This is a genomic window from Kitasatospora sp. NPDC024654, from assembly GCF_055559155.1.
The window spans coordinates 1-43,410 of the sequence record NZ_JBVHLF010000064.1 but is presented as its reverse complement, the minus strand read 5'-3'; the positions used below and the strand labels follow the sequence as shown (position 1 = coordinate 43,410).

At 73.3% G+C, this 43,410-nt stretch carries 39 protein-coding genes, 3 tRNA genes and 1 pseudogene; 25 read left to right on the top strand and 18 right to left on the bottom strand.

All coding sequences use genetic code 11. The features are described 5' to 3' along the window. Positions 1-97 precede the first annotated feature (97 nt). The 5 genes from ACZ38L_RS28945 (at position 98) to ACZ38L_RS28925 (ending at position 3,496) form a co-directional block, all read left to right on the top strand. The gene (locus ACZ38L_RS28945) at positions 98-451 is read left to right on the top strand and encodes a DUF6917 domain-containing protein (protein WP_465698695.1); all 354 of its coding nucleotides are present in this window, start codon (positions 98-100) and stop codon (positions 449-451) included. A gap of 343 nt (positions 452-794) precedes the next feature. After that, positions 795-959: a hypothetical protein gene (locus ACZ38L_RS28940; RefSeq protein WP_465698693.1), complete on the top strand. Its 165-nt coding sequence runs from the start codon at positions 795-797 to the stop codon at positions 957-959. A 61-nt stretch (positions 960-1,020) separates the two neighbouring features. Further along, complete coding sequence (locus ACZ38L_RS28935; RefSeq protein WP_465698691.1) at positions 1,021-1,314, top strand: Dabb family protein; 294 nt, start codon at positions 1,021-1,023, stop codon at positions 1,312-1,314. 253 nt (positions 1,315-1,567) lie between these two features. Beyond that, a complete protein-coding gene (locus ACZ38L_RS28930; protein ID WP_465698688.1) occupies positions 1,568-2,431 on the top strand; it encodes an RNA polymerase sigma factor SigF in 864 nt (287 codons plus the stop codon). A gap of 174 nt (positions 2,432-2,605) precedes the next feature. Continuing rightward, on the top strand, positions 2,606-3,496 hold the full coding sequence (locus ACZ38L_RS28925) for an RNA polymerase sigma factor SigF (protein ID WP_465698686.1): 891 nt from the start codon (positions 2,606-2,608) through the stop codon (positions 3,494-3,496). Between the two features lie 8 nt (positions 3,497-3,504). Here the strand turns inward: ACZ38L_RS28925 and ACZ38L_RS28920 are convergent, their stop codons facing one another. Next, a complete protein-coding gene (locus ACZ38L_RS28920; protein WP_465698684.1) occupies positions 3,505-4,416 on the bottom strand; it encodes a tyrosine-protein phosphatase in 912 nt (303 codons plus the stop codon). A 414-nt stretch (positions 4,417-4,830) separates the two neighbouring features. On the opposite strand from ACZ38L_RS28920, the gene ACZ38L_RS28915 reads away from it, so the two are divergent. From ACZ38L_RS28915 to ACZ38L_RS28880, 8 genes and pseudogenes are all read left to right on the top strand, one after another. Then, positions 4,831-7,062 (top strand): hypothetical protein, encoded by a 2,232-nt coding sequence (locus tag ACZ38L_RS28915; protein ID WP_465698682.1) that lies wholly within the window; start codon positions 4,831-4,833, stop codon positions 7,060-7,062. A 95-nt stretch (positions 7,063-7,157) separates the two neighbouring features. Next, entirely contained in the window at positions 7,158-8,717 is a 1,560-nt protein-coding gene (gene pelF, locus ACZ38L_RS28910; RefSeq protein ID WP_465698680.1) for a GT4 family glycosyltransferase PelF, read from the top strand. After that, positions 8,714-10,237, top strand: coding sequence for a hypothetical protein (locus tag ACZ38L_RS28905; RefSeq protein ID WP_465698678.1), 1,524 nt, complete (start codon positions 8,714-8,716; stop codon positions 10,235-10,237). The genes pelF and ACZ38L_RS28905 overlap by 4 nt, the downstream gene beginning before the upstream one ends. 41 nt (positions 10,238-10,278) lie before the next feature. Next, positions 10,279-11,271, top strand: a complete 993-nt coding sequence (locus ACZ38L_RS28900; protein ID WP_465698676.1) for an SDR family NAD(P)-dependent oxidoreductase — start codon at positions 10,279-10,281, stop codon at positions 11,269-11,271. A 39-nt stretch (positions 11,272-11,310) separates the two neighbouring features. Next, positions 11,311-12,015: pseudogene (locus tag ACZ38L_RS28895) on the top strand (nucleotidyltransferase family protein); the annotation flags it as partial. A gap of 83 nt (positions 12,016-12,098) precedes the next feature. Then, positions 12,099-12,980, top strand: coding sequence for an NAD-dependent epimerase/dehydratase family protein (locus ACZ38L_RS28890; protein WP_465698674.1), 882 nt, complete (start codon positions 12,099-12,101; stop codon positions 12,978-12,980). Next, the gene (locus ACZ38L_RS28885) at positions 12,977-13,678 is read left to right on the top strand and encodes a spherulation-specific family 4 protein (RefSeq protein ID WP_465698672.1); all 702 of its coding nucleotides are present in this window, start codon (positions 12,977-12,979) and stop codon (positions 13,676-13,678) included. Before ACZ38L_RS28890 ends, ACZ38L_RS28885 begins: the two co-directional genes overlap by 4 nt. Positions 13,679-13,694: 16 nt before the next feature. Further along, positions 13,695-14,654 carry an endo alpha-1,4 polygalactosaminidase gene (locus ACZ38L_RS28880; protein WP_465698670.1) on the top strand — a complete coding sequence of 320 codons (960 nt, stop codon included), beginning with the start codon at positions 13,695-13,697 and terminating at the stop codon, positions 14,652-14,654. Between the two features lie 73 nt (positions 14,655-14,727). Here the strand turns inward: ACZ38L_RS28880 and ACZ38L_RS28875 are convergent, their stop codons facing one another. After that, positions 14,728-14,934 (bottom strand): hypothetical protein, encoded by a 207-nt coding sequence (locus tag ACZ38L_RS28875; RefSeq protein WP_465698668.1) that lies wholly within the window; start codon positions 14,932-14,934, stop codon positions 14,728-14,730. Positions 14,935-15,121: 187 nt separating this feature from the next. Here ACZ38L_RS28875 and ACZ38L_RS28870 point away from each other — a divergent pair, with 187 nt between their 5' ends. Further along, positions 15,122-16,090, top strand: coding sequence for an aldo/keto reductase (locus ACZ38L_RS28870; protein WP_465698666.1), 969 nt, complete (start codon positions 15,122-15,124; stop codon positions 16,088-16,090). Between the two features lie 53 nt (positions 16,091-16,143). Here the strand turns inward: ACZ38L_RS28870 and ACZ38L_RS28865 are convergent, their stop codons facing one another. From ACZ38L_RS28865 to ACZ38L_RS28840, 6 genes are all read right to left on the bottom strand, one after another. Next, positions 16,144-16,863 carry a C40 family peptidase gene (locus ACZ38L_RS28865; RefSeq protein WP_465698663.1) on the bottom strand — a complete coding sequence of 240 codons (720 nt, stop codon included), beginning with the start codon at positions 16,861-16,863 and terminating at the stop codon, positions 16,144-16,146. Next, on the bottom strand, positions 16,854-18,047 hold the full coding sequence (locus tag ACZ38L_RS28860) for an SPFH domain-containing protein (RefSeq protein WP_465698661.1): 1,194 nt from the start codon (positions 18,045-18,047) through the stop codon (positions 16,854-16,856). The genes ACZ38L_RS28865 and ACZ38L_RS28860 overlap by 10 nt, the downstream gene beginning before the upstream one ends. 196 nt (positions 18,048-18,243) lie before the next feature. Continuing rightward, a complete protein-coding gene (locus ACZ38L_RS28855) occupies positions 18,244-20,817 on the bottom strand; it encodes an Ig-like domain-containing protein (RefSeq protein ID WP_465698659.1) in 2,574 nt (857 codons plus the stop codon). Positions 20,818-20,979: 162 nt separating this feature from the next. Next, a tRNA-Arg gene (locus ACZ38L_RS28850) sits at positions 20,980-21,055 on the bottom strand. A 123-nt stretch (positions 21,056-21,178) separates the two neighbouring features. Then, positions 21,179-21,251 (bottom strand) — tRNA-Arg (locus ACZ38L_RS28845). Positions 21,252-21,434: 183 nt separating this feature from the next. Continuing rightward, positions 21,435-21,525: transfer RNA gene (locus ACZ38L_RS28840), tRNA-Ser, on the bottom strand. Positions 21,526-21,739: 214 nt separating this feature from the next. On the opposite strand from ACZ38L_RS28840, the gene ACZ38L_RS28835 reads away from it, so the two are divergent. Then, positions 21,740-25,150, top strand: a complete 3,411-nt coding sequence (locus ACZ38L_RS28835) for a hybrid sensor histidine kinase/response regulator (RefSeq protein ID WP_465698657.1) — start codon at positions 21,740-21,742, stop codon at positions 25,148-25,150. A 101-nt stretch (positions 25,151-25,251) separates the two neighbouring features. Continuing rightward, the gene (locus ACZ38L_RS28830) at positions 25,252-25,974 is read left to right on the top strand and encodes a transporter substrate-binding domain-containing protein (RefSeq protein ID WP_465698655.1); all 723 of its coding nucleotides are present in this window, start codon (positions 25,252-25,254) and stop codon (positions 25,972-25,974) included. Between the two features lie 116 nt (positions 25,975-26,090). Here ACZ38L_RS28830 and ACZ38L_RS28825 read toward each other — a convergent pair whose 3' ends face one another. Together ACZ38L_RS28825 and ACZ38L_RS28820 are read right to left on the bottom strand one after the other, a co-directional pair. Beyond that, positions 26,091-27,767, bottom strand: coding sequence for a long-chain fatty acid--CoA ligase (locus ACZ38L_RS28825; RefSeq protein ID WP_465698653.1), 1,677 nt, complete (start codon positions 27,765-27,767; stop codon positions 26,091-26,093). A 121-nt stretch (positions 27,768-27,888) separates the two neighbouring features. Continuing rightward, positions 27,889-28,845, bottom strand: a complete 957-nt coding sequence (locus ACZ38L_RS28820; RefSeq protein WP_465698651.1) for a LysR family transcriptional regulator — start codon at positions 28,843-28,845, stop codon at positions 27,889-27,891. A gap of 114 nt (positions 28,846-28,959) precedes the next feature. Here ACZ38L_RS28820 and ACZ38L_RS28815 point away from each other — a divergent pair, with 114 nt between their 5' ends. Both ACZ38L_RS28815 and ACZ38L_RS28810 read left to right on the top strand, forming a co-directional pair. After that, a complete protein-coding gene (locus tag ACZ38L_RS28815; RefSeq protein ID WP_465698649.1) occupies positions 28,960-29,889 on the top strand; it encodes a zinc-binding dehydrogenase in 930 nt (309 codons plus the stop codon). A 43-nt stretch (positions 29,890-29,932) separates the two neighbouring features. Further along, the gene (locus ACZ38L_RS28810; protein WP_465698647.1) at positions 29,933-30,337 is read left to right on the top strand and encodes a nuclear transport factor 2 family protein; all 405 of its coding nucleotides are present in this window, start codon (positions 29,933-29,935) and stop codon (positions 30,335-30,337) included. Positions 30,338-30,351: 14 nt separating this feature from the next. Here the strand turns inward: ACZ38L_RS28810 and ACZ38L_RS28805 are convergent, their stop codons facing one another. From ACZ38L_RS28805 to ACZ38L_RS28780, 6 genes are all read right to left on the bottom strand, one after another. Continuing rightward, complete coding sequence (locus ACZ38L_RS28805; RefSeq protein WP_465698645.1) at positions 30,352-31,305, bottom strand: DUF1906 domain-containing protein; 954 nt, start codon at positions 31,303-31,305, stop codon at positions 30,352-30,354. A 239-nt stretch (positions 31,306-31,544) separates the two neighbouring features. Continuing rightward, a complete protein-coding gene (locus ACZ38L_RS28800; RefSeq protein WP_465698643.1) occupies positions 31,545-31,874 on the bottom strand; it encodes a hypothetical protein in 330 nt (109 codons plus the stop codon). A 278-nt stretch (positions 31,875-32,152) separates the two neighbouring features. Then, entirely contained in the window at positions 32,153-33,517 is a 1,365-nt protein-coding gene (locus tag ACZ38L_RS28795) for an FAD-binding oxidoreductase (protein ID WP_465698640.1), read from the bottom strand. 297 nt (positions 33,518-33,814) lie between these two features. Beyond that, positions 33,815-34,756, bottom strand: coding sequence for a hypothetical protein (locus ACZ38L_RS28790; RefSeq protein ID WP_465698638.1), 942 nt, complete (start codon positions 34,754-34,756; stop codon positions 33,815-33,817). A 179-nt stretch (positions 34,757-34,935) separates the two neighbouring features. Continuing rightward, complete coding sequence (locus ACZ38L_RS28785; RefSeq protein WP_465698636.1) at positions 34,936-35,463, bottom strand: hypothetical protein; 528 nt, start codon at positions 35,461-35,463, stop codon at positions 34,936-34,938. 163 nt (positions 35,464-35,626) lie between these two features. Further along, positions 35,627-36,034, bottom strand: coding sequence for a hypothetical protein (locus ACZ38L_RS28780; RefSeq protein ID WP_465698634.1), 408 nt, complete (start codon positions 36,032-36,034; stop codon positions 35,627-35,629). A 233-nt stretch (positions 36,035-36,267) separates the two neighbouring features. Between ACZ38L_RS28780 and ACZ38L_RS28775 the strand changes: the two genes are divergently transcribed. Then, complete coding sequence (locus tag ACZ38L_RS28775) at positions 36,268-36,522, top strand: hypothetical protein (RefSeq protein WP_465698632.1); 255 nt, start codon at positions 36,268-36,270, stop codon at positions 36,520-36,522. A 105-nt stretch (positions 36,523-36,627) separates the two neighbouring features. On the opposite strand, the gene ACZ38L_RS28770 is transcribed toward ACZ38L_RS28775, so the two are convergent. Next, complete coding sequence (locus ACZ38L_RS28770) at positions 36,628-37,113, bottom strand: hypothetical protein (protein ID WP_465698630.1); 486 nt, start codon at positions 37,111-37,113, stop codon at positions 36,628-36,630. Positions 37,114-37,235: 122 nt separating this feature from the next. After that, positions 37,236-38,291, bottom strand: a complete 1,056-nt coding sequence (locus ACZ38L_RS28765; RefSeq protein WP_465698628.1) for a helix-turn-helix transcriptional regulator — start codon at positions 38,289-38,291, stop codon at positions 37,236-37,238. Positions 38,292-38,433: 142 nt separating this feature from the next. Between ACZ38L_RS28765 and ACZ38L_RS28760 the strand changes: the two genes are divergently transcribed. The 6 genes from ACZ38L_RS28760 (at position 38,434) to ACZ38L_RS28735 (ending at position 42,827) form a co-directional block, all read left to right on the top strand. After that, positions 38,434-38,640 (top strand): hypothetical protein, encoded by a 207-nt coding sequence (locus tag ACZ38L_RS28760; RefSeq protein ID WP_465698626.1) that lies wholly within the window; start codon positions 38,434-38,436, stop codon positions 38,638-38,640. Between the two features lie 81 nt (positions 38,641-38,721). Next, positions 38,722-39,084, top strand: a complete 363-nt coding sequence (locus tag ACZ38L_RS28755) for a response regulator transcription factor (protein WP_465698624.1) — start codon at positions 38,722-38,724, stop codon at positions 39,082-39,084. Further along, entirely contained in the window at positions 39,071-39,391 is a 321-nt protein-coding gene (locus tag ACZ38L_RS28750) for a helix-turn-helix domain-containing protein (RefSeq protein ID WP_465698622.1), read from the top strand. Before ACZ38L_RS28755 ends, ACZ38L_RS28750 begins: the two co-directional genes overlap by 14 nt. A 582-nt stretch (positions 39,392-39,973) precedes the next feature. Next, a complete protein-coding gene (locus ACZ38L_RS28745; RefSeq protein ID WP_465698620.1) occupies positions 39,974-40,552 on the top strand; it encodes a TetR/AcrR family transcriptional regulator in 579 nt (192 codons plus the stop codon). Between the two features lie 84 nt (positions 40,553-40,636). Further along, entirely contained in the window at positions 40,637-41,866 is a 1,230-nt protein-coding gene (locus ACZ38L_RS28740) for an MFS transporter (RefSeq protein WP_465698618.1), read from the top strand. 25 nt (positions 41,867-41,891) lie between these two features. Next, positions 41,892-42,827 carry an MBL fold metallo-hydrolase gene (locus ACZ38L_RS28735; protein WP_465698616.1) on the top strand — a complete coding sequence of 312 codons (936 nt, stop codon included), beginning with the start codon at positions 41,892-41,894 and terminating at the stop codon, positions 42,825-42,827. Positions 42,828-43,410 lie beyond the last annotated feature (583 nt).

Sequence of the window (43,410 nt, the reverse complement as noted above, 5' to 3'; positions counted from 1 at the left end):
CCCACCCCCCTTTCCCCCCCCTCCCCCCCCCCCCCCCCCCCCCCCCCCCCCCCCCCCCCCCCCCCCCCCCCCCCCCCCCCCCCCCGCGCTGGTCAAGGTGCTGATCCACCGCCGGGAGGAGCGCGGCATGGTGGTCGAGCCGTACGCCAGCCGCTGCGTGCGGGCCGGCGAGCTGCACGAGCTGGTCAGTACGGACGTGACGGACGGGACGCCGGGGACGAGGGTGAACCGGGTGGGCTTCCTGGGGTTCGCCGAGATCTCCCGCGCCGGCGTGATCGACCGCGGGGACACCGTCTGGATCGCCGGCCGGCCGGTCGGCACCGTGCTGGGCTTCGACGCCTGCCACTTCCCCAACCACTACAACGTCCTGATCAGCACCGGTGAGCCGGTGACCGGGGCGGAGCTGGAGCTGGCGCCGGAGGCCGAGGTCCGCTTCGCGCAGTCCCGGTAGCGAGCCCATGAGGAACAGGGGGAGCGGCCACGGGGGGCCAGACCGCTCCCCCGGCGGAGTTCCCACCACCGGGCGTCGTGTCAGGGGGGAAGCCACGACGCCCGGTCCCACAGCGGGGAACCCCGGATCCACGCACCGACGGACTCCTGCCAGATCCTCGGTACGACCACCATCCTGCCGTCGGGTCCCGTCCCGGGCACCCCGTACAAGGGCCCCTCACCCGGGGACCTTCGTCCCACCGGGTGAACGCGTTGCTCACGCCGTTGGGCCGTCCGGTGGATAAGCTGCCGTTCGGTACGAGCGCGCGGCGGCGCACGGACGGCGGAGGAAGCAGGGCGGTTCGATGGCACAGGCAAGGAAGATCGGAATGTACCTGCTGCTGATCTTCGTGGTGTACACGATCATTCACTCACCCGCACGCGCGGCGGAGCTGGTCCAGTCGGGTTTCGTCGGGATCTCCGACGCGGCCAAGGCGGTGGGGGCGTTCATGACCGGGCTGATCAAGTAGTGCCGGCACCGCCGGGTTACCGTGTCCGGGTCCCGCACCCTCATCCCGCTAGGAGCGCATCGTGATCCGGCACCTGGTCCTGTTCAAGCTCAACGACGGCATCGCCAAGGACGACGAGCGCGCCCTCGCCGCCGCCGAGGGCTTCGAGGGCCTCGACCGGCAGATCCCCGAGCTGCTGGAGTGGCAGACCGGCTGGAACATCAGCCCGCGCGAGGTCGCGTACGACTACGCGCTCAACAGCCTGGTCGCCGACCAGGACGCGCTGCAGGCCTACGCCACCCATCCGGCCCACGTCGCGGCGGCCGCGCGGTGGCGGGAGATCGCCACCCTGGTGGTCGCCGACTTCGAGGTCTGACCCCGACTCCGGCCCTCGATCGCATTCGCACGACCCAACGGCCCCCCGGCCTCCCGGTGGCTCCCCGCGAGCCCCGGGCGGTCCGGGGGGCCGTTCGCACTCCCCGACCGGCTGCCCGCCGGCCGGTCCTGCCCGGTTCACCCGCCCACCAACACGCCTCCATGGGGTGCTTGAACGAACAGCGCCCGGCTTGTGATGCTATGACCGATTTTGCCGGGCAGGACGAGGTGGTGAACCGAGGGAGGGGTGGTCCGTGCGGATCCAGGACGGCACACCGGACACCGGCACCGGTGGCCCCGGCGAGCAGCACGAGCGCCCCGAGGAGACCCCGGCCCACGACGACAGCCCGGGCGGCCGGCCACTCGACGTCCGCACCCTCACCCGAGTGCTCTTCGAGCGCCTCACCGAGCTGCCGGCCGACGCCCCCGAACGCGAGCAGGTCCGGGCCGCCCTGATCGAGGTCAACATCCCGCTGGTGCGCTACGCGGCCACCCGGTTCCGCAGCCGCAACGAGCCGATGGAGGACGTGGTCCAGGTCGGCACGATCGGCCTGATCAACGCGATCGACCGGTTCGACCCGAGCCGCGGCGTGCAGTTCCCGACCTACGCGCTGCCCACCATCCTCGGCGAGATCAAGCGCTACTTCCGCGACAACGTCCGCACCATGCACGTGCCGCGCCGGCTGCAGGAGCTCTGGGTGCAGGTCAGCGGCGCGATGGAGGAGCTGACGGTGACCCACGGGCGGACCCCCAAGGTGCCCGAGATCGCCGCCAACCTGCGGATCCCGGAGGAGGACGTCCGGGCCTGCCTGGACGCCGGGCGGGCCTACAACGCGGCCTCGCTGGAGGCGGCCCAGGAGCACGAGGGCGGCCTGGCCCTGCTCGACCGGCTGGGCTACGAGGACTCCGCGCTGACCGACGTCGAGCACCGGGACATGGTCCGCCACCTGCTGGTGCAGCTGCCCGAGCGGGAGCGCCGAATCGTGATGCTCCGGTTCTTCGCCAACCTGACGCAGTCGCAGATCAGCAACGAACTGGGGATGTCCCAGATGCACGTCTCGCGGCTGCTCGCGCGGATCCTGACCCGGCTGCGGACCGGCAACTCCTGGGAGGAGTGAGGGGAGGCGGCGGGTCGCTCGGCGTTACCGCCGAGTGACATCTTGCGACGTTCGGGTTTGCCGGGGACCGTGATCCGGTAAGCAAGCGGTTGGGGGGCGCCGCGCGCGGTCGGCGTGCACCGGGGAACCACCGAGCGGCGGCTCCCGTTGGACCAGTCACAAGGGGGTGGGTGCATGTCCGCAGAGCTGGGCAGCACAGAGATCCACGGCAGTACGGCGGTCGCCGAGCACACTGTCTCCGAACACGCCGTCCCCGGGCCTGCCGCGGGCCCGATCCCCCGTCAGCAGCCCCCGCTCGGCCCGGGCCTGGACACCCGCACGCTCTCCCGCTCGCTCTTCCGGCGGCTCGCCACTCTGCCCGCGGGCAGCACCGAGCACACCTACGTCCGGGACACCCTGATCGAGCTCAACCTGCCGCTGGTCCGCTACGCCTCGGCGCGCTTCCGCAGCCGCAACGAGCCGATGGAGGACATCGTCCAGGTCGGCACGATCGGCCTGATCAAGGCGATCGACCGGTTCGACCCGGAGCGCGGGGTGGAGTTCCCGACCTTCGCGATGCCCACCGTGGTCGGCGAGATCAAGCGCTTCTTCCGGGACACCAGCTGGTCGGTCCGGGTGCCGAGGCGGCTGCAGGAGCTGCGGCTGGCGCTCACCAAGGCCGGTGACGAGCTGTCCCAGCGGCTGGACCGCTCGCCGACCGTCGCCGAGTTGGCCGCCTGCCTGGGCGTCAGCGAGGAGGACGTGGTGGAGGGCCTGGCGGTGGGCAACGCCTACACCGCGAGCTCGCTGGACTCCACCCCCGGGGAGGAGGACGGCGAGGGCCCGCTGGCCGAGCGGCTCGGCTACGAGGACCTCGCCCTGGAGGGCGTCGAGTACCGGGAGTCGCTCAAGCCGCTGCTGGCCAAGCTGCCGCCGCGGGAGCGCCGGATCATCATGCTGCGCTTCTTCGGCAACCTGACGCAGTCGCAGATCGGCGACGAGATCGGAATCTCCCAGATGCACGTCTCCCGGCTGCTCACCAAGACCCTCACCCAACTCCGCGAGGGCCTGATCAGCGAGGGCTGACCGACCCGTCAGCCCTCCGCCAGCAGGTTCTTGCGCAGGCCGGAGAGCACGGTGTCGTCCAGACCCAGGCCGGCCTGCCAGAACGCGTCGAAACTCGGCCAGCCGGCCTCGACCTCGGCGAAGGCCGCGTCCAGGTACGCCAGGTCGGCGCGGAACAGCGGGAGCAGCAGGCTGGGGTCGCGCACCAGGCCACGGGTGCCGAAGCTGTCCACGATCCGCTCGATGATCGCCGCCGAGCGGATGTTGGTCAGCAGGTAGTCCTCGGTCACGACCTCCCGGTCCACGCCGAGCGCGGTCAGCAGCAGGGCCGCCGTCCAGCCGGTGCGGTCCTTGCCCGCGGTGCAGTGGAAGAGCACCGGAGGGCCGTCCGGGGCGGCCAGCAGGCGCAGCACGGCGGCGAACCGCTCGCGGGCGACCGGGTCGGTGACGAACCAGCGGTACAGCCCCGTCATGATCGCGGCGGCCTTGCCGTCGCCGAGCAGCTGGTGCTGCCTGACCGGATCGCGGTCGGCCAGCGCGTCGCGCAGCGCGACGTAGATGTCGAAGTCGACGGCGAAGATCGGCAGGTGGTGCAGGGTGATGCCGTCCGGGTCGGGGGAGTTCAGGCGGACCGGCTCGGCGCTGAGCTCCACGGCCGAGACGTCGGCGACCGGCAGGCCGGGCACCCGGTCCGGGCCGGCCTCGCGCACCTCGTCCAGGCTGCGCAGGTCGACCACGTGCCGCAGGCCGAGGCCGAGCAGTAGCTCCAGGTCCGCCTCGGTGAGCCGGTTGAGGCCGTCGCTGCGCAGGGCCACCCCGCCGCGCAGCACCCGACCGTCGGCTGTCCGGTACCCGCCGAGGTCGCGGGCGTTGACGGCACCGGCCAGGCCCAGACTGCGGGCGGCCAGCTCGGCGGCGGCCATGCGCGGCTGCTCGGTCACGATGGTTCCTCCTGAAGGAGAGCGGGGATCCGGAGTGCGGGACCCAGACAAGCGTACGAAGGAGCTCGGCCGGCCCGGCGGGCGCACTCGGCCGGCCGCTCGTCACAGGCGCCCCAGGAGGCGCGTTCTGGCTGGCCAGACGGGTTTCATGAGAAAAACTTGACATGTGCTAGCAAAGTTGTGCTTCCTTAAGTCTTCCTTAACGCATAGCCGGTGCCCAACATGGCGCCAGGGTGAACGTCTATGACAGATTCGCTGCACTCTCACCCATTCGGCCGCGTCGGCGGCGGCTCCTGCCCCAGGATGGTCCAACAGTGACCCACGCGTTCTTTCCGCGTGAGGCACGGGGGTTCAAGCACATCCGGGGTGGACGCGGGGGCGGTCCGTCCCTGCTCAGGAGGGGAACACCGAACTATGGGTCGAGCGACCCGACGGGCTGCCGCCTGCGCGGCTGCCGGTCTGCTGGCTGCCGGTCTGCAGACCGCCACGGCGCACGCCGCCACACAGAACCGAATCGACCTCACCGTCCTCGTGGTGGACGACGGCGGCCCTGCCACCGCCGCCATCACGGCGGAGCTGCAGAGTGAGGGCACGCCCTACACCGTGGTGAAGCTGTCGGACCCGAAGCGGCCGACCATCAACGCCGCGTTCCTCAGCGACACCGTCAACGGCACACCCCGCGCCAAGTTCCAGGGTGTCGTCCTGCCGAACGAGAACCCCTTCGGGACCGGCTCCGCCGAGATGTCCGCACTCGCCTCCTACGAGGCGCAGTTCGGGATCCGACAGATCGACGCGTACACCTACGCGCAGCCGGACGTCGGCCTGAACTACGCTCAGAACCCGGGCTACATCGGTACGTTGGACGGCATGCAGGGCGGCGTCACCAGCGCCGGCCTGAGCGGTCCGTTCGACTACCTCAAGGGCAACGTCCCGTTCGAGAACATCGACCCCAACGTCAGCGAGAGCTACGGCTACTTGGCGACTCCGCTGAGCAACCTGCCGACCGGTTCCTCGTTCACGCCGCTGGTGGACATGCCGATCCCGGGCACCAGCAGCCGCGGTTCGCTGGTCGGCGAGTACGACCACGACAGCCGGCAGGAACTGGTCGTCACCTTCGTCTACAACCAGTACCAGCAGCAGTACCGGCTGCTGGCCCGCGGGTTCGTGGACTGGCTGACCCAGGGCGTGCACCTCGGCTACGACCAGAACTACTTCGAGGTCCACGTCGACGACCTGTTCCTCTCCGACGACCGCTGGAACAGCACGCTCAAGTGCACGCCGGGCGACGTCACCTGCCCGCCGGACGACAACACGGACAACGACCCGATCCGGATGACGCCGGCCGACGAGCAGTACCTGACGCAGTGGGAGAAGCAGAACAACTTCAAGCTCACCTTCCTCTTCAACGGCGGCGGCAGCGAGGACTGGAAGTCCGACAACAACACCACCACCGACCCGCTGGTGAGCGCGTTCGTGGCGGACCAGAGCAACTACAACTTCGTCAACCACACCTACGACCACCCGTTCATCGGCTGCGTCCAGAACACCACCGTGGTGCCCTGGACCTGCGAGACCGACGCCAGCGGCAACGACGTCTGGGTGGACGAGTCGACCATCCAGACCGAGATCCAGGAGAACACCGCCTGGGCCCAGAAGGCCGGTCTGAAGACCGACCCGACCGAGCTGGTCACCGGTGAGCACTCCGGCCTGGTCACCCTGCCGCAGCAGCCCACCGACAACCCCAACCTGGCGCCCGCGTTGGCCGCCGCCGGGGTCAAGTGGACCGGCAGCGACGCCTCCCGCGAGCCCAACCAGCGGGCCGTCGGCAGCTCCACGCTGACCGTGCCGCGCTACCCGATGAACGTCTTCTACAACGTGGCCACGCCGCAGGAGGAGACGGACGAGTACAACTGGATCTACACCAGCAAGGCGGACGGCGGCAGCGGCCTCTGCGAGACCTCGGGCAACTCCACCTGCCTGCCGGCCGCGCTGGACGAGAACACCGGCTACACCTCGTACATCGTCCCGCTGGAGACCCGGATCGACCTCGGGCAGGCGCTCAACAACGACCCGCGCCCGCACTTCATCCACCAGTCCAACTTCGCCGAGGGTCGGATCGCCTACCCGGTGCTGCAGAGCATCCTCGACACCTACAACGGGCTGTACAACGCCAACGCGCCGCTGCAGAACCTGACCGAGGCGAACATCGGCGGCGAGCTGCAGAAGCGCACCGCCTGGGACAACGCGGTGGCAGCCGGCCAGGTCACCGCCTACCGGATCGGCAACACCGTAACGGTCAGTGCCCCCAAGGGAGTTCAGGTCGAGGCCACGATGCCGAACGGCACCACGCAGACCCAGCTGCTCGGCCACAGCGCGTTCGGCAGTCCGTACGCCGGCAGCCTCACCGGCTGGGTGACCCCCGGCACCTTCCAGAGCGCGGTGACACTGCAGCTCCAGTCCGCCGCCGCCCCGGCGGCGGGCACCAGCAACGCGAACGTCGTGAAGGCCGCCGCCGCCAAGGTCGCCCCGGTCGCTCCCAAGGGCACCGTGCCCGCGGGCGTGGCCAAGGCCGTCCCGGCCGGCCCGAGTGACACCACCCGCACCAAGGGCAGCAAGTCGCTCGTCCCGAGCGACACCCAGCAGTAGGCATCACCAGTGCGTCGGTGGAGGCTCTACCGGGCCTCCACCGACGCGCCGCGCCCGAACCGACCGGGCGCCCGAGAGGGGGAGGGGAAGGCAGGATGCACGTCACCCTGCTCACCGAGGGGACCTATCCGCACGCGCACGGCGGGGTCAGTGTCTGGTGCGACCAGCTCGTCCAGGGCATGCCCGACGTCGATTTCGACATCATCGCGGTGACCGGAACCGGCAGCGAGAAGCTGGCCTGGGAGCTGCCGGCGAACGTCCGCACCGTGACCACCGCTCCGCTCTGGGGCCCGGCCGAGGACCGCAAGCCGCCGCGTGGCAAGGTCCTGCGCCGTTTCCTCGACGCGTACGAACGCTTCCTGCACTCCCTCCTCGACCCGGTCTACGCCTCGCACTTCGGCCCCGAGCTGTACGGCTTCGCCGACTTCGCCCGGCGGGGGCTGCTCAGCCCGGCCCTGCGCAGTGAGCCCGCCCTGCGCACCCTGCAACAGGTCTGGACCCGCGACTACCTGCCGACCGCCGCCGCCCGGCCGACCCTGCACGACGCGCTGCACGCCACCGACCTGCTGGAGCACGCGCTGCGCCCGCTGGCCGTCCAGCCGCCCACGGACGGGGTGGCGCACGCGGTGAGCGGCGGCCTCGCGGCACTGCCGGGCCTGATCGCCTCGCAGCAGCACGCCGTACCGTTTCTGCTCACCGAGCACGGCATCTACCTGAGGGAACGTTACCTCGGCTACCGCACCGGCCCCTACCGCTGGCCGGTCAAGGCGCTGGTGCTCGGCTTCTACCGGATGCTGGCCGAGGAGAGCTACGCCCAGGCCGCGCTGGTCACCCCCGGCAACCGGTACAACCGGCGCTGGGAGGAGCGCGGCGGCACCCCCAGCGCCAACATCCGCACCGTCTACAACGGCGTGGACCCGGACCTCTTCCCGGCCGCCGGGCCGGAGCCGCGGACACCCACCCTGAGCTGGGCCGGCCGGGTCGACCCGATCAAGGGCCTGGAGACCCTGATCCAGGCGTTCGCCCTGGTCAGAGCCGAGCTGCCGGAGGCCAGACTGAGACTCTTCGGCGGCACCGCGCGCGGCGCCGAGGCCTACCGGGACGGCTGCGTGCAGCTGGCCCAGGAGTTGGGCCTGGGTGACTCGGTGGTCTTCGAGGGCCGGGTCGAGGAGATCAAGGACGCCTACGCGGCCGGCAGCATCGTCATGCTCAGCAGCATCAGCGAGGGGTTCCCGTTCACCCTGATCGAGGCGATGTCCTCGGGGCGGGCGACGGTCTCCACCGACGTCGGCGGGGTGCGCGAGGCGGTCGGCGACACCGGTCTGGTGGTACCGCCGCGCGAGCCGGAGCCGATGGCCCGGGCCGCGCTGGAGCTGCTGCGCGATCCCGAGCGACGGGCCCGGATGGGCGAGCAGGCCCGGCTGCGGGTGATCGAGCAGTTCACCCTGCGGCAGACCATCGACGGCTTCCGCTCGATCTACACCGAACTGCTGGGCGAGCGGCGCTGGCGGCCCGGCCAGGTGGTCGCGGCGGAACCGGCCGCCCCGGCGTCGCCGCCGACCGGCGAACGGGTCCCGGCCGGCGTGGGCGCCGCGACCGGGTCCGGCGAGCAGACCGCGGACGACTACGGCTGGTGGGAACGGGAGGCCAGGTGAGCGGGCCACTGCGGCTCGTCCCGGACGAGGGCACGCCGGGCTGGGCTGAGGAGACCATGCGGCTGCGCGAGCTGCCGCGGCGCCGCCGTCCGGGGTCGCCGTCCCCGGCCGAGGACGCCCCCGAGCTCTCCCCCGACCCGATCGACGAACTCGCCGAGCGGCTGGCCGACGTCTGCGCCGACGCGGTGCACCCGTACGAGATCGCCGCGTTCCTGGAGTCGGACGGCCTCACCGACGAGCAGGCCGCGCTCAACTACGGGCGGCCGGACTCGTTCGCGCTGGCCGAGGAGCTGTTCGCCAAGGTCGCCCGGCGCTACCCGGCACCGGTGATCGTCACCGGTGCCGACCCGTGGCGGGCCGACCCCTGGCGCTGCGTGCTGCGCGGGCTGGTCTTCGCGCTGCCCGGGCTCGGCTACCTGCTCGCCTCCGGCTTCTTCGCCGCGCACCGGCTGCGCTTCGGGCTGCCCTCCGGTCTGGCCGCGATGGCGGCCGCCACCCTGGTCAGCTGGGCCTGGAACCAGGGGCTGGCGCACCGCTCGTACGGCTGGCTGAGCCGGACGAACCGGCACGCGGCGGGCCGGGCGCTGGCGCTCGGCGCGCCCGCCGGGGCGCTGCTGGCCGCCGCCACCGGGTACCTGGTGGGCGGGCCGCTGGCCGCGCTCTGGTTCATCGCCGGGCAGTCGCTCTACCTCGCCGCGGCCACTGTGCTGCTGGTGCTGGGCCAGGAGAAGCTACTGCTGGCCGCGCTCACCCCGTCGGTGGTCGGGACCGGGCTGGTGCTGGGGGTACGGCTGCCGGGTGCCGCCCGGAGCGCGATCCTGCTGGCCACCCTGGCCTGCGCGGTCGGCCTGGCGGTCTGGCAGCTGGTGCGCTGCCTGCGCATCGATCCGACCGCTGGCGGCAGCCGTCCGCCGCGGCACGAGACCCTGGGCGCCGGTCTGTTCGGGCTCTCGGTCGGCACCCTCACCCTGTTCGCGGGGCTGGGCGCGAGCCTCCAGCACGGCCTGCGGCCAGGCACCGCCGGCCACCCGGGCACCACCGGCCCGGTGCTGGTCGCGCTCACCCTCAGCCTCGGACTCGCCGAGTGGCTGCTCTACCGGTACCGCAGCCTGGCCACCGCCGCGCTGCGCACCAGTCTCAGCCCCGGCCACTTCCGCCGCCGGACCGGCCTGGTGCTGGCCGGCTGCCTGGGTGGCTACCTGGCCGTGGTCGGCCTGCTCGACCTGGCCGCCACCCTGCTCTGGCCGCACACGCCCTCGAACTCCTCCCCGACCGGACCGCTGACGGCCGTCGACCTGCTGCTGCTCGCCGCCACGCTGTGGACGGCGCTGCTGCTGCAGGCGCTCGGCCTGGTCTGGCGCACCACCGGACTCTGCGCGGCCGCGGCCGTCGCCGAGTCCACCGCCCTGCTCTCCGGGGCCGATCCGTTGTGGGTCCAGCTGTACGGCTGCGGAGCAGCCGCCGTACTGCTGGTCCTGCTGGCCACGGTCGTCCTCGGTCGTACCACCACGCATCGCTGACGCTTTGTCAGTTCACCACAGAGATTGGGCATCCGACACAGATGAGCACTGTCGCAGTCACCGGAGCCGAGGGCTTCATCGGCTCCCACCTGGTCGAGCGACTGGTCGCGCACGGTCACCGGGTCCGCGCCATGGTCCAGTACAACTCCTTCTCCTCCTTCGGCTGGCTGGAGACCCTGGAGAAGGAGACGCTGGACTCGGTGGAGATCGTGCTGGGCGACGTCCGCGACCCGGGCTCGGTGAACGGGCTGGTCAAGGGCGTCGAGGCGGTCTACCACCTGGCCGCGCTGATCGCCATCCCGTACTCCTACCAGGCACCGCACTCGTACATCGAGACCAACGTCACCGGCACGCTGAACGTGCTGGAGGCGGTGCGCCACCTGGACATCCCCCGGCTGGTGCACACCTCGACCAGCGAGACCTACGGCACCGCGCAGACCGTCCCGATCACCGAGGACCACCCGATCAACACCCAGTCCCCGTACGCCGCTTCGAAGGCGGGCGGGGACCGACTGGCGGACAGCTACCACGCCAGCTTCGACACCCCGGTGGTCACCCTGCGCCCGTTCAACACCTTCGGGCCGCGCCAGTCGATGCGCGCCGTCATCCCCACCGTGATCGCCCAACTCGCCGCCGGCGAGCGGGAGATCACCCTGGGCGACCTGCGGCCCACGCGCGACTTCATGTTCGTCAAGGACACCGCCGCCGCGTTCCACACGGTCGGCACCGCGCTGGCCGAGACCGTGGTCGGCCGCACCTTCAACGCCGGCACCGGCGGCGAGATCTCGGTCGGCGACCTGGTCACCCTGGTCGGCAAGCTGATGGGCGTCGAGATCACCGTCCGGGAGGACGAGCAGCGCATCCGGCCCGCCAACTCCGAGGTGATGCGCCTGGTCGCGGACGCCACCCGGCTGCGCATGGCGACCGGCTGGGCCCCGGCCTTCTCGCTGGAGCAGGGCCTGGAGCAGACCATCGAGTTCTTCCGCGACCCGGCCAACCTGGCCCGCTACAAGACCGACATCTACAACGTCTGATCCCGTCCGCATCCGCATCTCTACCGTGGGGGAACCACCATGCACGCAGTGATCCTCGCCGGGGGCAAAGGTGTCCGGCTCCGCCCCTACACCACCGCACTGCCCAAACCGCTGGTGCCGATCGGGGACCAGCACGCCATCCTGGAGATCGTGATGCGTCAGCTGGCCGCCGCCGGCTTCGAGACGGTCACGCTCGCCATCGGCCACCTCGGCCACATCATCCGCGCCTACGTCGGCAACGGTTCGCAGTGGGGGCTGCGCGTCGGCTACGCGGTCGAGGACACGCCACTCGGCACCATGGGCCCGCTGCTCACCATGCTCGACAGACTGCCGGAGAACTTCCTGGTGATGAACGGTGACATCCTCACCGATCTGGACTTCGCGGGTGTGCTCAAGCACCACGAGGCCTCCGGCGCGCCGCTCACCATCGCCACCTACGCCCGCCAGGTGAAGATCGACTTCGGCGTGCTGACCACCGAGGACGGCAGCATCACCGCCTTCCGCGAGAAGCCCAGCATGGACTACCGGGTCTCGATGGGCGTCTACGGCGTGTCGCGCGCCGCGCTGACCACGTACTCGCCCGGACTCCCGCTCGGCTTCGACGAGTTGGTGCTCGACCTGCTGGCCGCGAAGACGCCGCCGGCCGCCTACGAGTTCGGCGGCTACTGGCTGGACATCGGCCGACCGGACGACTACGACCGGGCCAACGCCGAGTTCGCGCAACGCCGTTCGCTGCTGCTCCGGGACGACCGGGCGGCCACGGAGCTGCTGCACACGCTGCCGGGCGGCGAGGCGGAGAGTACGGTCTCCAGTGACGGGCGGGCCGCATGAGGTTCCTGCTGCTCGGCGCCGACGGCTTCCTCGGCCGGCACGTCGCCACCGCCCTGCGGGCGCTGCCGAACGGCGAGTTGGTCACCGGCGGCCGCCGGACCGGCCACAGCCTGCGGCTCGACCTGGCCACCGCCCAGGTCCCCCAGGTCGCCACCGCGCTGGCCGCGCTCGCCCCGGACGTGCTGGTGAACTGCGCCGGCGCGGTCTCCGGCAGCGCGCTGCACCAGGCCGAGGTCAACGCGCGCGGCCCCGCGGTACTCGTCGAGGCGCTCCAACTCGCCTGTCCCAAGGCGCGGTTCGTGCACCTCGGATCGGCCGGCGAGTACGGCGCGGTGGAGCCCGGGGTGGCCCTCGCCGAGGACGCGGTGCCCCGCCCGGTCGGGATCTACGGCGCGACCAAGCTGGCCGGCAGCCTCGCGGTGGCCGGCGGCGAACTGGACGCGGTGGTACTGCGGGTCTTCAACCCGGTCGGCCCGGGCTCCCCCGCCGCCTCGCTGCCCGGCCGACTGGCGACCGAACTGGCCGCCCGCCCGGGCGGGGTGGTCACCGTCGGCGACCTCTCGGCGTACCGCGACTTCGTGGACGCCCGGGACGTCGCCCGCGCGGTCGCGCTGGCCGCCACCGCCCTCGGTGAACTGCCACGGATCCTCAACATCGCCAGCGGGCAGGCCCAGCCGGTCCGGGCGATCGCCGAAGGGCTGGTGGTGGCGGCCGGGTTCACCGGCCGGATCGAGGAGAGCGGCAGCGGCTCGGAGCGTTCGGCCGCGGTCTCCTGGCAACAGGCCGACATCACGGCGGCCGGCAAGGCGCTCGGGTGGCAGCCCGAGATCCCGCTGGACCGGACCCTGCGCGACCTGTGGCAGGCTTGCGCCCGATGACGGTCTCCGCGCCCCGCCTGCTGGTGCCGCTGTACGTCCACCCCGCGGTGGACCCGGCGGCCTGGCAGGCGGTGGCCGCGGCCGGCCCGGCCGTCGTCCGCGCGGTCGTGCTCAACGTCGCGGACGGGCCGGGCCCGGCGCCCGACCCCGCCTTCACGGCGGCCGCGGCCGCGCTGCGCGCCGCGGGCGTCACGCTGCTCGGCTACGTGGACACCCGCTACGGACGCCGGCCGCACGGCGAGGTGGTGGCCGAACTGCTGACGCACCGCCAGTGGTACGACGTCTCCGGCGTCTACTTCGACCAGGCGGCCGGGCACCCGGCCGCCCTGCCGCACTACCGTCGACTGGCCACCGCGGCCCGCGCGGCGGGCTGCGGCACGGTCGTGCTCGGCCACGGCACGCACCCCGAACCGGACTTCGCCGAGCCCGGGTTGGCCGACCTGCTGGTCACCTTCGAGGGGAACTGGGCGGAGTACGAAGCACTGGCGCTGCCGTGGTGGACCGGGCACCATCCGGCCGACCGGTTCTGCCACCTGGTGTACTCGGTGCCGGACCGGCTGGCCCGGGCGGCGGCGGCACTGATCGCGACCCGGCGGGCCGGCGCGGGGTGCGCGGTGCCGGGCGGCGGCGCCAACCCGTGGTCCGCGCTGCCACACGGGATCGTGCCGGCCGACGCCACTCCCACCCTGATCCGCTGACCACCTGGAGTCCGCCGTGACGACCCGCCGTACCCCCGTGCTGCTGGCCGCCCTGGGCCTGTCCGTCACCCTGTTCGTCAGCGCGTGCGGCAGCGACGGCGGCGGGGACGACGGGGACGGCGGGGACGGCGGGCAGTCGGCCACGCCCTCCGCGGGCGGCGGGACCTCCGCGCCGGCGCCCGCGCCGAGCGGGCCGGCCTCGGCCTCGCCGTCGGGGTCACCGTCCGGGTCGCCTGCTCCGTCTCCGTCTCCCTCGGCCTCGACCTCGGCCTCCGGCCAGTACTGGCACCCCACCCCCGGGGAGGCCTGGCAGTGGCAACTCAGCGGCACGGTGGACCAGTCCGTCGACGTCCCGGTCTACGACATCGACGGCTTCGAGAACGACGCCTCGGTGGTCGCCTCGCTGCACGCCAAGGGCCGCAAGGTGATCTGCTACATCAACGCCGGTTCCTGGGAGGACTTCCGGCCCGACGCCTCGGCCTTCCCGCAGTCGGTGCGTGGCGACGGCGACGGCTGGAAGGGCGAGAAGTGGTTCGACATCCGGCAGATCAACGTGCTGGAGCCGCTGATGGCCCAGCGCATGGACATGTGCAAGGCGAAGGGCTTCGACGCGGTCGAACCCGATCTGCTGGACGGCTACGAGAACGACACCGGCTTCCCGCTCACCGCGGACGAGCAGCTCACCTACGACAAGATGATCGCCAACCTGGCCCACCAGCGGGGCCTCGGCGTCGCGTTGAAGAACGACGTCGACCAAGTCGCGCAGCTGGTCGACTACTTCGACTTCTCGATCGACGAACAGTGCGCCGAGTACCAGGAGTGCGACGAACTCACGCCCTTCATCAAGCAGGGCAAGGCGGTGCTGCACGTCGAGTACAACGTGCCCAACTCGCAGTACTGCGCGCAGAGCGACCAGCTCGGGTTCAGCTCGATGGAGAAGCACCTGAGCCTGGACGCCTGGCGGCAGCCCTGCTGACCGGCAGGTCGGAGCGGGACCCGGGCCCTGGTGGCCCGGCCCCGCTCCGGCCGGAAACGGTGCTGACGGTCTGCTAGCTGAGCGCGAGCCAGACCACCGCGACGACGATCGCGACCACCGCCACCACCAAGACGGTGATCACGCCGGCCCGGGCGCCACCGCCGCCACCGCGGTGCACGGACACACTGCCGGGGGCCTGCGCCTGCTGCTGCGCCGGGGTCTCGACGAAGGCGCGGAACATCTGCGTGCTGCCGGCGTTGTCTTCATAGTTCTCAGCCATGCGAGGGACTCTAACGAATCCCCCACCGCCCAGGACAGCCCGGACCCGCCGCGGAGTGACCCCTGAACGCCCCCGCGCACCCCGGCTGACCTGCTCCGCACCCACACCGATCGGCGCCGCCTCACCCGTTCGGCGGACATCGCCGGAATCCGGAATGGGGCCGGCACGGCGCTGGTTGTCGCAGGACATGACCGATATTCCCGCGCACACCCCGAGCCGGGTCACCCTCGGCACCTCCGACCTCGCCGTGTTCCCGCTCTCGCTGGGCGGCAACGTCTTCGGCTGGACGGCCGACCGGGACGACTCCTTCGCCGTACTGGACGCCTACGCCGCCGCCGGCGGCAACTTCGTCGACACCGCCGACATGTACTCCGCCTGGGCCCCCGGCCACCAGGGCGGCGAGTCGGAGACCATCATCGGCGAGTGGCTGCGCTCCCGCGGCGACCACGACCGGATCGTGGTCGCCACCAAGCTCGGCATGCTCCCGAGCTCGCCGGGCCTGAGCGCCGGCAACATCCGCTCCTGCGCCGAGGCCTCGCTGCGCCGGCTCGGCGTCGAGCGGATCGACCTGCTCTACACCCACCGCGACGACCCGGAGGTGCCGGTCGAGGAGATCATCGGCACGCTGGACGAGCTGGTCCGAGAGGGCAAGGTCCGGGAGATCGCCGCCTCCAACATCTCCCCGGAACGGCTGGCCGCCTCGCTGGACTTCTCCGCGCGCGAGGGGCTGGCCCGGTACGTCGCCGTGCAGCCGCACTACAACCTGGTCTCGCGCGACACCTACGAGGGCGAGCTGGCCAAGGTGACGGCCGAGTACGGGCTCTCCGCCGTGCCGTACTTCGCGCTGGCCTCGGGCTTCCTGACCGGCAAGTACCGGCCGGGCGGCGCGGCGGTGGACAGCGCCCGGGCCGAGGGCGCGGCCCGCTACCTGGCCGAGCCGCGCGGTCCCCGGGTGCTGGAGGCACTGGACACGGTGGCCGCCGCACACGGGGTCGAGGTCGCGAGCGTGGCGGTGGCCTGGCTGGCGGCCCAGCCGACGGTCGCCGCGCCGATCGCCAGCGCGCGCGTCCCCGAGCAGCTGCCCACCCTGCTGACCGGCGTCACCCTCCGGCTCGCCCCGGACGAGCTCGAGCTGCTGGACACCGCCTCGGCCTGAGTCCGGTGGCGGTCGTCGCCGTCCACAGCCTGTGGACGGCGACGACCGTCGCGCTACGGGCGGCCCAGGTGGGTGGGGAGGAAACCCTCCCTGAGGTTCGCGATCCGTACCGCGCCGCCCGGGTGCGGGGCCTCCACGTACCGGTGGTCACCGAGGTAGATGGCGACGTGGTGGATCCCCGAGGCCCGCCCGTTGCGCGACCAGAAGAGCAGGTCACCGCGGCGCAGCCGGTCGGCGCGGACCGGGGTGGTGGCCGCGTACTGGTCGTCGGCCACCCGCGGCAGGGCGATGCCGGCGCGCTGGTAGGCCTGCCGCACCAGCCCGGAGCAGTCGTAGCCGGACGGCCCGTCGCCGCCCCAGACGTACGGCTTGCCGAGCTGGGCCAGCGCGTACCCGATCGCCCGCTCGACACCGGTGCCGGCGGGCCGCCCCGAGGTCCGGCTCAGGTACACGTCCTTGAACCGGGTGTACCGCCACTCCCCCACCTCGTTGCGGAACCAGTACCGCGAGCCGTCCCAGCCCGGCCGGCTGGGCGCCCCCTCCGCGTGCGCGGCGCCCGCCGAGAGGCCGAGGCCGACCGCCCCGACGCCCGCCAGCACGACGGCGGCCAGGCAGGTACCGCGCACCGCCAGCGCCGCCCGCCGCACCGGCGCCGAGCCACCCCGGCCGGTCGACCGTGCCCGCCGCACCCGGGCCGCGCAGTGCGGGCAACCGCAGCCGCGCACCGCCGGCCCGTCCTCCCCGCGCAACTCCTCGAAGCGGATCAGCCCCACGTCCCCTCCCCCCGGGCCGCGCCGGCCCGGACGACCGGCGCGGGCGCGGGGACCTGGGCGGTGCCCGGCACCCCCGCCGGGGCGACGAACGCGACCAGCAGCTGCTTCATCAGCGCGCTGCGCGCGGACTCGTCCAGCTCCTGCGCGGTGGCCCGTTCCAGCCGCCGGACGGCCAGCGCCGCCACCTCCACCGCGTCGTCCACCAGCACCGTGCGCAGGCCGGCGTCCAGGTCGGCGAGCCGGCGCCGGCGCATCGACTCGGCCACCTCGGGCGCGTACTCCAGGCTCAGCGGCTGCACCGAGTACACCTCCAGCCCGGCCGGCGCGGTCTCCGCGGCCAGCGCGCGGGTCAGCTCGTCGGCGAACCACTGGCCGTCCCGCAGTGCCGGCCCCGGGACGGCGTCGCTGTCGCACGGCAGCGCGCTCGCGGTCCGGCTGAGCACGGCGTGGATCTGCTCGCGCAGGTAGTCCTCGTGATCGGCGACGGCCAGCAGGGCCCGCGCGGTGTCCTTGATCCGCCAGACCACCAGCAGCCGGACCAGCAGCGGCATGCCCATCCGGTCGGTGACCGGCACCGGCTCACTGCTCCAGTGCCGCAGCCGGACGTCCACCACCCGGCGGCGGAGCAACGGGTTGACCCAGAGCAGGCCGGTCCGGCGGACCGTGCCGTGGTAGCGGCCCCAGCCGGTGAGCACCCGGGTCTCGCCGCCACCGTTGGCGATCAGGCCGGCGAGCGAGAGCAGGCAGAGCAGGCCGGCCGCGGTCATGGTGACCAGCGCGACCACGGTGACGGGCCCGCCCGCCTCCCGGGCGGCGACCGAGCGCAGGTCGGGCAGCCCGTCGCCGAGCCGCGGCAGCAGCCCGACCCAGGCCAGCGCGGTGGCGACGGAGAGCGCCGTCAGCAGCGCCACCAGCAGCGCGGTCCAGCCCGGTGCGGCGAGCGCCGCGTTCTCCCGCAGGCCGGGCTCCAACCGGGGCGGACGGCGGGTGGCGAGTCCGCGCCCGCTGTCCACAGGCTGTGGACGGTGCTGGTCCTGCTGCCTCCCGGTGGCACCACCGCCGACCGGGGCGGGGTCCGGCCGCGCCCGGGCGAGCTGGGTCGCCCCGACCGGTGGCATCAGCCCGGCCGGTGTCCGGGAGGGGTCGGCGGCGGGGTGCGACGAGGAATCGCGATTGACGTCCATGCAGGATCCTCAGGGTCGATGTGACGCGCAACTCCGGCCCGGGTCTGACGGGCGATGCAGAGTCAGACTAAGGAGATAAGCGGGTAAATGCGACATTCATCCCATGGCGTGTCGATGCATCCTGACGCACCGTCGAGCCCGGCCCCTCCGCGTACTGACGATGCGTCAGGGGCACTACGGGCTCGTCGCGGACCGCTCAGCGCCGACGGCGATCGACACTGCGCGTGAGGGCCCGACGGGTCGCCAGCAGCGCGCCGGTGAGGGTCAGCAGCACCGCGCAGCTCAGCGTGCGCCAGCCGCCGAAGGGACTGCGGCGGGACATGACCAGCTTCGTGGGTGGCGCCGCCAGCGGCCGGCCCGGGGAACCGGTCGCGACCCCGGAGGCGCCGGCCGCGGAAGGAGTCGGCCCGGCCGATTCCAGGGGCGCGTCGGATGGCCCCACCAGCTGCCACGGCCACCCGAGAAACCACGGCATGACCGTGGCGCTCGGGGACGGGCTCAGGCTCGGAGCAGGGCTCACGCTCGGGGACGGACCCACGCTCGGGGACGGGCTCACGCTCGGGGGCGGACCCACGCTCAGTGAGGGTGAGGGTGAGGGTGAGGGTGAGGGCGAGGGGCGGGGCGCAGCCGACGCGCTGGGCGACGGCGAAGGACCGGGAGCGCGGGTGGGGGACCCACCCACCTCCGCCCCCACCCGTACCGGCACCCCGTCCCCCGCCGTCGCGTTGCCCGCCCGGTCCGTCGCCGTCGCCGTCAGCACCTGCTCGCCCACCGGCAGATCGCGCATCACGTAGCAGCCCCAGCTCCCGTCCACCGCCGCCACCGCGCTGCACACCACCCCGGCCCGCCCGGACACCGCCACCGTCACCGTCGCGCCCGGCTCGGCCGTCCCCGCCAGCCGTGCCCGGACCGCCGCCAGCTCGGCCCCGGCCGGCGGCGAGGTGATCAGCGGCTTGGCCGGCGGCACGGTGTCGACGATCAGCGTGACCGCTTTCCCGCTGGTCCGGTTGCCCGCCGGGTCCTGCGCCACGGCGGTGAGCACGTGCGTCCCCTCCGCCAGGGCCTCCACCGGCAGGCAGGACCAGGACCGGTCGGCCCGCACCCTCGTCCGGCAGACCTCCGTCCCGTTCCCGTCGACCACCGCCACCGTGGTCCCCGGCCCGGCCGTCCCGGTCATCAGCAGGTCGGGATCATTGCTGTACTCCGGCACGGTGAGCACCGGCACCGGCGGCGGCGTGGTGCTGACCGCGAACCGCAGCGGCTCGCTGTGCAGCATCACGCCCCCGCCGGTGGTCTCGGCCGCGACGACGGTGTGCGCGCCCTGCGCCAGCGCCGCGCCCGGCCGACAGGACCAGCCGCCGTTCCCGTCCACGGTGGCCTGGCAGAGCGCCACCGCACCCTCCTGCACCGCGACGGTGGCCCCGGCCACCGCGCTGCCGCCGTGGAACTGCGGCCGGACGTCGCCCACCACCGCCCCGCCGACCGGGCTGGTGATCTCCGGCCTGGGCGCCCCCACGGCCAGCCGGACGGTCTGGTCCTCGACCTCCCCCGAGTCCGCGAACCCGCCCGCCGAGACCAGTTGGACCGGGTCGCGGGCGATCCGCAGCCGGGCCCAGGTGTCGCCGGCCGAGACGCCCGGCGGCACGGTCCACTCCAGGGTGGCGCTGGTCGCGCCGGGAGCGATGTCGGCCTGCGCCCGTTCGGAGGCGTCGAAGCGGCCGTTGCGGTCGAAGTCGATCCAGCCGGCCAGGGTGGCACCGTCCTGCCCGGGGCTGACCGGCACGGTCACGTCGTAGTACTCACCGATCGCCGCCACGCCCGGGAAGTCGATGGTGGCGTCGTTGCCCAGGTGCGCGGTGCGGCCGGGCTGGACCTCCGGCGGCACGGGCGCCGGGCCGGTGCCGCCGACCGGCCCGGTGACGTGGACCCGGCCGTCGACCGGGAGGCGGATCCGGCCCGGTGTGGTGCCCGCCGCGTCGGCGCCGAGGAAGAGGTCGGAGACCAGGTGCGAGGCGTTGCCGTAGCCCTCCGGCGCGCTGCCGACCGTTTCGTCCAGGGTGACGGTGAACGCCTGGCGCAGCTGGACGGGTTTGGCGCTGCCGCCGCCGGTCGCGGTGCTGCGCTGTTCGATCCGGAAGGTCGCGGTGTCGAAGGTGCCGTCCAGCTCCAGGCTGCCGGCCGGATCGGCGGTGGCGTCGCCGCTGCCGTCGCTGCCGGCCGGGGCGAGCGCCCCGCCGCCGACCGTCCAACCGGACCAGGGCGACCGGGCGGTGAGCGCCGGGCCGACCGGAGTGCCGCCGATCACGGTGAGCCGGACGGCGGTGCTGGTGCCGCCGGGTCCGGCGACCGCCCCGGCCAGGCCGCTGGCGTGCAGCCGGGGATTGCGGACCGGGCGGGAGAAGGTGAGCTGGAGGGTGCCCATCGTGCGCCAGGCGCCGTCGGTGTGCGGGCGGTCCGGGGTGATCTCGAAGGTCTGCGCGGGCGCACCGGGGCGGACGCCGTCGGCGTAGGCGGGGGCGCGCTTGGCGCCGACACCGGTGGCGCCGTCCAGGGTTCCGGCCGCCGAGCGCACGCTCACCCCCGGCTCCGCCTGGAAGTCGAGATCGGCGGTGAGGCCCGAGCGCAGCACCGCTCGGTGGTCCTTCGACCAGCCGTCGGGGGTCTGCTGGGCCGAGGAGACCGCCGGCAGCCAGCCGATGATGAGTCCGACGGCCAGGGCCAGTGCGACCACCGCCGGTCGCCGGCCTCCCCGGAAAGCTCGCGCGACCATGCGACCGCCCCTCCTGTGCACACGATGTGACAAGAAGGAATCACGATCTAACCTGTGGTAACCGTCGACACCCGTACCCGCCGGGGCCGATTCACCCGGACAACCCAGCCGGACAATCCCCGGAAACGCCGAAGGCCCCCTCCGAGGAGGGGGCCTTCACGCTGGTGCGCTCAGCAGGATTCGAACCTGCAACCTCTTGATCCGTAGTCAAGTGCTCTATCCGTTGAGCTATGAGCGCCCTCGGAGCGATCGGAACCACTCCGCGGTGCTGCCCGGCAAGCCTACCCGATACCGGGCGGACCACCTGGCGTTTCGCAAGGGACGAGGCCCCGGCCGGAGCCTGGGGCCTCGTTCGTCGCGGTGCGCTCAGCAGGATTCGAACCTGCAACCTCTTGATCCGTAGTCAAGTGCTCTATCCGTTGAGCTATGAGCGCTCGCCCCGGTGATCTGCACCCTCGGGGCGTTGCGGGGACAACATTACATGACCGTCGACCTGGGGTGAAATCCATTGCTTCCGGGCACCCCGGCCGGGCCGGACCACCCCTCGGGAACGACCGGACCGCCCCCGGGAACGGGAGGAGCCCCGCCGATCGAAGATCGACGGGGCTCCCGTGAAGCGGAGGCTCGGGGATTTGAACCCCGGATGGGCTTTAAGACCCAAACCGCATTAGCAGTGCGGCGCCATAGACCGGACTAGGCGAAGCCTCCATTCACTCGGACCGCCCCACCGGGGTGGTGCGTTCCTTGTGCATGTGATGATGCCACAGCCAGGGGGCTCGGCACCAACCGCTGCTTACGTTACTAGGCGGGTCGTCCTCTCGGCAAAAACAATGGGATACTCCAACCCCCGGAGCAGCCCGGTCCGCCGTACACCGCAGTACGCGAGCCGCACGTAGCAAGAGTCGTGAGGAGACCTGTCGACGTGAGCAGCAGGCCGATCCGAGGCGCTGCTCGCCTCGCCGCGATACTCGACGCCCTCCCCGACGCGTTGCTGCTGGTCAACAGCAACGGCACGGTGGTCGACGCGAACGACGCCGCCGTTCGCAGCCTGCAGACCCCGGGGACGTCGCTGGTCGGGATGGGTGTCCTGGACCTGCTGCCGGAGTTCGACCCGAGCCGGATCCCGGGCTCGATGCGGCCGGCCCCGCGCGACGACGAGGGCACCGACCACCCGGTCCGGATGACCGCGCGGCGCACCGACGGCAGCACCTTCCCGGTCGAGGTCTCCGGCAACGACTTCGCCGACGAGGGCGCCAGCGAGGGCCGCGGCTACGCGCTGGCCCCGCTCGTCCCGTACGACCCGTACCGCGAGCGCGGCGGCCGGGGCGCGTCCAACGCCAACGACCTCCTGCTGCTGCTGGTCCGCGACCTGACCAGCCGGTTGGGCGTCGAGGCGGAGCTGCGCCGGCAGCACAAGCAGACCGAGATGATCCTGCGGGCGGCGGCCGAGGGCGTGCTCGGGGTGGACCTCGAAGGCCGCGTGGTGCTGGTCAACCCGGCCGCCGCGCACATCCTGGACTTCCGCGCCAGCGAGCTGGGCGGCCGCGAGCTGCATCCGCTGGTGCAGCACTCCCGGGCCGACGGCACGCCGCTGGCCGCCGAGGAGTCCGCGCTGCTCGACACGCTGACCTCCGGTCGCAAGCACCGGGTCCGCGGGGCGGTGCTCTGGCGCAAGGACGGCCGCCCGGTCACGGTGGACCTGACCACCGCCCCGGTCCGCGACGGCGACCAGCTGGTCGGCGCGGTGATGACCTTCACCGACCGGACCCGCGAACTCGCGCTGGCCGCCCACAACGAGCACCTCACCGCGGTACTGGAGAGCGAGGTCAGCGGGGCGCTGGCCGCGCTGCGCCGGCGGATCGACACGCTGGCCGCCGACCCGGCCGGGCAGCTCTGGCCGGAGGCGAACTGGACGCTGCGGGCGCTCGCGGACGAGTGCCGCCGGTTCGGCCTGCTGATCGACGGGGTGCTGGAGCACCAGCACTTCGAGCGACGCGCGGAGGGCGGCGGCCCGGCTGCCGAGGGGCACGCCGCCGGGGAGGACGCGCCGGCGGGTGGCAAGGGGGACGTCCCGGCGAGCGGCAAGGGCCGCGCGGAGCGCCGGAAGGGCTCGGAGCCGCGTGAGGGTGCCGACGGGCTGGCCCGCCGAGTGACCTCGCTGGACAAGCTGGTGGACCGTGCGGTGGAGATCGGCGGCCAGCTGGTCGGCGCGGGCCGGCTGCGCTTCTCGGTGCACGCCGCCGCCGTCGAGGTCACCGCCGATCTCGACCGACTGGCCCAGGCCTTGGCGTACCTGGTCGCGGACGTCAGCGGCACGGCGCTCTCCTCCGGCGGGCGCGCCGGGCAGCAGCCCGGGCAGCCGCCGATGGTGGTGCTGGCCGCGGCGCAGCGTGGTGAGGTGGCCCGGATCGAGGTGCGCGGCCCGGGCAAGGGCGGCAGCCGGGTGCACCTGCCGATGGCGCGCGGGCTGGTGGAGCGGCACGGTGGGGTGCTCCAGCGGCACGAACTGCCCAACCACGCGGGCACCACGTACGTCGTCGAGCTGCCGCTCGACCCGGCCGCGGCGCGCGCCGCGGCCGACCGGGCGGCCACCGACGGGCGGCAGGTGCCGCGGGAGACGGACACCGCCGTGATCCCGGACCTGCCGGGCATGCCGGAGCCGATCTCGGTCCGTGCTGAGGAGCCCGGTCCGGCGGCGGAGGACGAGTCCGGCGCGGAACGGGCGGGGAGCGGTGCCGACTCCGGCAGCGGCAAGGGTCCGCTCGCGCTGGGCCCCGGCACACCGAGCGCCGCCGAACCCCGGCCGCGGATCCCGGGGCAGGCCGGCCCGAGCACCAAGGACGCGGCCGGCCCGGCCGCCGAGCCGCAGCCCACGCGCCGGCGCCGCGCGCTGCCCGGGGGCGGGCAGCCGGCCGACGGTGGCGCGGGCGAGCCGGCGCCGCCGGTCCCCGGCCTGCCCGAGCCCGGGCTGCCGGTCTACCCCGGCCTGGAGCACGCGCTGCCGGCGGTGCCGGCGGAGCTGCCCGCGCCCGCCGTTCCAGCCGAGCAACCGCCGACCGGTCGCCGCCGCCGACTCGGCATCCCTGGCGGGTCGACCGGGGGCGACCCGCAGCAGGCGGCCAACGGCCCCGCCGCGCTGGAACCCGCCCGACCCGCCCCGTCGCCCGGCACTCCCGGCACGGCCCTGGCGCTCACCGACTCGGCGAGTCCGGCGGCCCCCGCGCTGCCGCCGATGCCGCCCGCGCCGCCGGCCGTTCCGGCGGACCAGGCCGCCGCGGCGCAGCAGGTGCCGGTGGGCACCGGGCTGGGCGAGCTGACCCCGCCACGGCCGTCCGGCTTCGCCGGCGCCTTCCCCAACGCGTTCCCGGCCGCCGCGGCCACGGAGCCCGCCGAACCGCGGACCGCGCCGCGTCCGTTGGCCGAACTCCCCGCGGCCACCGGCCCGGAGACCGGCGGGCCGATCGCCCTGCCCGGCGGTGCGGGCGCCACCGAGGGCCGGCTGCCCCGGCTCACCGGCGAGGACGACCCGGCCACCCCGGCACCGCGGGTGCCGGAGTACCCCGAGTACCCGGACTACCCGACCGTGGTGAACCCGGCCGCCGACGGCCGCCCGCGCCGGCTGCTGGTCTGGCCGGAGCCCGACCCGTCCACCAAGCAGGCGCTCCAGGACCGCGGCTACCGCCCGGTGATAGTGCGCTCGCGCGAGGAGGTCGACGCCCAGGTGTCGGGATTCCCGGCGGCCCTCTTCGTCGACCCGCTGACCGGCCCGATCACCCGCACCGCGCTGCAGTCGCTGCGCACCGCCGCGCTCAACAGCCGGGTCCCGGTCCTGGTCACCGCCGGCCTCGGCCAGGCCACCCGGGACGCCGCGTACGGCGCCGACCCGGCCGTGCTGCTCCGCGCGCTGGCCCCCAAGGACAGCGAGAGCCACGCGGCCCGGGTGCTGCTGGTGGAGTCGGATCCCGACATCGCGGCGGCACTGATCACCAGCCTGGAACGGCGCGGGATGCACGTGGAGCACGCCGTCTCGGAGAACGACGCGGTGTCGAAGGCCAGTAGCGTGCAGCCGAACCTCGTGGTGATGGACCTGCTCCAGATCCGGCGGAGGCGGCTGGGCCTGCTCGACTGGCTGCGCGCCAACGACCGGCTGCACCGCACGCCGTTGGTGGTGTACACCTCGGTGGACCTGGATCCGGCGGAGCTGCCGAGGCTGCGGACCGGCGAGACGGTGCTGTTCCTGGCGGAGCGGTCGACCAGCGCGGACGTGCAGTCGCGGATCGTCGATCTGCTCGGCCGGATAGGGACGTTGGGAGAGGTCAGCTCCGCCCAGTAGTTCGCCCTTGGCGTTCGACGCCATCCGTCCGCGGCGCATCCGGCCCGGCCGTCAGCACCACCCCGGGCCGGGGGCGTCGAACTGCCCTAGACTCGCCCTCCATGAGCATCGCAACTGCCGCAACTGCCAGGGACCTTGCACCGAGCGGCGTGCTGCGGGCCGCCATCAACCTGGGCAACCCGGTACTGGCCGACGGAACACCGACCGCGCCGACCGGCGTCACGGTCGACATCGCGCGTGAGATCGGCGCGCGGCTGGACGTCCCGGTGGAACTGATCTGCTTCGACGCGGCGCGGAAGTCGTACGAGGCGATGGCGACGGGCCGGGCCGACATCTGCTTCCTGGCCGTCGAACCCGCGCGCGAGGGCGAGGTCGCCTTCACGCCGCCGTACGTCGTGATCGAGGGTGTGTTCGCCGTGCCCCACGAGTCGGCTCTCGCCACGACCGCCGACGTCGACCGTGCCGGGGTGCGGATCGGCGTGAAACGCGGATCCGCCTACGACCTCTTCCTCTCCCGTACCCTTCGGCACGCGAGCGTCGTGCGCGGGGAGGAGGGGATCGACGAGTTCCGCGCTCAGGGCCTGGAGGTCGCGGCCGGGATCCGGCAGCCGATGACCGAGTTCGTCGCGGCGCATCCCGAACTCCGGCTGATCGAGGGTCGGTTCATGCAGATCCGGCAGGCGGTGGGCACGACCAGGGCCCGGCAGCCCGGGACCGTCCGGTTCCTCCGGGACCTCGTCGAGGAGCTCAAGGCCGGCGGATTCGTCGCCGACGCCCTCCGACGCGCGAACCAGTCCGCCGACCTGGTCGCCCCACCGGCGTAGGCGCGGAGCCACGCGTCCCCGCCACGGGTGCCGGCGGGCGGGAAGCCACGCCGACACCGCCGAACGCCGGATCCCGCGGTCGTGGTTGCCGCGCCGGCGCGGCAACCACACAGGCGTCAGCCCTTGCCGAGGACGGTGACCGCCAGGCGGCCGCCCGCGTAGTCGGCACGGATCACCTTCTTGTCGAACTTGCCGACCGAGGTCTTCGGCACCGCCTCGACCAGCGACCAGCGCTCTGGGAGCTGCCAGGACGCCACCCGGTCGGCTAGGAAGGCACGCAGGCCCGGCAGGTCCACGCCCGCACCGGCGCGCAACACCACGGTGGCCAGTGGACGTTCGCCCCACTTCTCGTCGGGGACGGCGACCACGGCGGCCTCCGCGACCTCCGGGTGCGCCATCAGCGCGTTCTCCAACTCGACCGAGGAGATCCACTCGCCACCGGACTTGATGACGTCCTTGGCCCGGTCGGTGAGGGTCAGGAAACCGTCCGGGGTGATGGTGCCGACATCACCGGTGCGCAGCCAACCGTCCTCGCTGAACTTGTCCTCCGGGCGCTCCGGGTGCTGCCCCGCGCCGCCGTAGTAGGCACCCGCGATCCACGGGCCGCGCACCTCCAACTCGCCCGCCGAGACGCCGTCGTGGGGCATCCGCTGGCCGTCGGGGCCGGTCAGCCGGGCCTCCACCGAGGCGGGGAAGACGCCCTGGGTGACCCGGTAGCGCCACTCCTCGTCCGCCGTGAGGCCGGCCGGCGGGAGCCCGAAGGTGCCGAGCGGGGAGGTCTCGGTCATCCCCCAGGCGTGCACCACGCGGATCCCGTGCCGCTCCTCGAAGCCGCGCATCAGGGCCGGCGGGCAGGCCGACCCGCCGATCACGACCATCCGCAACGACGAGGTGTCGTAAGGGGTTTCGCGGCCCGTCGGGTGGTCCAGCTCGTCCAGCAGGCCGTTCCAGATGGTCGGCACGGCGGCGCTGAGGGTCGGCCGGACCCGGTCGATCATCGCGGCCAGCGGCTGCGGCTGGAGGAACCGGTCCGGCATCAGCAGGTTGGCGCCGGACATGAACGCGGCGTGCGGAACCCCCCAGGCCCCGACGTGGAACATCGGCACCACCGGCAGCGCGGTGTCCTGCGGGGTGAGCCCGAAGGTGGCCGCGGAGTTCACCTGCAGGCAGTGCAGGTAGATCGAACGGTGGCTGTACACCACGCCCTTGGGGTCACCGGTGGTCCCGGAGGTGTAGCAGATCATCGCCGCGCGACGCTCGTCGATCTCCTCCTGCCACGGGTACGTGGTGGGCCGGTCCGCGATCAACTCCTCGTAGTCGTGCACGGATCCGGCGAACCCGGCCAGCAGCGAGCGGTCGCCGGGACCGCTCACCACGATGTGCCGGAGGGTGGGCGCGAGGTGCGGCAGCACCCCGGCCAGCAGCGGCAGCACACTGCCGTTCACCAGGATCGCCTGGTCGGCCGCGTGGTTGATGATGTAGGCGAGTTGGGCCGCGGGCAGTCGCAGGTTGAGCGTGTGCAGCACCGAACCCATCGCCGGCACCGCGAGGTAGGCCTCCAGGTGGTCGGCGTTGTTCCACATCAGCGTGCCGACCACGCTCTCCCCGGTCACGCCGAGCTCGTCGCGCAGCGCGTGCGCGAGCCGGGCGGCGCGGGCGCCGATCTCCGCGAAGCTGCGCTCCTCGGGGCCGTGCTCGGTCCAGGTGGTCACGGTCGCGCGACCGTGGACGGTCGAGCCGTGAGTCAGGATCCGGGCGACGGTGAGCGGTACGTCCTGCATGGTGCTGAACACGCGGGTCCTCCTTGACCGGGCTGCCTGCCGTGCTACCGGCGGGTAGCGGTACGGCGTCGTTCGATTCTGGCGCTCCGACCTGGGCGGTGTCAGCAGCTTCGGGCCAGGTGAGACGAGCGGCTCAGTGCGACCGGAGCTGGTCGGCCTCCGGGAGCCAGTCGCGGTCCGGCCGGTACTCCAGCCAACGGTGCCGCCGCCCGGCCTCGGCGAAGCCGCGCAGCAGGGCGGCGATCCCCGGGTGCGCCTGCCGCCGCGGCCAGACCAGCGACCACGCGTAGAGCGGAACCGGATCCACCAGCGGGACGGTCCGCAGCCCGGCCCCCGCCGCGCCGTCCGGCAGCGGGACCTCGGCCGGGAGGAGCGAGAAGCCGTCCGGGGTCGCCCGCAGCCGGGCCAGCAGGTGTTCGACGCCGAGGTTGGCCTCCCCGGACTCCACCGCCACCTCGAAGCGCTCGGCGAACCGCCGCAGGAAGTCGAGCCGCTCGACGTTCGCCGGGCAGAGCAGCCGGCTGCCCCGCAGATCGGCCGGGCGCAGCTGGTCGGCGCCGGCCAGCGGGTGGCCCGCGCCGAGGATCGCGTCCACCGGCTCCAGCCGGACCAGCCGGTGCGCCAGCGCCTCGTCCCGGCCGTCCGACAGCGCGTGGTGGCGGCCGAACCCGGCGTCGGCCTCGCCGCGCAGCATCGCCCCGGCCGCGGACGGCAGATCACGCCCCGATCCGACCTCGACGGCCGACTCGGCCATCCCGCCCATTCCCTGCCGGACCGTTCGCAGCGGCGCGAACAGGTGCCCCCAGACGTCCAGCCGGAGCGGCCTGGCCCGTGCCCCGACGGCCGCCAGCGCGTCCTCCCCGGCGGCCAGCAGGACCCGCGCCGGACCGAGGAACCGCTCGCCCGCCGCGGTCAGCCGGACCGGCCCGGTGCCACGCTCGAACAGTCGCTCGCCCAGCCGCTGCTCCAGCCGGGCCACCCGCTTCGAGAGCGCCTGCTGAGTGATCGCCAACCCGGCCGCCGCGCGCCCGAAGTGGCGGTGCTCGGCGGTCGCGGCGAAGGCCCGCACCTGGGCGAGATCGAGATCCACGACCGCCATCCTCGCCGACAACCGTCGGTTGTCAAGGCGGTCCGGTGGTTGTTGGACCGCCCCCGGCCGCGGGCGGTTGGCTGGAGGCAACGAACGGAGCCAAGGGAGCGAGCGATGAAGGCGTTCACAGCGACCGGCCGGACCGGCCGGACCGGGAAGTCGGTGCGGCTGGCCGAGGTCGAGGAGCCGGCGCAGCGGCCGGACCAGGCACTGGTCAAGGTCGAGGCGTACTCGGTGAACCGCGGCGAGACCTTCCAGCTGGAGCGGCCGGTCGCCGGCTGGCGGCCCGGCAAGGACGTCGCCGGCCTGGTGGTGCAGTCCGCGCCGGACGGCTCCGGGCCGGCGGTGGGCGCCCGGGTAGTGGGTCACCCGGCGTCCGGCGGGTGGGCCGAGTACGTCGCGGTGCCGACCGACGCGCTGGCCGCGCTGCCCGACACCGTGGACACCGTCCGGGCCGCCGCGCTGCCGCTGGCCGGCCTGACCGCGCTGCGCCTGTTGCGCGCCGCCGGCCCGCTGACCGGTCGCCGGGTGCTGCTCACCGGCGCGTCCGGCGGGGTGGGCCACTACCTCACCGAACTCGCCGCCGCGGCCGGGGCCGAGCTGACCGCGGTGACCGCCTCGGCCGAGCGCGGGGCCCGGCTGGCCGAGCTGGGGGCCGCCGCGGTGGTGCGCGACGTCGCCGAGGCGGCCGGGCCGTTCGACGTGGTGCTGGAGTCCACCGGCGGCCGGGCGCTCCCGCTCGCGCTGGCCCGGCTGGCGCCGCGCGGGCTGCTGCTCTGGTTCGGCCAGGCCGGCCGGCAGCCGGCCACCCTGGACTTCTTCGACTTCTTCGCCGGCCCGGTGAGCGCCACCCTGCGGCACTTCAGCTACGCGGACGTGGACCAGCCGGACGGCCGCGACCTGGCCACCCTGGTCCGGCTGGTCGCGGAGGGCCGGCTGCACCCGGAGATCGGCACGGTCCGCGGCTGGCGGCACACCGCCGAGGTCCTGGACGACCTGCGCGACCGCCGGGTGCGCGGCAACGCCGTCCTGACCGTCGGCTAGTCGACCCATCTGCCGTTACACGTCTTCGAGAGGACCGATCACCATGCTGGACCCACGGACCGTGGTCACCCGTTACGTCACCGCCGTCGCCGAGGGCGACCTGGCGACCATCACCGAGAGCTTCGCCGAGGACGCCACCTGGGAGTACCCGGGCGACCTCCCCTTCAGCCGAGTGTGGACCGGCCGGGACGCCATCGTCAACGACTTCCTGGGCGCGGCCGGTGCCCTGTTCGCGCCCGGCGGCGCACCGGTGGTGACGCTGCGGAGCGTGCTGGCCGACGGCGAGCAGGTGGTGGGCGAGTGGACCGCCCGCGGCACGGCGGCCAACGGGCGGACCTACGACAACCGGTGCCTGGGCGTCTTCACCGTGCGCGAGGGGCGGATCGTCGCGGTCCGGGAGTACCTGGACACCCTGCACGCCGCGCGCACCCTGTTCGCCGCCGGCTGAGCCCTCCGGCGTCCTCAGGGGGCCACCACGGTGTCCAGCTGGTCGCCGTCCACGGTGAGCGTCACTCCGCCGTAGGTCTCGTCGGCGCTGCCGTGGTACTGGTGCATCCGCTGGTGGGCGGTCCACTGGCCGTCGCCGAGCACCCCGCCGCCGTCGGTCACCGCCCGGCTGTCCCAGCGGGCGTACCAGACGGCGTCCGGCAGCGGCCGGACACCGGTCCGCTGGGCCGTGGCCAGGTCGCAGATCCCGGAGTCGACGCTGGAGTAGTAGCCGGACCAGTAGCCCGCGTCGTGCAGGCCCTCGGTCCAGCCCACGGTGAAGTCGACGACGGCCCGCGAGCAGGCCGCGTCACCGGAGGCGTAGGACTCCATGTCGAGGTAGACCGGGGTGCCCTGACCGAGGCCGAGCGCCTGCGCGCCGAGCACCGCCTCGGCGGCCTCCTCGCGGCCCTGCTCCACCGCGTGCGCGGGGTCGATCCGCTGCGGCTTGCCGGGCACGTCGGCGCACGGTGCCTGCCGGCCGACGTGGGTCGGGATCAGCCGCCAGCCCTGGGCGCGGACCTGGCTGACCCAGGCGGCGGTCAGCAGCGGCTGGTCGCAGCCGCGCTGCCGGCCGCTGATGTAGATGCCGACCGCGCCGTACGGGGAGGTGCCGCGCCAGGCCTTCATGGCGGCCAGCGGCGGCGCGCTGCAGGCGTCGAAGCCGGCGCCCGTGTAGACGGAGTACGGGAGGTAGTCCGTGCCGTCGCGGTCGTGACCGGTGCCGTCGGGGTGGTGCGGGCGGTGCTTCGGATCATGCTGCGAGGCGGGGCCCGGGTGGTGTCTCGATGCGGACTTCGGGTCGTGTTTCGATGCGGCGCCCGAGCGGGCGGGGGCGAGCGGGGCGTTTCCGGCGGCCGTTCCCGTGGTCGCGAACAGCAGCGTCAGGGCGGCTGCGGAGAGCAGCACCGGGCGGAGGTAGCGGACCATCGGGCTATCCTGACGATCTGTCGAGCACACTGGTGGTCGGACGCGCCGGGCCGGCTCGCCGCTCACCCCTCCGGGGGACCGGCTCACCCGACCGGGGGTGCCACCCGCCGTCCGCGGACACGCCGGTGGGCGGTGCCGTTGCCGACACCGCCCACGGACCCGGAGTGCGGTGACCCTTTCCGCCGCCGGGCCGGCCTTCCCGGGTGGCGCGCGACCGCCCCGTCAGGCCGGAACCGGCCTCAGCCGCCGATCGGAGCGAACTGGACCTGCACGTTCTTGTCGCCCTGGCCCGACAGCACCAGGCCGGAGTTGTCCTTCACCCCGAGGGTGTTGTTCTGGTTCGAGGCGCCGTCGCCGGTGGCGGTCTGCTGCGTCCAGTTGTTGTTGCCGTCGATGGTGCCGAAGACGTTGCCACTGCCCACGGTCGAGACGACGCTGCTGTTGGAACCGTTGTCGGCACCCGCGCCGTTGTTGGCGAAGGCCGAGCCGGCACCAGCGAGGAGCAGACCTGCGGCGAGCGGAGCGGCGGCGAGAGCGACGGCCAAGCGGGCCGAGCGGAAGCGTGCCATGGAATCCTCCAAGGAGCTTGGACCAATGAATTGCCAAGACTGGTGCGGGAGTTCACGGCCAGATGAACCCCTGCGGGCTGCGACGCCGAAGAACAGACTTGCTCAGCAAATCGAGAACCCGCCAGCGCTCCGGGTTCGTTTCCCTCGAACGCGTGACTTCCGGGCTCTAAACCAGGAACACCGGAAAGCCGATACGTGTCGGCCACCGCACCGCTCCGACCATCGCCCGAGGCCGCTTCCGCCCGACCGGACGCCCTGGTCACGAGGTCCGGAACGGCTCAGAACAGCTTGCCGGGATTGAGGATTCCCAGCGGGTCGAACAATCCTTTCATCTGCTTTTGCAGCTCCAGGCCGACCGGTCCCAACTCGCGGGCCAGCCAGTCCCGTTTGAGCAGCCCGACGCCGTGTTCCCCGGTGATCGTGCCGCCCAGTTCCAGACCCAGCGCCATGATCGCCTCGAAGGACTCCGCGGCCCGGGCCACCTGGTCCGGATCGGCCGCGTCGAAGGCCACGATCGGGTGCGTGTTGCCGTCGCCCGCATGGCAGACCATGCCGATGGTCAGCCCGCAGCGCTCGGCGATCGCGGCCACTCCGGTCATCATCTCCGCCATCCGGGAGCGCGGCACCGCCACGTCGTCGACCATCGTGGTGCCCAGCGTGTCCAACGCGGTCAGCGCCAACCGCCGTGCCGCCAGCAGGAGTTCTGACTCCGCCTGATCCTCGGCCGGGACCACCTCGGTGGCTCCGGCGGCCCGGCACAGCTCGCCCACCTCGGCCAACTCGCGCAGCCGCTCCGGCCCGTCGAAGGCCACCAGCAGCAGCGCCTGGGTCGACTCCGGCAGGCCCATCCGGGCCATCCGGTTCACCGCCCGCACGCTCACCGCGTCCATCAGCTCCATCAGCGACGGCACGAACCCCGCCTCGCTCACCGCGCAGACCGCCGCGCAGGCGCTGTCGGTGTCGGCGAACTCGGCCACCAGCGCCAACTGCGGTGCGGGGGCCGGCCGCAGCGCCAGCACCGCGCGGACCACCACCCCGAGGGTGCCCTCGGACCCGACGAAGAGCCGGGTCAGGTCGTAGCCGGCCACCCCCTTGGCGGTCCGCCGGCCGGTCCGCAGCAGCCGGCCGTCGGCCAGCACGACGTCCAGGCCGAGCACGTACTCGCTGGTCACGCCGTACTTGACGCAGCACAGCCCGCCCGCGCCGGTGCCGATGTTGCCGCCGATCGTGCAGGACTCCCAGCTCGACGGGTCCGGCGGGTAGGCCAGCCCGTGCTCGGCGGCCGCCCGGGACAGCTCGGCGTTGACCACCCCGGGCTCGACCACCGCGATCCGGTTGACCACGTCCAGCTCAAGGATCCGGTCCATCCGCACCAGCGACAGCACGATGCAGCCGTCCACCGCGTTGGCCGCGCCCGACAGCCCGGTCCGGGCGCCCTGCGGCACCGCCGGGACCCGCAGCTCGGTCGCGGTCCGCAGCACGTGCTGCACCTCCTCGACGGTGGACGGGAAGACCACCACCGCCGGCGCACCCGCCGCGCAGAACCCCGCCATGTCGTGCCGGTAGCTCGCGGTGACCTCCGGATCGACGGTCACCGCCGACTCCGGCAGCCCCTTGAGCAGCCGCTCGATCAGCTCGTCCACGCCCGCCTCCTCAGCTCCGGGGGCGGGCCTGGCGCCCGCCCCCGCCCTGCACTCTGCCGCGTGGGCGGCCCGGGCGACAGACGACCGCGCCGCGACCGCCGCCAGTCGCCGCCGGCTGCCGGCCGCGGCACCGCCGTCGCCCCGGTCGAACCGGGCCGGCCCGTCACCGTGATCGTCCGTCCCGCGACCCCGAGCACACCCGCCCGCGCGAACGCGACCGTCCCCGGCCGGAGCGTTCCGGTCGGGGACGGTCGCGTTCGCACCCGGTGCTCATCCGCTCCGGTGTGTGAGTATTACTCAGTTTCCGCGCCGCGCACGGCGCTTGAGGCCGAACAGCACCGCGCCGCCGGCGGCGAGCAGGGCGGCGGCACCGGCGAACAGGGTGCCGCTGTTGCCGCCGCCACCGGTGAAGGCCAGCGAGGCGTCGCTGGTGGCGGGGGTCGGCGCGGCGGCCGGGGCGGAGGCCGGAGCGGCGCTGGCGCTCGCGACGGGCGCGGGGGTGACGGGGGCCGGGGTGACGGCCGGCGCCGCCGGGGCGGAGGTGTGCGCCGCCGGAGCCGGGGCCGCCTTGTGGACGGGGGTCGGCGCGGTGGTGGGCTGGTGGCTGGGGGCGGGCTGCGCGGTGGGCAGCTGGCCCATCAGGTCGAGCTCGTTGCTGGTCAGGCCGGTCTGGCCGTCCGCGGCGCCCTCCGTGCCCACCAGGAAGTAGTTCTTGACCTGCTCGGCGACCGTGGTGGGCGTGGTGATCCGCAGGTCGTAGCTGACCGACTGCCCGTCCGCCAGCGGGCCGTCGAGCGCGGCGGAGTCGACGAACACGGTCGGGTCGCAGCCGGGCCGCGTCGGGAGGTCGACCACGCCACCGCCGTGCACCCACTGGACGACGGTGTTGCCCTGGTTCATGACGCCGAGCGTGGTGAAGAAGGACGGGACGAGCGTCACGTGCTGGTACCCGGCACCGGTGTGGTTGGTCGCGGTGACCTGGACCTCGAAGGAGGTCCGACCCGCCGAGCTGGTCGTCCTGACCAGGCTCGTGGCGAGCGTGGGCGAGCCGTGGTGGGCCGGGCCACCGGCGACCGGGCTCTCCCCGGGCAGCGTCACCGAACCGTGCGTGCACGGGGTCACGGGGTGGTTGTCGGCCCATGCGGGGACGGTGGCCGCGCCGGTCGCGGCGAGCAGCAGGGCGGCGACGGTGGCGGTCTTCTTCGCGGACGCGGACAGGGCAGGGCGCTGGATGGTCATGATGGTCCCCCAAGGACATCGACGTGGTGCTGGTGTGGTGTCGCGTCCCCTGACCGTTTCCCCGGCTCAGTCCGTCGCGCAGGGAAAATACTTCCACCCGATCATCCGTACGTCGTACGCCTACTGTCACGGCCGCGTCACGAGCGTTTCCGCCCCCGCGACGGGCCACGGCGGGGCGGTCAGGCGGCCTGGAGGGCCGGACCGGAGGCGGCCCGGGCGGTGGTGGCGCGGTAGGCCCGCAGCCGGATGGTGACCAGGCGGGCCACGGCCTCGCCGAGGGCCATCAGCACGAAGGCCGCGACCCAGGCCTGCGAGCTGGTGATGTGCTGGTCGATGCTGAAGTTGGTGACGGTCTTGCCGAAGCCGGTGTGCTGCTCGGCCAGGACGAACGCGATCCGCGCGCCGATGCCGCCGACCCACAGCACCGCGGCCAGCGCCCCGGCCTTGGCGTAGGCCCCCTCGGCGGTGACCCACACCCGGGTGGCCAGCCCGCACAGCACGCCGAGGCTGATGCCGGCGGCGGCCAGCACGACCTCCAGTCCGAGGTCGCCGCCCGCGGTGGGGATGGAACGCAGGTAGTAGAACGCGGTGCCGGCGACCAGCACGACCGGGAGGATCAGGCTCACCAGGTCGAGCCGCCCGCCCTTCATCTGCCGAACGACCAGAAGGACCAGCACCAGCTGCACGCAGTACTCAGTAGTGGACATGCCCCCACTCTCCCGCCGCACCCCCGCCCGGGGCGTCAGCCCGCGGGTTGGCCCCCGGGTGGACCCGTCCCTCCACCCCGGGGTTGACCCACCCACCACCGGGTTGACCGGACGCGGCACGGGCGGGCGCCGGCATGCCGCCGACACCCGCCCGCCGGACCTTTCAGTGGACGCGACCCACCGCGGCCTCGGTGAACCACAGCCCGACCGCCATGCGGGCCAGCAGCACCGCCATCACCTGGACCTGCGTCGCCTTGGGCAGCTCGTTCCCCCGGTTCCGGCCGTTCACCGCCACGTCCGCGACCTTCGTCCGCATCTCCGGCCGCCGCCCCACCAGACTCAGCGAAACTCCCAGGACCACGGAGGCGTACAACGGCGGCAACTCACCCGGCCCCATGTGCTTCACGAGCCCCGACGCGGCGGCGAAGAGGACCCCGGCGACCGGGCCGAGAGACACCCGGATCCGGTAGCTCCGATTCGGCATCAACGGAACGAGAGTGATCAGGTAGACGACCGTCACAGCGACGGAGACGAGCCACCAGATCGACTCGGAGATGTGCGGAGGCTGCATTCTCTTTCCTTGGCCGGCTGGGGCCCGATGGCAGGCCCCGGCACTTCGTTCATTGCTGATCGGTGATTTTCCTGCGTCGGGAGGAGAACTCCCCGTGCGACGGCTGCGCTTCCCCGGGAGCTTCTCCCGCACCACCCGTGCTACCAGGTGAACAGGCCCACGATTCCCGCTGGTTCTGCCGAACGGCGACGTCCCGGGCCTGACGGGCGGCCTGATCAGCCGCGGCGGCGTCCTTGCCGGCGGCCACCGCTGACACGCGGGCCCCAACGGCCGGCGGCGACGACCACGGGGACTACCAGCTGATCAGCCGGGCCGCCAACGGGCTGACCACCGACCACGACCGGGTGCGGTTCGCCGACTTCACCGGCGACGGGCACGCCGACTACGTGCTCGCCAACCCGGACCGCAGCGTCACCGTCTACGCCTGGAACGGCGGCGACGGCAACGGCGGTTGGAGCGACCTCGGCAAGGTCGCCAGCGGCGCCTGAACCGTCAGCGCCGGGCGGGCCCGCCGGCCACGACCGCGGGCCCGCCGTGTTCGGCGGCGAGGTGGTGGGGGCGGGCCGTCCCGGGGGCGGCGAGGCCTTCCGGAATCAGAAGTCCTCGGTGCTCGCGTCGATCAGGCCGGATCCCGCGTCGGGTCCCAGGTAGCTGAGCAGATGTCGCGAAGTCGGGGAGAGATCGGCGCGCCAGGCGCACCGCGGCGGTATGTAGAGCACCTCGCCGGCCCGCAGCCGGCACTGCAGCGCGACCGGCGCGGCGGGCCCGGCCCCGGAGACGTACCACTCACCAACGCCGACGGTCTGGTGCACCATCACGTGCGAGTCGACCGGCGCGTAGCGCACCGAGTCGCCCGCGACGGTGCCGCGCACGGTACGCACGGCATAGCCGGTCAGCCGGCCCAAGCAGGCTGCCAGCAGGCCCAGTTGGTCCGCGCTGGCGTCGGGCCGGTAGGCGGGGTGCTCGTGCTCGGGCCAGAAGACGCTCGGTGAGCGGTCGTGGTGAACGGCCAGGAAGAGGGCCAGTTCCCGATGGTGGAGCTCCGCCGCCTCGGCGGCCGTATGCTGCGTGTCCGGCATGTCGAGCTTCCCCCGTGTCGTCCCCCCGCCCGACCTCGCCCGGGTCGGCCGGGACGCCCAGAACTGTTGGCCGGGTCATGGGGGGTACGGGAACCATGCCACACCACGCGGACCGACGGTAGTCACGTGTTCACGTTACCGGGGCCGTCCGCCGGCAGCGGATCGTCACCGTCCAGCAGACCGCCGACCGCCGCCGCGACCCCGGCCTGGAACCGGCTGGTGGCGTTCAACTGCTCCATGATGTCCGCGATGTGACGCCGTGCGGTGCGCAGTGACATGCCCAGCCGGCGGGCGATGGTCTCGTCCTTCAGGCCGGCCGCCAGCAGCCGGATGATCGTCTCGTGGATCTCCCGGGAGACCTGCCCGAGCCCCTGGCTCGCCGCGTCCGCGAACGGCGTGGCGCGTTCCCAGGTCTGCTCGAAGATCTCGCACAGGTAGCCGACGGTGGACGGCTCGCTGATCACCACCGCACCCCACGAGCCGTCCTGCACCGGGATGAAGGCCCGCTCACGGTCGAAGACGATGAGCCGGCCGAAGAGCTCGTGCGCCGTCCGGTACTGGGCGCCGAGCACGGAGGCGGCGGCCACGTAGGCCTGGCTCGGGACGTTGAACCGGGCGGTGTGGTGGTACAGGGTACGGATCCGGATGCCGCGCTCCAGCATCTCGCGGTCCCGGTCGATCGCCTCCTGCATCGCCGCGGGGACCCGGGAGCCACCACCGGGCTGGCAGGAGAGCATCTCCTCGGCGCAGTTGGCCGCCGCGCGGGTCAGCGCCGCGCGCACGTCCTGCAGGTTGTCCAGCACCTCAAGACCGCCCGAGCTGGGCGACGAGGAGCGGTGGTACGCCTGGGTGTAGCGAACCAGTGCCTCACGGATCCCGACCAGCCGCTGCCGCTCCTCGCGGATCCGCTCCTCGATCGGTGCGGCGAGCTGGGCGGTGGCCGTCTCGGGCGCCACCGCGTAGCCCACCGCCGGATCCTCGGGGGTAGTGTGCACGAGCCGGGCGGCGATCAGCCGGCCGATCGAGTCCGTCGCCTCCTGAACGGCCAGCGCCGTCCCCTTGGCGACCGCCTCCGGGTCCACCGACCGGTGCTTGCCGATCCAGGCGTAGACGTCCAGGTCGATCTCCTGCAAGTGGGCGGCAGGGGAGAAAGTGCTGTTTGCCTGCACTTTGTCCACTTCTGCCCACCTGTCATTTTGGTGTTTGGCACTTTGGTGAAGCGTTTGACCCATGGCAGTCAGGATAGGCAGCGAGCGACGCTTCACAGGTGACCGAACGAGCCCCTGCCCCTGGGGCTCCGGAACCCACCTGGAGAATCCCATGCAGCGACTCACCTTGCTCAAGCGGATCGTCAACACCACGGCGGTCACCGCCGTGCTCGTCATCGGGGCTGCTCCGGCCGTCACCGCCGCCGCGGCCACCCCCCACCCGACGCAGCGGACCTCGGTGCTGGCCGCCGCGGACCGGGGCGCGCGGTTCAACTGCCCCCGCCACTTCCGGTGCGACGACAGCTCCTGGGGCGGCTGAGCCGGCGGTCGCGCCATCCGGTCGCACCGCCCACCTCCGGCGCGCGCTCACCTCGTGGACCGAGTAGACCGAGAGGCCACCATGTCGTTCGAGACCCCGCCCCCGCCGGCGTTCAGCCCCCGCGAACGGGAGATCCTCACCCATCTGGCGGAGGGCGCGACCTACCAGGTCATCGCGCGCCGGCTGGGGATCAGCCCACACACCGTCGACACCTACGCTCGCCGGCTGCGCGACAAGAGCGGAGCCGCCAACCGCGTCCAGCTGGCGCTCCTGGCGGTCCGGCTGGGGTGCGCGGTGCCGCCCCACCCGTTCGCTCCCCGCGACGCCCGTCCACCACACAGAGCAGAGGGAGACCACGATGGACGCTTCGAGCACCAGACGCCCGCCCCCGAGGCACGGCGGTGGAGCGGTGTGCGGGACGCCGCAGGGGGTGCCGGCGGGTGAACCGGACGCCCCGGCCGGCGCTCCCTGCCCGGTCACCCTCGACGAGCGGCAGCGCAAGCTCATCTCGCTGCTGATGGCCGGTCACACGGACTCCAGCGCGGCCCACCGGCTGGGCATCAGCCCACGGACCGTGACCAACATCCTGCGCTCGCTGATGGACCGGCTCGGCGTGGACAACCGGTTCCAGCTCGGCGTGGCCCTGGGCGCCCAACTGCGGCTCACCGCCCCGAAGACCCACCTGCGGCCGGGCACCGGACACCGCGGCGCCGTGCACCAGGGCTCGCGGACCTTCGACCGCGCCACTTGAGTGTTCGTCAGGGTTCCCGGCCGTTCGGAGTGCGGGCCGGCGCTGGACCCCTCCCGGGTGGCCGCGTCGAGCGCTGACGGCCGTGCCCGGGGCAACGGTCGACTGCGCAGAAGTCCGCTGCCCCGGCCTCCGGCCCCGGCAAGGAAACCGGGGGTGCCTCCAGCATGCACCGGGCAACTCCCGTCCGCAGCAGCACCGCAGACCCCGCGGGAACACCGACAGTCCCAGCACTGTCACGTGCTCACGGAACCAGGCACGTCCCGCTCCGCGTCCTGCCGCGCCCGGACGCGCGGGAGGCCGTTCGGACCGCGGTGACGGGTTGACTCGGTGCGACGCGCCAAGAACCCTGCCAGCCAACGGATTTGGGATGCGGCAGGGCGACCGGTGGGATCAGGTGGGCCCGGGGTTCGGCAGTGGCGCCCGGCCGGCCGCCGGCGTCCGGTCCGCCGCGATGCCCGGGATTCGTTCCGACCCGTCGCGGGACTTCGGGGACCCGCCGCGGAGGCCGGGTGCTCCTGCGGTCTCCGCGGGCCGAGGGTGCCCAGGCATCACGACGCAACTTCTTCGCGTTAAGCTGTACCCATGAGTGCCCGAGCAGCCGCACGCCCCGGCGGGCGCAGCGCGCGCGTCCAGCAGTCCGTACACCAGGCCGTCCGAGATCTCGAGGCGGAGCTGGGCCGGGACGCGCTCACCGTGCCCCTGATCGCCGCCCGCGCGGGGGTCACGCCGTCCACCGTCTACCGGCGCTGGGGAGATTTGCGGGAACTGCTGTCCGACGTGGCCGTCGAGCGGCTGCGACCCGACACCGCACCGGCCGACCACGGCAGCCTGCGGGCCGACCTGGCGGCCTGGGCGGAGCAGTTCGCCGAGGAGATTTCCTCACCGGCGGGCCGTACCTACATCCGGGACGCCCTGCTGGGCGACCCGGAACAGGGCAACGCGGCCCGCTGCTCCGACTACGCCGCCGAGCAGCTGAAGGCCATCGGCGTGCGCGCCGCCGGACGCGGTGAGGCCGTGCCCGACGTGGAGACCCTGCTGGACGTCGTCGTCTCCCCCCTGATGTACCGCATCCTGTTCCGCCCTTCGGACCTGTCCACCGCTTATACCGACCACCTCGTGGAGGCGGCGCTCAGCCGGACACACACTCCCCCCTCGCACTAAAAGCTAAGAAGTTGCGTTTTGGGGGCTGGGGACTGCTACTCTTCACTTAAAGCAAAGTGTTTGCCTTAAGGCCCAGAGGTGCTCATGCCCAGCGTCACAGCCCCGTCGTCCCGTCTCCGCCGCCTCCCCGTGCTGGGCCGCCGCAGCGCCTTCACCCTCCACGCCTCCGTCCTCGTCGGCCTGCTGGCCGCCTCCAGCGCGCCGACCCCGCTCTACGCCCTCTACCAGGCCGCGTGGCACTTCTCGGCCATGACGGTCACCGTCGTGTTCAGCGCCTACGCGCTCGCCCTGCTGGTGGCACTGCTCGCCGCGGGAACGCTCTCGGACCACCTGGGCCGACGCCCCGTACTCGTCGGCGCGCTGCTCGCGGAAGCCGCCGCGATGGCCCTCTTCGCCACCGCCCAGGGGGTACCGGCGCTGATCGCCGCCCGGATCCTGCAGGGCCTGGCCACCGGCGTGGCCACCAGTGCCGCCGGGGCCGCCCTGCTCGACTTCGAGGACCCCGACCGCCCGGGCCGGGCGACGCTCGCCAACAGCACCACCCCCGTGGCCGGCATGGCGGCCGGCGTCCTGGTCTCCACCGCCCTCACCCAGTACGCCCCCGCCCCCACCCGCACCGTCTACCTCCTGCTGCTCGTGCTGTTCGCCGCGCAGGCCGCCGCGGTCCTCCTCACCACCGAGACCGCACACCCCCACCCCGGCGCATGGCACTCGCTGCGCCCCGGCGTCAGCATCGCGCCCGCCTCCCGCCCGGCCATGGTGCTCGCCGCGCCCGGCATCATCGCCGCCTGGGCGCTGGGCGGCTTCTACTCCTCCCTCGGCCCCTCACTCGCCCGGCTCATCGCCCCGCACGCCGCACGGGCCACCGGCGGCCTGGTCTTCTTCACCCTGACCGCCACAGCCGGCCTCGCCGTCCACGCCGCACGGCCGCTGGCCGCCCGCACCGTGAGCCTCGCCGGCACCGCGGCCCTGATCCCGGGGGCCCTGCTGACCCTGAGCGGACCGCACCTGCACAGCCTCCTCGCCCTGTTCGCCGGCACCGCCCTGGCGGGCGCGGGCTTCGGAGCCGTCGGCCAGGGCGCCCTGCGCCTGCTGCTGCCCCCGGCCGCACCCGGCGAACGCGCCGGAACGCTCGCCGCGTACTACGTGCTCAGCTACCTCGCCATGAGCGTCCCCGCGGTCCTCGCCGGCCTGCTGACCAGTCTGTACGGCCTCCAGACCGCCGTGTCGCTGTACGCCGTGACGGTCATCCTGCTGACCCTGATCGGCCTGACCAGGCTCGCCCGCACCACGCGGCGGCCCGCCACCGCCTGACGCCCCCCCCGCAAAGGACCCACCGATGAACACCGGCACGACCCGCCAGACCGCACCCTCCACCGCCGGTCCGGCATGGAACCTCGGCGACATCGCCGTACGCCGCATCGACGAGATCGAACTGCCACCGCAGACCGGGCCGTGGCTGCTGCCCCAGGCCACCAAGGAGGTGCTGGACGAAGCGTCTTGGCTGCGCCCCGACTTCGCCGACGCCGACGCGCCCCGCCTGGCGAGCCACAGCTTCGCGGTGGAGGCGGGCGGCCTGCTGATCGTCGTCGACACCGGCATCGGCAACGCCAAGACCCGCGCCAACCCGGCCTGGCACGGTCTCGACACCGACTTCCTGGAGCGCCTGGCGGCGGCGGGCTTCCCGCCCGAGTCCGTGGACCTGGTGATCACCACCCACCTGCACACCGACCACGTCGGCTGGAACACCCACCTCGTCGACGACGACTGGGCCCCGACGTTCCCCAACGCCCGCTACCTCACCAGCCGCACCGAATGGGACCACTGGGCCACCACCGAGTTGGACGAGGCCCGCAGCCAGATGTTCCGCGACTCCGTCCGCCCCGTTCGCGACAACGGACAGTACGACCTCGTCGACGTGCCCGAGCACGGACGCGAAGTGGCCCCGGGCATCCTTCTGGTCCCGGCACCGGGCCACACCCCGGGGCAGGTCGCCGTGGAACTGCGCGGCAGCGACCGCCGGGCGCTGATCACCGGCGACAGCATCCACCACCCCGTGCAGCTGTCCCATCCCCACGTGACCAGCTGCGTCGACATCGACCCCGCCCAGGCGCTCCGCACCCGGAGCCGCCTGCTCGACGACCTCGCCGCCACCGACGCCCTGCTCCTGGGCACCCACTTCCCGCGGCCCACCGCCGGCACCGTCCGCCGGGAGAACGGACGCTACCGCCTGCTCGCCGAGCACGACACCGAGGTCCCACCCACCACGGCCTGAGGCCGCCCCCCCGCCACCACCGGCACGGGCCGTCGCGGGGGCACCACGTGACTCACCCTCACAACACGACGGAGCGTCGCCGCCCACCCCACCGACCAAGGTGGACGGCGACACCCCATCCCGTTCCGGCACCGCGCCGGATCCCACCGAGCTGGGTCGCCTGACGCCTTGACCACCAGGCCGGCGATGCGCCGTGCTCCGGGCGGGCGTTGACCACGACGCCCACCGTCGGGTGGGGTCCGTCCGCCGGCCTCGCGGTGGGGTGGCGTGCCCGAGCCCCCCACTCGTCACTGATGCGCTATCAGTCACGAAGTGGGAACATCTCCCCCCTCGCTCGCTCAGCAATGAGCGGCCTCCCCTGGCAATCACCGGCCTGCTTGCCAGGACCGACCCAAAGCCCTCCGTGCAGGCACTGCGAGCAGTAGCCCTCCGGCCTAGCGGGCCCGGTGCTCGGAGCGCACCCGTTTTCCTGCTGACTTCTCGTCATCTAGCCTCGGGCTTTCACGGCGACTGCTGTCCGATGGGTGATCAGAAAAGAGAAAAGTGCTCCTGACCTGCAACGATGGGACTTGTCTAGGGTCCA

Coding starts and splice junctions, on each gene's coding strand:
- ACZ38L_RS28940 (WP_465698693.1), top strand. CDS start 795: ATGGCACAGGCAAGGAAGATCGGAATGTACCTGCTGCTGATCTTCGTG.
- ACZ38L_RS28925 (WP_465698686.1), top strand. CDS start 2,606: ATGTCCGCAGAGCTGGGCAGCACAGAGATCCACGGCAGTACGGCGGTC.
- ACZ38L_RS28915 (WP_465698682.1), top strand. CDS start 4,831: ATGGGTCGAGCGACCCGACGGGCTGCCGCCTGCGCGGCTGCCGGTCTG.
- pelF (WP_465698680.1), top strand. CDS start 7,158: ATGCACGTCACCCTGCTCACCGAGGGGACCTATCCGCACGCGCACGGC.
- ACZ38L_RS28900 (WP_465698676.1), top strand. CDS start 10,279: ATGAGCACTGTCGCAGTCACCGGAGCCGAGGGCTTCATCGGCTCCCAC.
- ACZ38L_RS28890 (WP_465698674.1), top strand. CDS start 12,099: ATGAGGTTCCTGCTGCTCGGCGCCGACGGCTTCCTCGGCCGGCACGTC.
- ACZ38L_RS28885 (WP_465698672.1), top strand. CDS start 12,977: ATGACGGTCTCCGCGCCCCGCCTGCTGGTGCCGCTGTACGTCCACCCC.
- ACZ38L_RS28875 (WP_465698668.1), bottom strand. CDS start 14,934: ATGGCTGAGAACTATGAAGACAACGCCGGCAGCACGCAGATGTTCCGC.
- ACZ38L_RS28870 (WP_465698666.1), top strand. CDS start 15,122: ATGACCGATATTCCCGCGCACACCCCGAGCCGGGTCACCCTCGGCACC.
- ACZ38L_RS28860 (WP_465698661.1), bottom strand. CDS start 18,047: ATGGACGTCAATCGCGATTCCTCGTCGCACCCCGCCGCCGACCCCTCC.
- ACZ38L_RS28855 (WP_465698659.1), bottom strand. CDS start 20,817: ATGGTCGCGCGAGCTTTCCGGGGAGGCCGGCGACCGGCGGTGGTCGCA.
- ACZ38L_RS28830 (WP_465698655.1), top strand. CDS start 25,252: ATGAGCATCGCAACTGCCGCAACTGCCAGGGACCTTGCACCGAGCGGC.
- ACZ38L_RS28815 (WP_465698649.1), top strand. CDS start 28,960: ATGAAGGCGTTCACAGCGACCGGCCGGACCGGCCGGACCGGGAAGTCG.
- ACZ38L_RS28810 (WP_465698647.1), top strand. CDS start 29,933: ATGCTGGACCCACGGACCGTGGTCACCCGTTACGTCACCGCCGTCGCC.
- ACZ38L_RS28805 (WP_465698645.1), bottom strand. CDS start 31,305: ATGGTCCGCTACCTCCGCCCGGTGCTGCTCTCCGCAGCCGCCCTGACG.
- ACZ38L_RS28800 (WP_465698643.1), bottom strand. CDS start 31,874: ATGGCACGCTTCCGCTCGGCCCGCTTGGCCGTCGCTCTCGCCGCCGCT.
- ACZ38L_RS28790 (WP_465698638.1), bottom strand. CDS start 34,756: ATGACCATCCAGCGCCCTGCCCTGTCCGCGTCCGCGAAGAAGACCGCC.
- ACZ38L_RS28785 (WP_465698636.1), bottom strand. CDS start 35,463: ATGTCCACTACTGAGTACTGCGTGCAGCTGGTGCTGGTCCTTCTGGTC.
- ACZ38L_RS28780 (WP_465698634.1), bottom strand. CDS start 36,034: ATGCAGCCTCCGCACATCTCCGAGTCGATCTGGTGGCTCGTCTCCGTC.
- ACZ38L_RS28770 (WP_465698630.1), bottom strand. CDS start 37,113: ATGCCGGACACGCAGCATACGGCCGCCGAGGCGGCGGAGCTCCACCAT.
- ACZ38L_RS28760 (WP_465698626.1), top strand. CDS start 38,434: ATGCAGCGACTCACCTTGCTCAAGCGGATCGTCAACACCACGGCGGTC.
- ACZ38L_RS28755 (WP_465698624.1), top strand. CDS start 38,722: ATGTCGTTCGAGACCCCGCCCCCGCCGGCGTTCAGCCCCCGCGAACGG.
- ACZ38L_RS28745 (WP_465698620.1), top strand. CDS start 39,974: ATGAGTGCCCGAGCAGCCGCACGCCCCGGCGGGCGCAGCGCGCGCGTC.
- ACZ38L_RS28740 (WP_465698618.1), top strand. CDS start 40,637: ATGCCCAGCGTCACAGCCCCGTCGTCCCGTCTCCGCCGCCTCCCCGTG.
- ACZ38L_RS28735 (WP_465698616.1), top strand. CDS start 41,892: ATGAACACCGGCACGACCCGCCAGACCGCACCCTCCACCGCCGGTCCG.